At 62.0% G+C, this 57,411-nt stretch carries 51 protein-coding genes (1 of these 51 only partly in view); 16 read left to right on the top strand and 35 right to left on the bottom strand.

Annotated elements, in window-relative coordinates:
- Both ACYQ2W_RS08060 and ACYQ2W_RS08055 read right to left on the bottom strand, forming a co-directional pair.
- Positions 1-512, bottom strand: the 5' portion of a protein-coding gene (locus ACYQ2W_RS08060) for an ATP-binding protein (RefSeq protein ID WP_459865075.1). Its footprint begins 2,101 nt before the window's first position; 512 of the gene's 2,613 nt are visible here — the first part of the coding sequence; it begins with the start codon at positions 510-512; the stop codon falls past the left edge of the window.
- Positions 509-1,813, bottom strand: a complete 1,305-nt coding sequence (locus ACYQ2W_RS08055) for a class I SAM-dependent methyltransferase (protein WP_459865072.1) — start codon at positions 1,811-1,813, stop codon at positions 509-511. Before ACYQ2W_RS08055 ends, ACYQ2W_RS08060 begins: the two co-directional genes overlap by 4 nt.
- A gap of 1,345 nt (positions 1,814-3,158) precedes the next feature.
- Between ACYQ2W_RS08055 and ACYQ2W_RS08050 the strand changes: the two genes are divergently transcribed.
- The 11 genes from ACYQ2W_RS08050 (at position 3,159) to ACYQ2W_RS08000 (ending at position 23,008) form a co-directional block, all read left to right on the top strand.
- Entirely contained in the window at positions 3,159-4,838 is a 1,680-nt protein-coding gene (locus ACYQ2W_RS08050; protein WP_459865070.1) for a VWA domain-containing protein, read from the top strand.
- Between the two features lie 99 nt (positions 4,839-4,937).
- Positions 4,938-5,864: a hypothetical protein gene (locus tag ACYQ2W_RS08045; RefSeq protein ID WP_459865068.1), complete on the top strand. Its 927-nt coding sequence runs from the start codon at positions 4,938-4,940 to the stop codon at positions 5,862-5,864.
- A gap of 90 nt (positions 5,865-5,954) precedes the next feature.
- Positions 5,955-6,473 (top strand): hypothetical protein, encoded by a 519-nt coding sequence (locus ACYQ2W_RS08040; RefSeq protein ID WP_459865066.1) that lies wholly within the window; start codon positions 5,955-5,957, stop codon positions 6,471-6,473.
- 143 nt (positions 6,474-6,616) lie between these two features.
- Complete coding sequence (locus tag ACYQ2W_RS08035) at positions 6,617-7,024, top strand: hypothetical protein (RefSeq protein ID WP_459865064.1); 408 nt, start codon at positions 6,617-6,619, stop codon at positions 7,022-7,024.
- Between the two features lie 177 nt (positions 7,025-7,201).
- The gene (locus ACYQ2W_RS08030) at positions 7,202-9,517 is read left to right on the top strand and encodes a PKD domain-containing protein (protein WP_459865062.1); all 2,316 of its coding nucleotides are present in this window, start codon (positions 7,202-7,204) and stop codon (positions 9,515-9,517) included.
- A gap of 289 nt (positions 9,518-9,806) precedes the next feature.
- A complete protein-coding gene (locus tag ACYQ2W_RS08025; protein ID WP_459865060.1) occupies positions 9,807-14,027 on the top strand; it encodes a PKD domain-containing protein in 4,221 nt (1,406 codons plus the stop codon).
- A 433-nt stretch (positions 14,028-14,460) separates the two neighbouring features.
- Complete coding sequence (locus ACYQ2W_RS08020) at positions 14,461-17,247, top strand: PKD domain-containing protein (protein ID WP_459865058.1); 2,787 nt, start codon at positions 14,461-14,463, stop codon at positions 17,245-17,247.
- Between the two features lie 603 nt (positions 17,248-17,850).
- Positions 17,851-18,936 carry an IS630 family transposase gene (locus ACYQ2W_RS08015; protein WP_459865056.1) on the top strand — a complete coding sequence of 362 codons (1,086 nt, stop codon included), beginning with the start codon at positions 17,851-17,853 and terminating at the stop codon, positions 18,934-18,936.
- Positions 18,937-19,184: 248 nt separating this feature from the next.
- Complete coding sequence (locus tag ACYQ2W_RS08010) at positions 19,185-21,332, top strand: PKD domain-containing protein (protein WP_459865055.1); 2,148 nt, start codon at positions 19,185-19,187, stop codon at positions 21,330-21,332.
- 314 nt (positions 21,333-21,646) lie between these two features.
- On the top strand, positions 21,647-22,063 hold the full coding sequence (gene tnpA, locus ACYQ2W_RS08005) for an IS200/IS605 family transposase (protein WP_459865054.1): 417 nt from the start codon (positions 21,647-21,649) through the stop codon (positions 22,061-22,063).
- A 285-nt stretch (positions 22,064-22,348) separates the two neighbouring features.
- Positions 22,349-23,008, top strand: coding sequence for a hypothetical protein (locus ACYQ2W_RS08000; RefSeq protein WP_459865052.1), 660 nt, complete (start codon positions 22,349-22,351; stop codon positions 23,006-23,008).
- A gap of 584 nt (positions 23,009-23,592) precedes the next feature.
- Here the strand turns inward: ACYQ2W_RS08000 and ACYQ2W_RS07995 are convergent.
- From ACYQ2W_RS07995 to ACYQ2W_RS07905, 19 genes are read right to left on the bottom strand one after another with little or no spacing between them, the layout of a single operon-like run.
- On the bottom strand, positions 23,593-24,987 hold the full coding sequence (locus tag ACYQ2W_RS07995) for a TraU family protein (protein ID WP_459865051.1): 1,395 nt from the start codon (positions 24,985-24,987) through the stop codon (positions 23,593-23,595).
- Positions 24,984-25,424 carry a DUF1525 domain-containing protein gene (locus ACYQ2W_RS07990; RefSeq protein WP_459865050.1) on the bottom strand — a complete coding sequence of 147 codons (441 nt, stop codon included), beginning with the start codon at positions 25,422-25,424 and terminating at the stop codon, positions 24,984-24,986. Before ACYQ2W_RS07990 ends, ACYQ2W_RS07995 begins: the two co-directional genes overlap by 4 nt.
- Positions 25,421-28,195, bottom strand: coding sequence for a TraC family protein (locus ACYQ2W_RS07985; RefSeq protein WP_459865049.1), 2,775 nt, complete (start codon positions 28,193-28,195; stop codon positions 25,421-25,423). The genes ACYQ2W_RS07990 and ACYQ2W_RS07985 overlap by 4 nt, the downstream gene beginning before the upstream one ends.
- Positions 28,192-28,563, bottom strand: coding sequence for a TIGR03751 family conjugal transfer lipoprotein (locus tag ACYQ2W_RS07980; RefSeq protein WP_459865048.1), 372 nt, complete (start codon positions 28,561-28,563; stop codon positions 28,192-28,194). Before ACYQ2W_RS07980 ends, ACYQ2W_RS07985 begins: the two co-directional genes overlap by 4 nt.
- The gene (locus ACYQ2W_RS07975) at positions 28,520-29,848 is read right to left on the bottom strand and encodes a TIGR03752 family integrating conjugative element protein (RefSeq protein WP_459865047.1); all 1,329 of its coding nucleotides are present in this window, start codon (positions 29,846-29,848) and stop codon (positions 28,520-28,522) included. Before ACYQ2W_RS07975 ends, ACYQ2W_RS07980 begins: the two co-directional genes overlap by 44 nt.
- On the bottom strand, positions 29,848-30,840 hold the full coding sequence (locus ACYQ2W_RS07970) for a TIGR03749 family integrating conjugative element protein (protein WP_459865045.1): 993 nt from the start codon (positions 30,838-30,840) through the stop codon (positions 29,848-29,850). Before ACYQ2W_RS07970 ends, ACYQ2W_RS07975 begins: the two co-directional genes overlap by 1 nt.
- Positions 30,837-31,457 (bottom strand): PFL_4703 family integrating conjugative element protein, encoded by a 621-nt coding sequence (locus tag ACYQ2W_RS07965; protein ID WP_459865044.1) that lies wholly within the window; start codon positions 31,455-31,457, stop codon positions 30,837-30,839. The genes ACYQ2W_RS07970 and ACYQ2W_RS07965 overlap by 4 nt, the downstream gene beginning before the upstream one ends.
- Entirely contained in the window at positions 31,454-31,780 is a 327-nt protein-coding gene (locus ACYQ2W_RS07960) for a DUF3487 family protein (RefSeq protein ID WP_459865043.1), read from the bottom strand. Before ACYQ2W_RS07960 ends, ACYQ2W_RS07965 begins: the two co-directional genes overlap by 4 nt.
- An 11-nt stretch (positions 31,781-31,791) precedes the next feature.
- A complete protein-coding gene (locus ACYQ2W_RS07955) occupies positions 31,792-32,160 on the bottom strand; it encodes a hypothetical protein (protein WP_459865042.1) in 369 nt (122 codons plus the stop codon).
- Positions 32,161-32,173: 13 nt separating this feature from the next.
- On the bottom strand, positions 32,174-32,392 hold the full coding sequence (locus ACYQ2W_RS07950; RefSeq protein WP_459865041.1) for a TIGR03758 family integrating conjugative element protein: 219 nt from the start codon (positions 32,390-32,392) through the stop codon (positions 32,174-32,176).
- Entirely contained in the window at positions 32,389-32,673 is a 285-nt protein-coding gene (locus ACYQ2W_RS07945) for an RAQPRD family integrative conjugative element protein (protein ID WP_459865040.1), read from the bottom strand. Before ACYQ2W_RS07945 ends, ACYQ2W_RS07950 begins: the two co-directional genes overlap by 4 nt.
- On the bottom strand, positions 32,670-33,359 hold the full coding sequence (locus tag ACYQ2W_RS07940; protein ID WP_459865039.1) for a TIGR03747 family integrating conjugative element membrane protein: 690 nt from the start codon (positions 33,357-33,359) through the stop codon (positions 32,670-32,672). The genes ACYQ2W_RS07945 and ACYQ2W_RS07940 overlap by 4 nt, the downstream gene beginning before the upstream one ends.
- Positions 33,359-35,575, bottom strand: a complete 2,217-nt coding sequence (traD, locus tag ACYQ2W_RS07935; protein ID WP_459865038.1) for a type IV conjugative transfer system coupling protein TraD — start codon at positions 35,573-35,575, stop codon at positions 33,359-33,361. The genes ACYQ2W_RS07940 and traD overlap by 1 nt, the downstream gene beginning before the upstream one ends.
- Positions 35,572-35,820: a hypothetical protein gene (locus tag ACYQ2W_RS07930; protein WP_459865036.1), complete on the bottom strand. Its 249-nt coding sequence runs from the start codon at positions 35,818-35,820 to the stop codon at positions 35,572-35,574. Before ACYQ2W_RS07930 ends, traD begins: the two co-directional genes overlap by 4 nt.
- Positions 35,817-36,263, bottom strand: coding sequence for a PFL_4695 family integrating conjugative element protein (locus tag ACYQ2W_RS07925; RefSeq protein WP_459865035.1), 447 nt, complete (start codon positions 36,261-36,263; stop codon positions 35,817-35,819). Before ACYQ2W_RS07925 ends, ACYQ2W_RS07930 begins: the two co-directional genes overlap by 4 nt.
- The gene (locus ACYQ2W_RS07920; protein WP_459865034.1) at positions 36,263-36,781 is read right to left on the bottom strand and encodes a transglycosylase SLT domain-containing protein; all 519 of its coding nucleotides are present in this window, start codon (positions 36,779-36,781) and stop codon (positions 36,263-36,265) included. The genes ACYQ2W_RS07925 and ACYQ2W_RS07920 overlap by 1 nt, the downstream gene beginning before the upstream one ends.
- Positions 36,778-37,494 carry a hypothetical protein gene (locus tag ACYQ2W_RS07915; RefSeq protein ID WP_459865033.1) on the bottom strand — a complete coding sequence of 239 codons (717 nt, stop codon included), beginning with the start codon at positions 37,492-37,494 and terminating at the stop codon, positions 36,778-36,780. Before ACYQ2W_RS07915 ends, ACYQ2W_RS07920 begins: the two co-directional genes overlap by 4 nt.
- Complete coding sequence (locus ACYQ2W_RS07910; RefSeq protein ID WP_459865032.1) at positions 37,484-38,026, bottom strand: OmpA family protein; 543 nt, start codon at positions 38,024-38,026, stop codon at positions 37,484-37,486. Before ACYQ2W_RS07910 ends, ACYQ2W_RS07915 begins: the two co-directional genes overlap by 11 nt.
- The gene (locus ACYQ2W_RS07905) at positions 38,023-38,667 is read right to left on the bottom strand and encodes a hypothetical protein (RefSeq protein WP_459865031.1); all 645 of its coding nucleotides are present in this window, start codon (positions 38,665-38,667) and stop codon (positions 38,023-38,025) included. Before ACYQ2W_RS07905 ends, ACYQ2W_RS07910 begins: the two co-directional genes overlap by 4 nt.
- 370 nt (positions 38,668-39,037) lie before the next feature.
- Between ACYQ2W_RS07905 and ACYQ2W_RS07900 the strand changes: the two genes are divergently transcribed.
- From ACYQ2W_RS07900 to ACYQ2W_RS07880, 5 genes are all read left to right on the top strand, one after another.
- Positions 39,038-39,439 carry a hypothetical protein gene (locus ACYQ2W_RS07900; RefSeq protein WP_459865030.1) on the top strand — a complete coding sequence of 134 codons (402 nt, stop codon included), beginning with the start codon at positions 39,038-39,040 and terminating at the stop codon, positions 39,437-39,439.
- 410 nt (positions 39,440-39,849) lie between these two features.
- Positions 39,850-40,275 carry a hypothetical protein gene (locus ACYQ2W_RS07895; protein WP_459865029.1) on the top strand — a complete coding sequence of 142 codons (426 nt, stop codon included), beginning with the start codon at positions 39,850-39,852 and terminating at the stop codon, positions 40,273-40,275.
- Positions 40,275-40,751, top strand: coding sequence for an AfsA-related hotdog domain-containing protein (locus tag ACYQ2W_RS07890; protein ID WP_459865085.1), 477 nt, complete (start codon positions 40,275-40,277; stop codon positions 40,749-40,751). The genes ACYQ2W_RS07895 and ACYQ2W_RS07890 overlap by 1 nt, the downstream gene beginning before the upstream one ends.
- Positions 40,748-42,040 carry an FAD-dependent oxidoreductase gene (locus ACYQ2W_RS07885; protein ID WP_459865027.1) on the top strand — a complete coding sequence of 431 codons (1,293 nt, stop codon included), beginning with the start codon at positions 40,748-40,750 and terminating at the stop codon, positions 42,038-42,040. Before ACYQ2W_RS07890 ends, ACYQ2W_RS07885 begins: the two co-directional genes overlap by 4 nt.
- Before the next feature lie 135 nt (positions 42,041-42,175).
- Complete coding sequence (locus tag ACYQ2W_RS07880) at positions 42,176-44,650, top strand: ATP-binding response regulator (protein ID WP_459865024.1); 2,475 nt, start codon at positions 42,176-42,178, stop codon at positions 44,648-44,650.
- Between the two features lie 20 nt (positions 44,651-44,670).
- Here the strand turns inward: ACYQ2W_RS07880 and ACYQ2W_RS07875 are convergent, their stop codons facing one another.
- From ACYQ2W_RS07875 to pilL2, 14 genes are all read right to left on the bottom strand, one after another.
- Positions 44,671-44,991: a BrnA antitoxin family protein gene (locus ACYQ2W_RS07875; protein ID WP_459865023.1), complete on the bottom strand. Its 321-nt coding sequence runs from the start codon at positions 44,989-44,991 to the stop codon at positions 44,671-44,673.
- The gene (locus tag ACYQ2W_RS07870) at positions 44,978-45,244 is read right to left on the bottom strand and encodes a BrnT family toxin (RefSeq protein ID WP_459865022.1); all 267 of its coding nucleotides are present in this window, start codon (positions 45,242-45,244) and stop codon (positions 44,978-44,980) included. Before ACYQ2W_RS07870 ends, ACYQ2W_RS07875 begins: the two co-directional genes overlap by 14 nt.
- Before the next feature lie 99 nt (positions 45,245-45,343).
- Positions 45,344-46,021, bottom strand: coding sequence for an Lcl C-terminal domain-containing protein (locus tag ACYQ2W_RS07865; protein WP_459865021.1), 678 nt, complete (start codon positions 46,019-46,021; stop codon positions 45,344-45,346).
- Positions 46,022-46,030: 9 nt separating this feature from the next.
- The gene (locus tag ACYQ2W_RS07860) at positions 46,031-46,855 is read right to left on the bottom strand and encodes a hypothetical protein (protein WP_459865020.1); all 825 of its coding nucleotides are present in this window, start codon (positions 46,853-46,855) and stop codon (positions 46,031-46,033) included.
- Positions 46,852-47,418 (bottom strand): hypothetical protein, encoded by a 567-nt coding sequence (locus ACYQ2W_RS07855; protein ID WP_459865019.1) that lies wholly within the window; start codon positions 47,416-47,418, stop codon positions 46,852-46,854. The genes ACYQ2W_RS07860 and ACYQ2W_RS07855 overlap by 4 nt, the downstream gene beginning before the upstream one ends.
- Complete coding sequence (locus tag ACYQ2W_RS07850) at positions 47,405-47,947, bottom strand: hypothetical protein (RefSeq protein ID WP_459865018.1); 543 nt, start codon at positions 47,945-47,947, stop codon at positions 47,405-47,407. Before ACYQ2W_RS07850 ends, ACYQ2W_RS07855 begins: the two co-directional genes overlap by 14 nt.
- Positions 47,944-49,047, bottom strand: a complete 1,104-nt coding sequence (locus ACYQ2W_RS07845) for a hypothetical protein (protein ID WP_459865016.1) — start codon at positions 49,045-49,047, stop codon at positions 47,944-47,946. The genes ACYQ2W_RS07850 and ACYQ2W_RS07845 overlap by 4 nt, the downstream gene beginning before the upstream one ends.
- Positions 49,044-50,117, bottom strand: coding sequence for a type II secretion system F family protein (locus tag ACYQ2W_RS07840; RefSeq protein ID WP_459865014.1), 1,074 nt, complete (start codon positions 50,115-50,117; stop codon positions 49,044-49,046). Before ACYQ2W_RS07840 ends, ACYQ2W_RS07845 begins: the two co-directional genes overlap by 4 nt.
- Complete coding sequence (locus ACYQ2W_RS07835; protein ID WP_459865012.1) at positions 50,108-52,003, bottom strand: GspE/PulE family protein; 1,896 nt, start codon at positions 52,001-52,003, stop codon at positions 50,108-50,110. The genes ACYQ2W_RS07840 and ACYQ2W_RS07835 overlap by 10 nt, the downstream gene beginning before the upstream one ends.
- 3 nt (positions 52,004-52,006) lie before the next feature.
- Positions 52,007-52,804, bottom strand: coding sequence for a hypothetical protein (locus tag ACYQ2W_RS07830; protein ID WP_459865011.1), 798 nt, complete (start codon positions 52,802-52,804; stop codon positions 52,007-52,009).
- Positions 52,804-53,409 carry a type II secretion system protein gene (locus tag ACYQ2W_RS07825; protein WP_459865008.1) on the bottom strand — a complete coding sequence of 202 codons (606 nt, stop codon included), beginning with the start codon at positions 53,407-53,409 and terminating at the stop codon, positions 52,804-52,806. Before ACYQ2W_RS07825 ends, ACYQ2W_RS07830 begins: the two co-directional genes overlap by 1 nt.
- 25 nt (positions 53,410-53,434) lie before the next feature.
- Positions 53,435-54,445 (bottom strand): hypothetical protein, encoded by a 1,011-nt coding sequence (locus ACYQ2W_RS07820; protein WP_459865005.1) that lies wholly within the window; start codon positions 54,443-54,445, stop codon positions 53,435-53,437.
- Positions 54,442-56,205, bottom strand: a complete 1,764-nt coding sequence (locus ACYQ2W_RS07815; protein WP_459865003.1) for a hypothetical protein — start codon at positions 56,203-56,205, stop codon at positions 54,442-54,444. The genes ACYQ2W_RS07820 and ACYQ2W_RS07815 overlap by 4 nt, the downstream gene beginning before the upstream one ends.
- Complete coding sequence (pilL2, locus tag ACYQ2W_RS07810) at positions 56,195-56,941, bottom strand: PFGI-1 class ICE element type IV pilus protein PilL2 (protein ID WP_459865082.1); 747 nt, start codon at positions 56,939-56,941, stop codon at positions 56,195-56,197. Before pilL2 ends, ACYQ2W_RS07815 begins: the two co-directional genes overlap by 11 nt.
- Positions 56,942-57,411: the final 470 nt, after the last annotated feature.

Genomic DNA, 57,411 nt, shown 5'->3' with positions numbered 1-57,411 from the left:
AAGAAGACGTTGTTGATCAGAATGTCGCCGACGGGGCTTCCCGAGGGCACGAGCCACAGGTGACCGAGGCAACCAAGGCCGTAGAGCAGCAGCGTGCCCGCGGTCACCACGACCGTTTCGGCGATGGTCCACGGGAGCAACAGCGACATCACCACCGCGATCAGGTTCAACCCGGCGTAGTAGGGGGAGTTCGCTCCCTCCGTCAGTGCGATCATCACCGAAATCGACAGCGCGGCGGTCAAGGCGGCGAACAGCCCCAACCGGTTGACGATCTGCGGGGAGCCTTTCAATGTGATCGCATAGAAGCCGAAGAAGATCGCGATGAAGATCCCCCGAACCAGAATCAGTTCCGTGAAGTGCTGCGGGTAGACCACCCAATCCAGTATCCCGAACAGCGGCATGAACGCAACGTAGAGCCAGATCCCCATCTGGACCCGTTTGTGGCGCAGTTGCTGGTCGGCGACGGTGTAGAGTTTCCGGAGCTTCTCGTCGAAGTCGTCGGTGTCCATCATTGTTCTTCCGGCTTCCTGATTTCCAAACACAGGTTGATCCCTGTCCGGTCGGTGTAGGTGCGTTGAATGCCTACTTTCGGTGCCAGACTCTCCATCTGGGATTCATTTCTGTAGATGAGATACCACTCCATTGTGTGTTCCATCATAAACCGGTTCGGGTTGTTCGTATGCATGTTAGTGACAAACACCAAACCGCCCGGTTTGGTGTGTCGATAGAAGAGTTCGAGCAGCTTTCCGCACACCTTGTCGGAGAGGTAATCGAACAACCCGGCGCAGTAGACGAAGTCGAAGGTATCCAGGTCGTCGTTGTCCTTCCGTTTGTTTGAGGCGTTTTTCAGCAGGGTGTGGACCGATTGGTGAACGAATTCCAGGCCCGGTGACCGACCGCTCTCCGCCACCGCCTGTCCGATCTGCTCCCGAGCGGAATCGATGGTCTCCTGATTGAAATCCATCAACCGAAAATCGGCGGCCGTGGCGATCGAATGATTGCGGATGAAGCGGGAGACTTCGTGGGCCGATCCGCAGCCGACACTGAAGGCGCTCAAGCGCCGACCCCGCTGCATCACCCGGTGGGTCTCATCGACCAGGTATTCGACCAGGGTGTCGTTGCGGTGGCGAACCGACTGGGGAATCGGCGCCCGGATGTAGAGGGTGTTGACCATCTTCGAGTAGGTGTCGCGCCCCATCAGCCGGTCCCGGTAGATCATGTTGATCATCTCGTAGTCGCCGGGGTAACCGAGGGGCTTGGCGTAGACCCGGTGGACGAACGGCGCGGTCAGGAGCAGGGGGTGGAGATCCCGCTGGGTAAACGACTTGTGGATCGACACCAGTTCCTCGGGAATCTGCTCCGCCTCTTCCTCGAAACGCTGGGAGAGCCGATTCATCCGCTCGACGAACGGCGCCGCGATGCCCTCGAAGGACTCGCGGGGCAGCTCATCGTCCGCGGAAGAGGAGGGGGGATAGTCCAGATCGACCTGGTGCAGCCATTGATGGAAGCTGAGCAGGAACGACCGGATCTCTATCACTGCCAGTTGGTAGCCGGGGTGAAGCCGGTGGGCCTCCTCCCACTCATCGATGAAGGCACAGGTCTCCCGGTGGAGCTTTTCGCCGCTGTCGAGGATGTGGGAGAGGTCATGCCAATCGTCAACAGGAGTGACAGAGACGATCAGCATCAGACCGGTGTTGACCAGGTTGGAGACCACCCCGCGCCCCTGGTAGATCACCCCGCTGTTTCTGCGGATCGTGATCTGTTCCAGCACCTCACTCAGCTGAACCACAGAGTAGGGGTTGTAGACCTCCATCACGATGCTGGTCCGATTGAGACTGAGGAGCGTACCCCTCGCCTGGAGTCCCTGGCTGTTCCTGAACGTGACGAGGCTTTGTGCGGCAACACCCTGATTTGACATGAAGTTCACCTTTTTTTGATGTCTCTGAGCAATAGAACGATCTCCCCATCGAATGCCGATGGGGTATTCCGAATACTGCGGGTGATTTGAGGTTTTCTCCCCTTTGGAATCGCCGACGCCGTGGCGGTCGCGCAGGGGATTGGCATGGGGAGCGTGTCAGTATAAGGCGCTATTCGTGTAAGCCTTGTCTGAGTGATATGCGGCAATTAACCCGACATGGTCTGGTTGATAGAAAGCAGACCGTGGAAGGTTTGAATAGCGAAAACGGTACGTTTGTGGAAATGACGGGCGTGCGAAAACGTGGATGCACGATTTCGTTTCCAAGAGTGAGATGTTTTTAAACAGACGTTTGGCCGCTTGATGGCGGTGAGAGGTTGCGATATCTACCAAATAGGACAGCAGTACCGCCTACACGGTCCCCCCGAAACATCGTGGGTAAAGGACTCAAGGTGGGGTGTGGTAGGGTGTGTGCCGGAGTGAAGGTCGATCTGCGCGATCAGGGATCGCCGATTGGGTGGGGGGGACATGTTGGTGGTCAACCCCAACCTCGTGCGCGCCGGCCTCGACCTACTGGAGTTCCCAACGATCTACACCCTTCAGCAGGCCATCCGCAGTTCAGGTGGTTTGGCCAGCAGGAGGCGGTGCGGGTGATCTTTCTCGGCTATCGGGGGGCCGACCAAGCACCGCATGCCTGGAACCGGTGGTCAAGAAGAACGCTGCCTCCCCAAGTGCCTTGGTCGATGTGCCGGAGAGAGGCTTTGATGTGTTCAAACAAAGTCGGAAGAGCGTCGAGGTGGAGTTGGTGCGGCGGTTGGTTGCGTAGCGGAAACGGGGATGGCAGGGCGGTCACCCCATCTTGATTCCCTGATTACATCTGGTGGTTGAGGGGGTCCCTTCTTCCCCTTCATTTTACAAGGCGCTCTAAAAATACTACTGAAACGGTAGATTTCATATCGAGCACATACAATTTGTGTCGATATTTAAGTGCGCTAAGTGTTGCTTCGTGCTTTGGCAGAGTTTTTGATTCTTTCTCTCCTCAAATTTTCAGAATTTTCTTACAAATATATTAGATAAATTTCTGTTATCGTTCTTATCGAAAAAGCTCCTCGCGAGCCTTTCTCAAACGACTCCAGCGGTTCCAAGTCTGGGGGAGGCGCCATCAGATCCATCCGGGAAGCATTTTCTCGTGATCTCGCCCAATCCTACGAGAAATGGACACCAGAAAATGAGGAAATATGTAGTGAGAACCAAAACATTGAAACGTTTGTTTGGCGTGTTGGTCCTATCGGTCTCTTCTCTGGCATGGGCTGCTCCCACCGTCACCATAGACAGCCCCAATGACGGGGCCACAATTGAAGCGGACAACGTCACGGTTTCCGGTCTGGCCACTGCCGTGGGAGGTGGCGCTGGAATTGATCTAATTCTGGTGCTAGATGACTCCGGGAGCTTGAGCAGCACTGATCCAACCCGCGATCGATTCCAGGCAGTTCGGGAGTTGATGAACAGCTTTGGCCCCAGCGTCAATATTCACCTCGGAATGGTGTTTTTCACCGATAGCGCCAGCGTTGCGGTGCCCCTCACCGAAGTCTCTAGTGTTGCTGCCGCTGTTGAGCAGGCCATCACATCACATGCGTCGCCTGGTGGTAACACCAACATAACCTCCGGTATCAACGAAGCGGCTTCGCAGTTCAGAGCCAATGGACGTAGTGGGGCCAGTCAGGTAATGGTGGTCTTTACTGACGGCCGGGACGGATCCGATCCTGCTAGCGCGGCATCCAATGCCGCGGCTTCTGGAGTCACCGTAAATGTGGTCGGGCTTGGGTCTGACAGTAGTTATCAAGCTGCCATGCAGGAGATCGCCACAAGTGGAGGCGGTGTGATGCTGGCGGCAACCAATCCGGACGAGTTGCGCGCTTTGTTCCGCTCTGCCCGTTTCGTGGATATCCAGGGTGTCGCGGTAGTCAACCAAACCACCGGTGTCTCGGCTCCGGTGGTTAACGTTAGTGCAGGCGCGTTTACTACCTCCGTCGATCTCGGGGTCGGAAGCAATGACATAGTGGTGACCGCAACCGACACCGATGGTGCCAGCGCTACTGCACAGGTGACGGTAACCCGCCAAGTTATCCCCACGCCGGCGCCTACCCCTACCCGAAGCGTCAAGCTACGCCCACAGGTTTTGATGGCCGGGTTCGATCCGATGCTGCTCAACATTACTGATGACCAATTCAACGTGGTGGCGGTAGTTCGCGAAGGTGCCACTCCGATTTCTCAGGTCTCGCTCTCTGAGAACACGAGCGGTTTCCCCGTCGCTATGACCTACGCCGGCGATCTAGAGGGCGGTGACAAGGTGTATACGCTGACCTACAGCTTCGCTCGGGGATCGATCCCGATGAACACTCAGCTGCCCAATCTTTTTGGCAGTCAAGTGGGTGAGTACAACATCACTGTGGTTGATGCCGGGCAGATGCGTCATTCGTTCCCCAACCTGGAGTATGGCAACAACCCCGACCTTGCCGTGACCTCGGAAGCGTCTTCTGGTTCGAGCTACACGCAAGCGGGCCCCAAGCGAGTTAAACCCCAGCCAGTTATGGTTGGGTTCGATCCCGCGCTGCTCAACTTCGGTGACACCTCGTTTGATGTGAAGGCGATCGTTCGCGAAGGCATTACCTCAATCAGAAGCGTTACTCTGCGCAATGGGGGAACCTTTGCTCAAACAATGCAGTACGTCAGCACGCTGGCCAACGGGGATCAGATGTACAAAATCACCTATACCTTCCCTCGCGGCTCCTTCCCCACGGGAGCTTTCCGCGACCTGTTTGGCGAGGAGCAAGTTTCGGAATTTCGGGTAGAGGTCACGGACGAAGGTCAGCAGAGCCACTCTTTCCCGGCGCTGGAGATGGGCAACTACCCTGCAATGTAGTCGGCCATAGGCGGCGGCAGCCGGCATTTTCGTCGGCTGCGCTTTGGCCCCTCCATATTGACTCACAATACCGATCCATATTTTCTTAATGAGGTCAACATGAATTACCGCACGATCGGGGTCGCTGTATCGGCCCTTCTGCTCACTACATCCGCGATGTCCACTTACGCCGTGGATGCCAATTCGGTACTTAGCGGCCTATTCTCATTCAATACTGGGGGCACGACGTCGGGAACCGGTGTTGCCTACGACGCCACCGCTCGTTTGAGCCCGCAGGTGATTGCGGGCGGCATCTCTCCCTCCAAAATCGACTTGGCCGATACCGAATTCGACATCGTCGCCATCATCCGCCCCGGAATTCTCCCGCTGGGTACGGTGTCCTTCCGGTCTTCCACTGGAACCTTTTCCCTAGCGATGCAAGCGGCGGGTGTTCTTCCCAACGGGGATGAAATCTACAAGAGCACCTTCACTTTCAGTCGAGGTGCGTTCGGCACTACGACTATGGCCACTACGTGGGGGGATTCGTCGGGCCAATACAACGTCCAGGCGGTGGACTCCGGGCAGCAGCGTACCCACAGATTTCCAGAGCTGATCGTGGGCAACTACCCCGAGCAGACAGCTTCAACCAGTTCGCCTTCGACAGTTTCCTACAATTCTACCAAGCGCTTTGCTCCGCAGGTGGTGATGGCGGGCTACAGCCCTGCGTTGCTCGATATTGCTGACGAACACTTCGATGTTATAGCGATTGTCCGTGATGGTGTGCTGCCTATCAGCCAAGTGTCGGTTAGCCAAAATCAGGGAGGGGGGTTCTCCGCGCTGATGCAGGAGGCAGGTCACCTGGACAACGGTGACAAAGTCTACACTATGACTTACACCTTCCCTCGGGGGTCGCTGGGCTCGAATACGACGATCTCCACCGTATGGGGCGATGAACCGGGCCAGTTCAAGATCCAGGCAGTCGATGAGGGACAGCAGCATACCCACGCTTTTCCCGACATCGAGTTTGGAAACTATCCGGAGATTTGATCCATTCTTCGCTCAATCTAGGTGCGCGGATGCGTTTTAGCGCTCCGTGTTCCCTAGGTAGCTCTACACCGTTTGAATACCGATTGATCTATGAACTACAACATCTACTCTCTGAAGGGCTTCACTCTTCTGTTTTTCCTGTGCGGCATGATTTTTCTGGCCCGAGCTTCCACGGCGGCCGGGTTCCTGGGTCAACCCGCCCTCCCGAGCGGCGAAACTTCGGTAACAATGGAACTTGACACGCATTGGAACGATGGGGGTGGAGCCAGAATTCAGGCCACCGTCAAAGTAGCGAACCAAGGCGAGGTCGAACGGGAGGGTGAGTTGAGGGTAGTATTGATGGCGATCAACGGGAGAATCGATTTCGATAAGGTCGAGATCCAACTGAAGCCCGAGGATACGGAGGCGCCCAGCGAAGTTCAGCGGGGATTCTACTTAATCAGCCGGTTGCCGGTCGCCGCCGGAACGAGCCAAGAGTTCAAGTTCGCCATAAAGTTACCCGAAGAGGTGAAGAGATCGACCGCACCATTACAACTGTTCGCACTATATCAGTCCCCGTCGAATGCCGAGGAGAAGTGGATGTCCCGTGATGCGAAGATGCTCAACTAGACCGGTAACCCCCCTTCATGTGTGCCCAAAAACATCGTTTTCGTCCTGTTCAAATGCTTAGCAGAGCTCTTTCCTTCGTTCTACTCCTGAGCGTCTTCAACAGTATCCATGCCGAAGACTTTACGCTTCATGGAGTGGGAGTAATGGCGGGAAGCCGTACTGCCTATCTTACGCTTCAAAACCAGGAATTTCGCGCGCACGAGGGAGATACCATCGGCCAGTGGACGGTGGTTTCGATACAATCACGGGCAGTTGAGCTAAGGGGGACGGACGGTACTACAAAAGAATTACAGCTCAATCGTCGAGCCGCAAAGGACGGTATTGGACAGGCAACTTCAACTCCTGTAGAACCACTCCAGTCATTTACCGACAGCGAGGATGCGCCAGCTGTGATCGCGCCTCCCCCACCCAAAAAAATCCGCGACGGGGTATATCGTTTGGAACCCAAATTCGTCGAAGATAAAGACGTGCCTGCTGGTTACGTGAAAAAAAGATCGTTGTTTGGAGATTATTTGATCAAAGAAGGTCACGAAGAGAATGCCAATGACTAACCCAGAGCCATATAAATTACTAACTTGGTAAATGTTTTAGGTTGGTAGCGTTTCGATAAGTTGATGAACGAACTATTGAAGTGATATGTGGCGCGTTGAGATGTGTGTGCCAATCTGAAAAGATGTGCAGCATTACACAGGCTTTTTCGCCGAATTTATATAAACAAGGCATCGTATATGAATACAAAAGCATTATTGTTAGTGAGGGCGGTGTGTTCAGCAGGGTTTGTTTTTGCATCGTCCATATCGGCCGCCCCCTCGGATGGGTTGGTTGCTTATTATCAGCTAGAAGGAAATGTAGACGATAGTTCCCAAAATAGCATTCACGGTCAAGAGATGGGGTCAGGGAGTTATGTTGAGGGAGCTATAGGTCAGGGCTATCAGTTGGTAGGTGACTACAACAACTATCTTCAGGCAGAAGAAAGTTCACCCATGTCACTAATAGAAAACGAATTGACGATTTCATATTGGATAAAAAAGAGGCTAAACAGCTTCGGGGGTGGTGGTCCGAATCGTTGGGATTGGGACGGAAAGGCGTGGTGGTCAGGTGTTAGTTCAAATAATGAAGTGGGTTTTTCCGTCGCAGATGAATATTTTGTGGCCGGTGGAGAATCGGGGCATGAAGCCTCGGCGACTCAGCGGATGATTTTGCCGGACAATGAATGGACGTTAGTTACTCAGGTCTTTAAAGGTGGCTTGTACAAAGGGTATTTGAATGGGGAGCTTAAAGTACAGGAAACATTGCCAATTCAAACAATAAATAGTAATCCAGGAGAACCCATTCGGATTGGAAAACAAGGTGATACCTGTTGCAATGATCATTTGCAGGCGACCATTGATGAGGTCCGCATATACAGCCGAACGCTTATAGAAACCGAGATCCAACAGCTGTACGCGGAAGGGCCTCAGCCTCCCAACCAAGATCCCACGGCGGTGATTGCTCTTTCACCCACCTCTGGCGAGGCACCGCTAAGCATCACGCTCGATGGGACCGGTTCAACCGATGACGGCCAAATCGTCGAATACGCATGGACTACTTCGAACGGATTGACGTTCTCCGGCAATTCTGCGCAGGCCACCTTCGCGATGGAAGGCATCTACTCCGTCACTTTGACGGTCACCGATGACCGTGGGGCAACCGGCATCGCCACGCAGTCTGTCGAGGTACGGCCCGCAGGCTACGGGGTTCCGACTGCAGAAATCTCTGTCGATCACGCGGAAGGTGATGCGCCGTTGACAGTGACGTTCGACGGAAGTCGCTCCGCCGATCAGGATGGTAGCATCATGACCTACCGCTGGTCCTCCTCCGACGGGCGGAGCAGCCTTGGCAGTCTCGCGTCATTCACTTTCGATCAACCCGGCACTTATGTCGTTACGCTGGTAGTCACCGACAACGACGGGAACAGCGGAACAGCGGAGGAAACCGTGGTCGTAGGCATGCCGCTTACCCCTGTCTTCACGGTTTCCCAGGTCGAGGGGGCGGCTCCCCTGACAGTCGATGTGGACGCGACCGGAAGTGAGCCAGCTAGCGAGATTATCAACTACTCATGGAACACTTCTGACCATCAGGTAGGGCTAGGACCAACGGCTTCATTTACCTTTGATCAGGAGGGGGTCTATACCATTACGCTCTCGGTAATCGATTCTACGGGCGAAACAGCGACTATCGGAAAAGAGGTCATTGTTCTGCCAAGTGAATCAAGTTCGTTGGTCAGCTACGATGCGACCGCCCGAATTGGCCCGCAGGTCATCGCCGGTGGCGTGTCGCCGTCGATGATCGACTTAAGCGACAGTGAATTTGATATCGTCGCGGTGGTCCGCCCCGGCATTCTACCCATCCAAACCGTATCGTTCCGCTCTACGAACGGCGATTTTGCTATGGTGATGAGTCCTGCGGGAGTTCTGCCGAACGGCGACGAAGTGTATAAAACCACCTATGTGTTCCCCCGTGGCTCATTCGGCATTACGACGCTTTCGACGGCTTGGGGAGGCGATGAAGGCCAGTTCAACATCGAGGCAATCGATCAGGGAGCGCAGCGTAGCCACGCTTTCCCGGCGCTCCGTTGGGGTAACTATCCGGAGCAAACTGCGGCAGGGCAAGGGGCCCAACCCCTCGGCTACAATGCCACTCGACGTCTCGCGCCGCAGGTAATAATGGGAGGCTACAGCCCCGCTCTGCTGGACGTCGCCGACAGCGCCTTTGACGTGATAGCGGTGATTCGCGAGGGGGCGTTGCCGATTGAGCAAGTGACGTTGAGCCAGAACGCTGGTTCTTTTTCCCAACTGATGAACGAGGCCGGCGTCCTGGATAATGGGGACAAGGTATACAAAATGACCTTTACCTACCAGCGAGGTTCATTTCAAACCGGTACCGTGATGAAGGCGCTCTGGGGTGATCAGATGGGCCAGTTCAACATCCGGGCGGTTGATCAGGGGCAACAACATACTCACGCTTTTCCCGATATCGAGTTTGGGAATTATCCCGCACGCTAAACACTATTGCATGCATCCGGGGCTATAATGAGGTGGTGCATTACTTTGTGTATTTGAACACGTAATCAGGCAGAAAATGTCTTGCCTGAGACTAGGTGTGGTGGTAGCGAGGTATCGGAATGACGTAAGGAAACATCCTTGTTGATCAGCGCGATGCTTTGATTTCTGAGCTAATCTCGAACGAATGATCCGCAATTCGGGAATGCCCTTGTGGTGATTTACGTACTTTGTCTAGATGTCGATAGTGGTCTGAAACGAAGAGTCAATCTTATCTGCGAGCAAACCAAAAATGAGTTATGTTAATAATGACCTTTTTCTCAGTAGAAGACTTTTCGGGTTTTCTGATTGCCACACACCATTGTGTTTGATTGTCTTCTTGCTCCTATTTGTGGGATGGTCGTGTGCCGTATCCGCGGAAACGGGGCCTCGATTGTCGTTTGGTTTGTCTTCGTCTGATTTGACAGAAAAAGCTGACGACACCAATAAGCCATCATCAACTCTTTTCTCCAACGAGGGCTTTGATTTACATTGGCTTAGAGATTTTGATGGTTTTGAGCCAAATGATGCGCTTATTTACGCTTCGCCGCTCCAGAGTGGCACCGTAGCGGGCTATATTGAAACCAGCAACGACGTGGACTACTACGTACTAACCGTTCCGCGCACTGGCAGTCTTAATCTTTCCTTAGTCAACGAGGCGAGCGGACAATATCGCGAGTTAAGACTTTACAATTCAAACCAATCATCACTTCGGTCGATAAACGTAAGCGGCGTGTCTGCCGGACAGATCGACTATACGGTAACACCTGGAATCTACTACCTTCGCGTTAGTGGCAATGGATATTCCAGTCAACCTTACCGGCTTACCGTCGCCGGGGCAGTATTCGATTCTTCTGAGCTGGATACTCATGAGCCAAACGAAGCTTTTGGCTCCGCGGTGTCTATTGAAGAGGGGAATACAACCGGCTACATCGAAACCAGCAACGATATCGATTTCTACACGCTGGAGGTGTCTAGCGTCGGTAGTATCAATCTAACGTTGACTAATGAGACAAGTGGGCAGTATCGCGAACTTCGGCTGTACAATGCTAACCAGTCATCTCTTCGGTCGGTAAACGTAAGCGGAGTTTCATCCGGCCAAATAGACTACACGTTAACACCGGGGACCTACTACCTTCGTGTTAGCGGAAATGGTTACTCCGAACAGCCTTATCGACTAACTGTAGCCGGGGCGGTATTTGGCGCTGCCGGGCAGGATGCACATGAGCCTAATGAAGCTTTTGGCACCGCCGTGGCTATCGAGGCGGGAAGTACTACAGGTTATATTGAAACCGGCAACGATATTGATTTCTATAAGCTAGAAGTCGCTGTGGTGGGCAGTCTCAATCTCTCGTTGACCAATGAGGCGAGCGGGCAGTATCGCGAGCTCCGACTATACAACGCTAACCAGTCATCTCTGCGGTCGGTAAATGTGAATGGTGTTTCATCCGACCAAATTGATTATACAGTGACCCCAGGAACTTACTACCTCCGAGTAAGTGGCAATGGGTATTCCAGTCAACCCTACCGACTGACTGTGGGTGGGATGGTCTTCGGCTCCAGCGACTTCGATATCCATGAGCCCAACGAAGCTTTTGGAACCGCTGTAGCGATTGGAGCGGGAAGTACCACCGGCTACATCGAAACCAGTAACGATATCGACTTCTATTCACTGGAGGTATTCAACGTCGGTGGTCTTAACGTCGCGTTGGCAAATGAGACGAGCGGGCAGTATCGCGAACTACGGCTGTACAATGCCAACCAGTCATCCCTCCGGTCGGTAAACGTGAGCGGCGTTTCATCCGGCCAGATCGACTATACGGTCACTCCAGGAACTTACTACCTCCGTGTTAGTGGTAGTGGATATTCTAGTCAACCCTACCGACTCTCGTTGACCGGATCGGTATTTGACTCGGCTAATGCCATGCCATCCGCCGTAATTGGTGCGACGCCACACGCTGGTCAAGCGCCTCTCACCGTCTCACTCAGCGGGGCCTCTTCCAGCGATCCAGGCGGCTTCATCTCCTCGTATTCGTGGGTTTCATCTAATGGCCTGAGCGGAAGCGGGGAGACCGCGAGCATGACCTTCACGGTGGCGGGCAGCTACACCGTCACGCTGAGCGTTACGGATAACGACGGGAACACGGATACAGCGACTGAAACCATCATCGTGGATGCTGCGCCGGAACCCGTGGCGCCTGTAGCGGTTATTCGTGCCTCTGCCACCTCCGGTAGCGCGCCGCTTACAGTGACGCTGGATGGCTCGGGCTCCAGTGATGCCGATGGCTTTATCGCTAGCTATACCTGGTCCTCGTCGGACGGTCAGAGCTACGCCGGTAGGACGGCATCGATGACCTTCGAACGGGAGGGTACCTTCACCGTCGTTCTTTCCGTCGAGGATGACGACGGCATGACTGCCAGTGCTACTGAAACCGTAGTGGTAAGTGGTGGAGGGTATGTCCCCAACGGCGGAGTTGGCACCGAAGTAGACGGCGTTACTCGCCTAGTTGTCGGCGGCCGAAACCAAGCGGTGGGGAACTTGGTGCTGACAGAGCCGGTTGCTCGTTCATTCTCCTCAGGAGGGAGCTTTCGGGTGGTCCTGCCGAGCCATGTGACGTGGGTATCCGGTCAAATCAATGTGAATACCCAGGTAACCGGAGGTAATGGCGCGCCGGTGACTGCGACAGGGTGGAGCGGGTCGAAAGCGACGACGTTCAGCCTTAACGATACGCTGGTGATAACGTTTCCTCGGGTGAATGGCGACGAAGGCGCGTCCGAAGTGACGATTACCTTGCCGCTGGTCGATGTGTCCGCCGCCATTTCCATCGGTGCGGTTTCCGCAGTGGTAGTAGACGGGGATCTCTCTGGAGCAAATGGGGCCGGCCTTATTGGAGGAGCTCTTACACTGGCTCAAGTCGAGAACGATGTTATTGCGTACACTCCAGGGGGAGGAGTCACCGGTGACGTGGCTGGCGTTACGAACTTAGTTGTCGGAGGAGCCAATCAGGCTTTGGGGAAGCTGGTTCTGACCGAGCCGGCCGCGCGCTCGTTCTTTCCCGGAGGGAGCATGAGGTTAGTGTTGCGCTCAGGTGTTACCTGGGCGTCTGCTCAGGCAGACGTGGATACCCGCGCCATCTCCGGAACTGGAGCGCCGGTATCGTCTTCGGGATGGGGAATCGACAGAGTGACGACGTTCAGCTCAAACGACACCTTGGTTATTACGCTCCCGGATCTCACTGGCCGCGAGGCCGCCTCTGAAGTGACGATTACATTGCCTCCGGTAAATGTGTCCGGGAGTCGATGGGAAGGATCGGTTTCCGTCGATCTTGTCGATGGAGACGCGGCTGCAGGTAACCCGGCAGGGGTAACGGGAAGGGTGCTTACGCTGGCTATGATAGGAGGCGGTGCCGAAGGACCAAGCGCAGCATTTACGTTGTTGGCAGCGGGAGGCGAGGCTCCGTTGGTGGTAAATGTGGATGCCTCCGGATCCGAGCCGAGAAGCGACATCATTGCCTACACCTGGGCTACCTCCGACGGGCAATCGGCTGTGGGCTCCACGGCATCGTTTACCTTCGATCGCGCGGGGAGATACACCATTACGTTGTCGGTGATCGATTCGTCGGGCGAAGTCGCCACTACCGAGGAGACCGTTTCGGTCACTGTAGGTGAGGAGGATGGCGATACAATGAATGTCACTTATAACGACACGGCGCGTCTAGGTCCTCAAGTCATCGCGGCCGGCGTTTCCCCGTCCCAAATCGACTTGGCCGACGACAAGTTTGATATCGTCGCGCTGGTCCGGCCAGGCATCTTGCCCATCCAGTCCGTCTCCTTCCGCTCAACCAACGGCGGCTTTGCCATGGCGATGAATCGCGCAGGCGTGCTGTCAAATAGTGACGAGGTGTACAAGACCACGTTCGCCTTCCAGCGCGGGTCGTTCGGGACAACGACACTTTCAACTGCTTGGGGGGAGGATGAGGGGCAATTCAACGTCGAGGTAGTCGACCAAGGCGCGCAGCACAGTCACGCATTTCCAGCTCTCCGGTGGGGAAATTACCCGGAGCAAACCGCAGCAGGGCAAGAGGTCCAACCCGTAAACTACAACGCCACTCGACGTCTCGCACCGCAGGTAGTGATGGGAGGCTACAGCCCAGCACTGCTGGATGTCGCCGACAGCGCGTTTGACGTGATTGCGGTGATTCGTGATGGGGTACTGCCCGTTGAGCAGGTAACTTTAAGCCAGAACGCGGGCGAGTTTTCCCAGCTCATGAACGAGGCTGGCGTGTTGGACAATGGTGACAAGGTATACAAAATGACCTTCACCTACCTGCGAGGCTCCTTCCAGCCCGGCACAGTGATGAAGGCATTATGGGGCGATCAGCCGGGCCAATTTTATATCCAGGCGGTTGACCACGGGCAGCAGCATACTCACGCGTTTCCTGACATCGAATTCGGAAGTTATCCAGCGCAATGAGTTGGAAGAGATTCGAAATTCCGAGCGCGTAAGCATCATTCGGCGTAGGAATGATTGGATGTCATTCGGCTGAATAATGGCACTGTGAAAGCGGCCGTCTATAGATAAGGGACGCGGAGGAAATTCATTATCCCAAAATCGCGCACTATCGTGGTTCGTCTTCAGGGCGCGGCAAGGGGCGCATAGCGGGCTATGCAACCCTTGCCGCAACACCGAAGACGAGACCGGCGGGTGTGGGATAATGAGTTTCTTTGGCGTTCCTAAAAGGGTCTAAACGATAGAACGATAGGGTACGTGGACTCTATTGATTTTGTGGAGGAAGTTCGGCGAATCAGCAGAACAGCGCGTGTCCTGCTATACCGTATTTCATTTATTTATAAAATCGAGGATTTCATTTGATGCATGTAACGACCTATGTATGGAGTACGTGAAAATGAAGCTGTTTCACCGCAAAGCATGCCTCGATATCCTAGTGTTTGTTCAGGCCGTCTTTAGCGTTCCAGCTATTGCTATAGAATTTAATAGTACCGCTAGGCTGGGTCCTCAAGTCATCGCCGCCGGAGTAAGTCCTTCGAAAATTGATCATGCCGATTCTCAGTTTGATATTATCGCCATGATTAGACCGGGAGTCCTACCAATAAGCCAAGTTAGCTTTAACTCTACTGATAGTGGGTTCATGCTGGCGATGCAGGGAGCCGGCGTATTGGAAAACGGAGACGAAATATATAAGACGACGTTTACCTTCCACCGGGGATCTTTTGGGGAAATGACGATGCACAACGCCTGGGGGGATGCTTCAGGCCAGTTTAACGTAATGGCAGTAGATGAAGGCCAGCAACGTACTCACCGTTTTCCTGTTTTAACCTTTGGCAACAACTTGGCACAGGAAGCTCTTATCCAGCCATCGTCATCGCTAGATTACAACAATACTCACAGAATGGCTCCCCAGGTGATAATGGCGGGACTGTCGCCGTCAATAATCGATATCGTCGATACTTCGTTCGATGTTATTGCTGTGGTTCGGGAAGGGATTGAGCCTCTGGAGCAAGTGTCGATAACCCAAAATCAGACGGGCTTTGCGAATTTGATGCAACCCGCCGGCACGCTGGATAACGGAGATCTTGTTTATAAGATGACCTATACCTTCCTACGGGGGGCGTTTCCGGTTGGAACGACTCTACCCGAGCTTTGGGGAGAGAAACCGGGTCAATTCAATGTTGAGGCTGTGGACCGGGGACAGCAACACACTCACGTATTTCCAGATATCGAGTTCGGTAGCTTTCCTGCGACAGACAACTCTGTCCCGACAGTTACCATGGCGGCCAACCCAACGCAGGGGCGCGCGCCGCTTAGTGTGACGCTGGTTGCAGCTGCGACGGATTCTGACGGGACAATCGTTGCTTACAACTGGTCAAGTAGTGATGGGCAAACCGCGAGCGGATCCCGTGCCACGATGGCTTTTGACCGCGAGGGAGTATATCTCGTTACTTTGGAAGTGGTAGATAATGACGGCGCACATTCGGAAACGACTCAGGAAATCACTGTGACACCTGGCTTCAATGCCTCTCCAACCGCCGCCTTTTCTGCCACACCAACTTCGGGGTATCTTCCGCTTACCGTCGCTTTGAATGGAAGCGAATCTACTGATTCAGACGGCTCAATCGTAAGCTACGTGTGGAGTTCCAGCGACGGACAGGAATCGGCAGGTGTCTCGTCCAATCTGACATTCAGTTCAGCGGGTACCTACGAGATAACACTGACTGTAACAGATGATCAAGGGGCTAGCCATCAATCAACGCATTCGATAGTCGTTGATGAACCATCAAACGAAAGTCCGGTTGCGAGTTTTTCTATGGCCCCCTCCGCTGGCGTCGCCCCATTGACAGTAGTGTTGGATGGAAGTGGTTCAACAGATCCCGACGGATCTATCATCAATTACGTATGGAATACGAGTGACGGTCAGACCGCTAGGGGGATTTCGTCGACATTGACCTTTAGCTCGGCAGGAAACTATGTAGTAACTTTGACGGTGGTTGACGACGAAGGCGCGACTCACCAGTCCACGCAGTCGGTATCGGTAGTTGCGCCACAAAACCAAACGCCAACGGCTAGCTTTATCCTCACCCCCTCCGGTGGATTCGCTCCGCTGACAGTGGTGATGGATGGGAGCGGATCAAGAGATCCAGACGGATCGATCGTTAGCTACGCGTGGCAATCAAACGATGGGCAAATAGCATCAAGTCCTTCTGCGGGCATGACATTTAGCACAGCAGGGACCTATGAGGTGACTTTGGTAGTTGTCGATGACGATGGCGGAACACATCAGTCTACTCAATCTGTTGTCGTTACGGAGCCACCAAATGAAGCTCCGTCAGCGAGTTTTGTCGTTAGCCAGAGCAGTGGGGAAGCCCCGTTGTACGTGAGTTTTGACGCCAGCCAATCAAGTGATCCCGACGGCGTTATCTCGACCTATTCTTGGCGGTCTAGCGATGGGCAGGTTGCGGTGGGCGAGCACGCCGCGTTAACTTTTGGCACGAGCGGTAGCTACGAGGTTACCTTGACCGTAACCGATAATGATGGGGCTACGGCGGAGCTTGCTCGGACAATCGTTGTGGCAGAATCCTCAGACGCTTCGCCTGGATCACAAGATGGATCTGGAAATGTAACGTTGATTGCATCTCACGATACTAGTTTTCGAGGAGGAGATGATGATCCAAATACTCCTCGTGGGGATCAGGTGCGTTTGTATACAGGGAATCTTCCTGGAAATGTTTCTTGGGAGCTAGTCAATTTTATTAAATTCGACCTATCCAATACACCAGTAAATGTTGGCTCGGCTGTTCTTCGTGTGTACCCACTAAAATCCGGAAGGGACGAGAATAACGGGCAGGCGGAGTATCCCACTCGTATCGCAGCGTATCGAATTTCTGAGAACTGGAATGAGGCAACTGCTACCTACAACACTAGGCCCGCGTATGATTCGACTATCGTGGCGGAAGCAGATAGTTCATCTTGGCCAATTCTCTCTACCGATGGTACATATATAGATTTTGATATTACCGACTTGTATAAAAAATGGAAGTCCGGAGAATATGGGAATTATGGAGTAACTCTTCGTCCTCTCTCATTCACTGGTGACGGCTGGTATCATTCGGCTTTTGTTAGTAGTGAATCTATTGATTACCCGGAGTATCGCCCTTCCCTTATTCTGCAATGGTGATATCCGTTGTCGAATTTTGCGAAGGAAGTTGACCGCCGCGCTAATGATTCGAAAAGCCGGACTGGTGGGGGTAACCTAAGTCGGGGTTGAGGCTATACTGCTAAGCTGGCAATCAAATGGTGTGTGGCGTTGGAAATGCAGGCCAAAGAAAATAGTTGGTTATAGAGTTGTTCAGAAATGATAATGCTCTCCGGTTTGATAATGCAAAGGCTTTGCGACAAAATTTGTGACGATGTTGGCGGTGTTTCAGCAGCTCGGGGAGGTCCCTGGTTTAGTTGCCTCTCGGTGAATAATAATGGTCTTCATTTCAAGGGATATAAAGTACAAGCTGGTCTGTCCGATAGACCCATTTGATGGAGTTTTGGGCGACGTGAGCGCAGGTATGTTGCTTTGTCTTGTGTAAGCAATGATAAGCTTCGCCACATTGGCATCGGCTCGTAAAATTATTGGATCGCTATGGCGCTTAAGGGCGCGCTATATTCTTGGTTGGGGAGGCTGTATATGTCACTGGTAAGTAGCGCTAGTGGTCTGTTGCGTTCTTGATGAATCTTAACTAATCCCCATGGGAGAATGCACCGACACAGAGAAGGATGGATATCATCGGTGCGAGTTGCTGCTGAAATTGTACTGACGGATGAAGAACGAGCGGAGTTGACCAAACTAATCCGTTCAAAACTTACCAGCGTGCGATTGGTTCAACGTGCTCAGATCGCGCTACTGGCCGCCGACGGCATGCAGAACAAGGATATCGCGGCCCAGCTTGGCATCAGCCGTGGGAACGTTGGGCGCTGGCGTGAACGTTATGCGGCGAAGAGATTCAGCGGAATCGAACTCGATTTGCCGCGGGGCACACCGCCACGGAAAGTGGACGTGAATCAGTTGGTAGAGTTGATGACGCAGACGACGCCAGAGGCGGCTACGCACTGGAGTACCCGTAAGATGGCCGCTGTGCTGGGGGTCAATGCCAGTACGGTGTCGCGGTACTGGCAGGCCACTGGCCTGAAACCGCACTTAGTGCATAGCTTAAAGGTGTCGCGCGATCCACAGTTCGTCGAGAAGTTGGAAGATATCGTCGGGTTGTACATGTCTCCGTCCGAACATGTGCCGGTGCTATGCTGCGATGAGAAAAGCCAAGTGCAAGCGCTGGACCGAACGAAACCAGGACTGCTGCTGAAGAAAGGCCGTGCGCAAACGATGACCCACGACTACAAGCACAACGGTACAACCACGCTAATTGCGGCGTTGAACGTGCTTAATGGGCAAATCATCGGCCAATGCCAGCAACGGCGCACCAACGTCGAATGGCTCAAGTTCCTGAAGAAGATCGACCGCGAGACCCCCAAGGATAAGAGCGTGCATCTGATCGCTGACAACTACGCGACACACAAGCATCCCAATGTCCAGAAGTGGCTGGAAATGCATCCCCGTTTTCACATGCACTTCACGCCCACATCGGCATCGTGGCTCAATATGGTTGAACGCTTTTTCCGCGACATCACCACCGAGCGCCTACGACGTGGCGTGTTCACGAGCGTTCCAGAATTGATCGCGGCGATCAACGATTACATCGCACATCACAATATCGCCCCGAAGCCATTCATCTGGACCAAAAGCGCGCGCGACATCCTGCAAAAGGTGATTCGAGCCAATCGCCGCTTAAGTTCTAAACAGAATGCAACACTACACTAGATTCAGCGTCCGGATAGTGAAAACAGGGGATTATAGAGCGGTTGTCGACTTCAGGATAAATTGTGAGATACCGCTTAACCAAATCGACTGGTTGCCGGCCAATTAATAAAGCCTCTTAGGGAGCTGCGGCACCCAGCTTTACATGTGCTGGAATGAGATGCGTTGATTTAATCGATATCTCGTTCAAGTGTGTGGTGTTAGTGGTTAAGGGCAGCTAAGCTAGCGATGTGGGCCGAACGGAGGTTGGAATGGGTTTCTTGGTTAGTGTATTAATTGCGCCATTTTTCATGGTGGCATTTTCCACAGCTGTTTGTGCGAGCAGCGAAAATGTTTCTGGCGAACCAGTCGATATATGGGCGAACACAAAAGAAGACGAGTTCAACGTCCATTCTAGTGTTATGTCGATTCGCGGTAATTTTATGAGAAACGAAGGTGAAGATGGAGGGGAAGGGCCTGATTATAATGTTTCCGCACGCTTGGGGCCGCAGGTAATTGCCGCCGGATTTAGTCCTAGCCAAATTGATATCTCAGATACGGAATTTGATATTGTTGCGATTGCTCGACCCGGAGTAATTCCAATTGAGCGGGTCTCGTTTCGCGAGTCCGGAGAAGGCTCGTTTTCGATGGCTATGACTCCCGCTGGAGTGTTTTTTAGTGGTGATGAGGTGTATAAAGCCACACTGTCATTTCGGCGTGGTGCGTTTGGCTCACAATCATTGGAAACAATTTGGGGGGGGCGCCTGGGCGAATTTAAAATTGTGGCGACTGACTCTGCGCAGCAGCACTCTCATGCATTTCCGGATTTAAGATCGGGCAACTACCTTCCCCAAATGGCGAGTACTCGCGAATATGAGGAGGTCACATACAACCAAACGGCACGCCGTAGTCCAATGGTTATTATGGCGGGGTGTTCACCTTCTCTCCTTAATTTGGGTGATAGCTCTTTCGATATAGTGGCCGTTGTTCGAGAGGGTATGTTTCCAGTGGATAAGGTTTCGTTGCGCCAGAATGGACGGGCTTTCTCGCTCGTTATGACTGAGGCGGGACAGCTCAGCAACGGTGATAAAGTATTTAAGGCAACCTACACGTATATGCGCGGGGCCCTTGGAGATGCCGTCATAGACTCCTTATGGGGTGGAGAAAATGGACAGTATGGCATTGTTGTTGTTGATCAGGCTCAACAATACAGCCACCACTTCCCAAGCATTCAGTTTGGAATTTTTCCAACAGTTACTCCTGGGTCGAGCGTTTCTGGTATTCTTAGCAATGGTCAACAGATGCCGCCGACAGCGGAATTTCTGTTTTCGCCATCTGAGGGAGTATCACCACTAACTGTTTCACTAAACGCCGCGGCATCCAACGATTTAGATGGCGTTATACACGAATATCTCTGGCTGATCGAAAGTGGTGGCGAAGAAGTGTCGCGGGCATATGGTGTCGCGCCATCTGTCGAGCTGATTAGTCCTGGGATATATGCTATTACACTTTCGGTGGTTGATAATGATGGCTTGGTCGGGACGGTGACGCATAGGGTGACTGTAACAGATAATAACATACCGCCAATTCCAATTTTTACAGCCACCCCTGAAGCAGGCGCTGTTCCGTTGAGCGTTAACTTAGATGCATCGTTATCTAGAGATTTAGATGGCTATATTGAGAGTTATCGATGGTCGGTTCAGGATGTGGATAACAGTGAATGGTCGTCAAACGACAAATGGGGAATAACCCAAAGCGTTACGCTTGAATATGCCGGAAATTACTTAGTTACCTTATCTGTTACCGATAACGATGGTGCGACAAAATCTATTGGCCAGGTAATTGTGGCAACGGAAAATTTGCCAACTACCACCGCTCTTCCTACTGAGCTTCGACATGATGATGGAACTAGTGAGTCAGCAACTTGTGTATGGTACTCGACGGATTTTGGATATGGTGATGTGGCAGAATACGCGGTTCACTTTTCTGTTGAGTATGCTTTTTACTCAATACTTAGTGCCAAGCTATATCTCTGGCGAGGACCGCTAGATGCAGAGCTTGATCCAGTCATCGTTAAAATTTATCGCGATAGTTCCGGGCAACCAGGAGATATTCTATATAGCCACGCGGTAGATCCGATAGTTCCTCAGATTGGGAGAGGATGGGTTGATGTTGATTTGTCTAGCGCTGCTATTGAATTGTCAGATAGGGGTTTTTGGGTGTCAATGGCTTGGGATCGTAGCGGTTCACAAGGGTGTGACAATAAACCGTTGATCGGACTTGATCTTAGTGAACCTATGGGGAGAAGCGTAATGAAGGACTGGGCCGGGCAATGGGTCCCAGCCCGTAATGCTGATAACATCGAGGTTAATGTGATGATTAGATCTTCTGTTTTTCAGAGGGAGCTTGCTCAAGAGTAGTCCACTGTATTTTTGTAGTAATACTGCTCAGCTACGCGCTGGGATGAAGCGTCGCCAGATTGACGGTGAAAGTCTTTGGCGGGCAATAGGGCAGCGACTTGCCGCGCGGGTGTAGGAGCGCTCATTTAATAGAGAATCACTCGATTCATGTAGTGAAATTTTTAGATTCCGCTAATTGCAGAGTAGGCGAAATCGATTAACTCGAACAGGTTAGCCACCGCCTCTGGCGGTGGACTCAAACAGGCTCTGCCGTTCCGGCGTGAGTTGAGGTAGATGACCTCCCTCCAACCAACAGCAAACGGAAGGAGATCATCATGAGAGATTGGCAGAGCCAGTCCCACGTGAAATGGTACTGCAAGTACCATGTGGTTTTTGTGCCCAAGTATCGGAGGCGCTCGATCTATGGGCAGTTTAGACGGCAGATAGGCGGGATTTTCCGAGATTTGTGCCGTCAGGCGGGCATTGAGTTGGTGGAGGGGCATGCGATGCCGGACCACGTGCATCTATGCCTGAGTATTCCGCCGAAGTTCAGTGTGGCGAACACGATGGGATTCCTGAAAGGGAAATCGGCGATACGAATCCACCGGGAATATCTCGGAAGGAAAAGGAATTACACGGGAGGATACTGTGTGAGCACAGTGGGTTTGGATGAGCAGGTTATCCGAGCGTATATCCGTAACCAGGAGGACACGGAGAAACGTCAGGAACAGCTGAACTTACAGGGCCTGTAGCGTGTCAAGGCCTCCTCTGGGGGCCTTCATCATACCACCCGCTCTGCGGGTGGTAGCTGATTTATAATAACTATCTCGTTAATTCATGAACATTGTTATCTTGAGCCGTCAAATAACCAGAAAACCTATAGTAACGATAGGTTGAATTGATGTGCGACCAGTTCTCGACTGTCCGTGTAACAGAGTCAAAAAGATTCTCCATTTGAACTACTCAAGAAGCTTGAATTTTTTTCTGGGCGCAGGTAGGATTTTCCCAACCAACGCCCCTTTCACCCGGATCGTGAAATGATAACTAAATATTCTGCTATTATTGCTCTGATCTTGGTCGCTTCTATAGGTTCTGCTCGGGGTGCCGAACCTATTCAGCTAGACCAGTTCAGTTGTGGTGAATTCAGTCACCAGAAAGAAGATGAAAAAGCTGGCATGCTCTTTGCGCTGGTGCTTGGGTATGGTTTGAGAGCTGCCGGGGTGAATGATCTAGCAGATGATGAGTTGAATACGCTAATGGGTACGGCAACAGATCGGTGCAAGATGTCCCAGGACGTTCCGTTGTACCAAGTCATTCGAGAGAATATTCGGCGCTGCGGTAATAACGATAGCAAGGAAAGGGCTTGCGCTATTCCTACGGATTCTAGCGCAATTGAAGTTATTGCAGAGGGCGCCGGCTTCTACTGGTATAAATATGACGCAAAATCAGGCAAAAAGTATCAGGCGACATACAAGACGGATGGGCCGTTAATTTGGGCTGGAGAGGGAGCCTTCAATACCAGGATTCCCGCTAAGTGCAGCGCAGGTCAGGGGTTGGCAACCATTGGGGCAATGGCGAAGCGTACCCGTTCTTGGGAGAATCGACCGAAGGGCGGCGAAAAGCGCTATATAGTCGTTTGCGCCGATAAAGGTGTACCAGCGCGAATTACGATTTCTTTGCAGGAACTTCCTTTATAAACCCAATTGTGCCCGGGTGTTTTCTTGATTTTTGACAATGTCCGGATGAATGGGTTTCCTTTTGGGGTAAACATCATGAAGAGAGTAGCTTTTTTGTTTTTCGGGTTATTTGCATCGTTCGCATCCAATGCGGCTACAGATTTCTATGATTTTAGAACTCGCACAGTCTACGTCACGTTTGAGCGTCCAGTGGAAAGTGTTTCAATATACTTTGCTGGAGAACGAATGGGGGAGTGCGTAAATCCTAATGAGATGGTATATACGATGAAATTTACCCCTGAAAGTTATGTGAAAAAACAGAAATCTATCTACTCCAGATTGTCAGCATCATATGGAGGGGTAAATGGTAGAATAGTTGCATCAAGCACGAGTGAGGCAACATCTAGGATGCCCGCATTGTTTTCACATAATTTCAACGGAATAACTAGGCGCCTTCATTATAATATTGTGTATTATCGGAATGGGAAACGACACTCTCTAGGGTGGCGACCAGACTCTTCTGGTGGTTGTGTGTACCCTGTCAGTTGATTTTTTCGGGCGTATTTTGAATCCGAACGTCTAGCAACCAGTCCTTTTGACTTAAATTAGAAGCAGGTCTTGGGAAGGGCGATTTCGTAAAGGAATACCCCCCGTCCATCGAGACAGCACTCGTAGCCACGCCAGTAATTCCAGGCGTAGCGACCGTCGCCCGCCATCTTACCAGCAGTCCACCGCGGCTCACCACTTCCAAAGGCCTCACACGCCTCCGAAGGAGCGGGCGAGATCATCTGCCACCGCTTGCCGCTCTCCTTCTCCCCCGACAACCACTCCACCACCCGGCGCGGCGCGCAGTAGTCGCCGTTGCCCTCCCCGTCTCCCAGACGCCAGTTTCCCCCGTTGATGATGCACTGCGTCCGATTGTCGGAGTAGCTGCCAAAGGTCACCTCACGGTGGCCGTCGTAGTGCAGCGGCAGGTGGAGGTGGCCGGTGCCGTCGCGGGTTACCACGTCGATCGCCCGTTGGGCGGCGACGGCGGAGGCCTTCACCTCGTCGGTTTGGGTGACGAAACCCGAGCGGGGGTAGACGGCGCCCCAGGTCTGGGTAGGCCAGTTGCCGATCTCGCGGCGGCCGGGGATCAGGGCGTCTGGCATCAATTGGTCCGGGAAGCCGGTACGCCAGGCCAGGGCGTCGATGGTGGATTGAAAGTAGGGCTGGAAGGGCGCCGCCTGACTGGGACAGAAGGGTGAGCCGATGGAGAAGCCCAGGCCGAGGCTGCCGGCGGAGGCGAGGGTGTCGATGGCGGAGAGGGTTTCGGTGACCGAGGAGAGGGTGTTCGCAACGGTGGCGACCTGGCCGGCGGCGTTGACGGCGCCGGCGAGTTGGGGGGCGACCAGGGAGGCGATGCCGCCGTAGTGCTGGGCGGTTCCGGCGGTGGTGCCGATCTGGGTGAGGGTTGTGCTGGCCTCCCCGAGGCCGCTCGGATCGGCGCCCCAATCGTTGACCGCGGACCCGCTGTCCGTGTCGGGGGCGGCGTTGGCCAGGGCGGCCAGGGAGCCGGCGGCGCGGGTGAGGAGGACCATCGGGCTGCCGATCACGTCCACCTCGCGGAAGCGGAGGTCGGAGAGGCGGCGGCGGCTGTTCTCGGTCAGGTCGCCGCCGCCGATGTCGATCCCGGTCAGGGCGCGGATCAGGGTATTGCCGGTCAGGCGGGAGGCCTCGCCGAGGGTGGCGCGGAGTTCGGTCCATGGGGTGTCGCCGGGCTGGCCGTAGGCGGTGACCACCAGGTCGGGCCAGTTGTGGCGGACCTTGGGGGTGGTGACGACCCGGCAGCCGGTGAGGCCGCAGGTGAGCCAGAAGCAGGCGCCGACGATGCAGTAGTCGAGGCACTGCGGGCTGAAGGAGTGGCGGATCACGTCCACGGTGGTGAACGACTCGGCCCGACCGGGTTGCGGCGTGGCCAGGGCGACGGTGAGTAGCAGGGAGGAGAGGCGTCTCATCATCGCGCCTCACCGTCCTCGTCCAGAAAGAGCCGGCGGAGATCCGGGGTTCCGTAGATCACCCGCTGTCGGTCCACGACGACCGCCGGCGCCCGTTCCAGCCCCAACCGCTGAAAGGCGATCCGCGCCCGCCACGCCTTCCCCAAACGCTCAGTCAACTCCGACGTCAGCCGTTCCTTCACTATCGCGGCGGCTTTCTTCGGATCGTTGGGCAGTCCCCGGCTCAACGCGGTATGCACCCGCTCCAGGTCATCGAGACGGTGGAGGGTGACGGTGACGCCCCGTTGTCGAAGAGTCTCGATGCCGGCGGGCAGCGGCTCGTCCTGCAGAAAGAGGTCGATCCGCTCGGGCAGGGGCGCGGCGGTGGTGCTGGCGATCCACAGCGGCAACAGCAGCAGCCCCAGGCCCCGTATCGGTCCTCTGAGAAAGCGTCCCCTCATCGGTCGGTACCGTCCTGCCGGCGCGCCTCCGCTAACTCGCGGGCGATCCGCCGCACCGCCTCCAGCTCATCGATCCCCGCCTCGCTCATCAACCTCCGACGGGCCGCCCGTTCATCCTTCTCGGTCTGCCCGAGGGCGAGGGTGATGGCCGGCGGCACGTTGCGAAAGAGCGCCAGCAGCGCGTCGGAGAGCACCACCCCCTCGGTGTACTTGCCCGGCTCCTTGCGGGCGGCGCGCAGCAGTGCCTCCTGCTCCTCGGTCAGCTCCTTGAAGCGCTTCACCCGGCTCACCTCGTCGGGGTCCATGGCGAGGCAGAGCCACCACTCGGCGTTGTTGAGGATGCCGCGGGTCTCCTCGGGGAACTGGCGCAGGGTCTGGAGCGCGAGCCACAGCCAGGCGCCGCGGGCGCGCCAGAGCGCGGTGATCTGCACCAGGATCGGGCCGATCAGCGGGTTGCGCAGCAGCAGGTGGGCCTCGTCGGGGACCACCAGCAGGTGGCGCTCGTCGGCCTGGTAGCGCTCGGAGAGTTCGTTGACGCGGGTCATCAGCGAGAGGAACACCGCGTTGAAGAGATCCCGGTGGGCGTCCTGGGTGAGCAGGCCGTAGTCTACCACGGTGACGTCCACGTCGGGCCAGGCGCGGCCGGGGCGGTCGAAGAAGCGGCCGGCGACCCCGCGGGTGAAGCGGTTGAGGGCGTAGCCCATGCCGACGATGCGGTCGCGGCGTTCGGGGCTGAAGTGGCCCGTGGTCGCCAGCGCATCGAGGGCGGCCACCACGTCGGAGACCATCACCTGCGCGTGGCCGGCCTCGGGGATCAGGCTGCCGTGGTCGCGCACCCGCTCGGCGGCGTCGTGGAGCGCCTGGCGCACCATCTCCCAGTCGTCGAGGCCGTAGCGGGCCAGCTCGGCGGGCTCGCCGCCGGTAATCATCACCTTGGCGATCGCCTCCATGGGGCCGAGGCGATCCCCGCCGATCTCATCCCCCTCGGCTGGGGGCTCCAGCAGGCGCAGGGCGTCGGCGAAGGGGGGGATGGCCACGTCCTCCTCCGGATGAAAGCGGAGGTAGCGCACGGTGAGGCCGAGGGAGGCCCAGTAGGCGGCGGCCAGTTCAAAGGTGCGGTTGGCTCCCATCACGAAGAGCCGCGGTCGGTGCAGGGCGAGGACGTTGGAGAGGAGATCGATCAGCTTGGCGGTCTTGCCGGCGCCGGAGGGGCCGACCACCACCATGTGGGCGTTCTTGCGCCGATCGGCGCGGTGGAGCGGATCGAAGAGGATCGGTTCGCCGAGGCGGGTGTAGGCGATGGCGCCGGGGTGGCCGGTGCCCACCGAACGGCCGTAGAGGGGCACCAGCGCGGCCAAGTCACTGGCAAACATCCGCCGGGCGCGGCGACGGAAGGGCAATGCATCGAGGGCCGGATCGAAGGCCATCGGCAACGCCCTCAGGTAGCTGTCGGCGGCGATCGGGTCGTCGCCGGGGCGGATCAGGTTCATCCCCTGGGCGCCGAACAGGGCGGCCACCTCGTTGGCCCGCTGTTCCAGCGCCTCGACACGCTCCGCCCGCAGGTAGACCCCGGCCATCACCGGGAGGATCGGGTCGTGCTCGGCGATCCGCTCCAGGGCCGCCTCCGCCTTGCGTCGCAGCGCCTTGAACTCGGCCTTCTCGCCGCTGTTGCGGGCGATCAGCCGCTCCAGGTCGGCGCGCTGCTGCTCTTGGGGGTGGTAGACGATGGAGAGCGAGAGGATCGCCCCCTCGGGCATGCGGTCCCACAGGGCGAGGTGGTGGTCGCCGATGGGGCGCTCGGCGGTGAGGTGGCCGGTGGTCGGGACGCGGGTCAGCGCCTCCAGGGGGAGAAAGCGATGGGGGAGACCGGTGAACCACCATGCCCCCTCGGCATCGAGCCACGGGCGGTGGCCGTGGAAGACCCGCTCGGCGAGGCTGGTCCCACCGGCCAGGGCGCCCAACGTTCCCTCGGTGTACGGCTCCGCCATCAACAGGGCGGCGGAGTCCCCACCGTAGGCCGGTGGGGCGGGGCAGAACCACGGGGTGAGCCAGTCGTGCAGGCCGGCCCCGTCCAGCCGCTCCAGCCCGACGCCGACGGCGCGCAGGGCGTTCTCCAGCCGTTGCGCCACCTCCTCGGTGCCCAGATCGGGCGCGGCCCCCTCCGGCACTTTGCGGTAGAGGGTCATATGGACCTCGCGCCGCCGCCCGCGCCAGCGGCCGCCGCACACCGCCTCGTCGTCGAACAGCCCCGCAGGCCGACCGATCTCCCGCATGTGGTCGGCCATCACCCGGCACCACGCGCGGGTGTAGTCGCTCTCCCGCGCCCACGGCTGGGCGTAGGCGACCATCTCGCCGGCCAACGACTCCAACGACGGCACATCCTGCACGAAGAGCTGCACCACCCACGGCGCCGCCTCCTCGGGCGGGGCCAGGGCGAGGGCATCGCGGATGCGCTCGCGCAGGGCCGCCAGGAAGGCGGGCGGCCGCGCCTCGCAGCCCACCGGGGTGATCCGCCACAACACCCCGGTGGAGCGCAGGTCGTTGAGCAGAATCCACTCGCCCAGGGCGTCGCGCCAGGGGAGGGCGTCGTCGAGGCGGGGCCGGTGACGGGCCGCTGCCTGCTGCTCGGTGTGGACCAGCGGTTCGCGGTGGTCGGCACGGGCGAGGGGAGGCCGTCCGGCCCCATCCCACGGTTCGGCACCGGGGGCGGGCGGTTCGCCGGGATCGGCGGCGGGGCGTTGCAGACCGGCGAGGCGGGCGAGCAGGCTCACAACCCCTCCTCGCCGGGCAGGGCGAAGTGGTCCCGCTCGTAGAGTGGGAAGCTGGTGGTGTAGCCCGGTACCGGCGCCCCCTCGGCGGTGGCGTGGGGGAAGGTGTACATCACCAGGTCGGGGTTGCGCAGCTTGGGAAAGAGCACGTCCAGCTCCCGCGTTGCCGAGCGGGTGTAGGCCGCCACGTCGCCCAGGCCCGGCCCGCGCTGGTCCTTGGGTGGCACAGGCTCCGCCGCCTGACTCCCGGAGCGGTGGGCGGCAAAGATCTCCGCCATGGTCGGCCCCTCCCGGGGCAGCGAAGTGGCGCAGCCGGCGAGCATCAGGCTAATCGAGGCGAGCAGGCAGGCGAGGCGGGTCGGTGAACCCATGGTCGATCCTCCTTCCGTTCGGGTCGTAGTCGATGGCGATCTCCTCGATCACGTCGATGGTCACCGGGGTGCCGGCGGGGGCGTGGATCACATCGAAGGACTGCCCCTGGCGCTCGGTGAGCCACTGGCGGGCGTCCGCGGTGCCGCCGGCCACGCCGCGGCCGACGGCGTAGTCGAGAGGGGCGGCCACCTCGGTGCGGCTGCCGGCGGCGCCGTCGGTGGTGCGGGTCTGCCCCTCGGCGAAGGCGTCGGCGGCCGCCTCGGCGCCGGCGCCGAGCAGGCGCAGGGCGAGGAAGCGGGGGGCGTCGGTGATCAGCTCGCCGGGGATGCAGGGGGCGCCGAAGCGGTCCTGGATCACCCCCAGGGGCCGCTCCTCCTTGGCGCGGACGGTGCGCACCGTGCCGTCGTCGAAGAGAAAGGTGACCGAGGTGAGGTCGGCGGCGACGCAGGAGAGGTTCAGGTCGCCGCGGGCGACGCCGGCCCACACCATCCCCCGCAGGGCGGGCGGCAGGCGGTGGCCGTTGGCGGCGAGGTTGTCGCGGCCGGTGAGGATCTTCACCCGGTAGGGGTCCTCGACCCGGCCGTTGCGCGGGATGCGGCCGATCAGCGCGGTCCAGGCGGTGGCGCCCATCAGGGTGCTGTTGGCGGGGAGGGTGTAGACGGGGGTGACGCCGAGTTCCGCGCCGAGGCCGTTGGCGGTGCGCACCAGGGAGTTGCCGCCGGATTCCAGCAGCCCCGCCCCGGAGGGGTCTGGTGCTGAGGTCAGCAGGCCACCCACCGCGTCACGGGCGCGCTTGCCGAAAGATGGGCCGTCATCGCCTTCGATCCAGAGGTAGCCGGCGGCGTCCCGCTCCCCAGGCGGCTGCGCGCCGTTCAGCCCGAAGTCCATCTCGACCCGGCCGGTGGGCGTGGCCGGAGCATCCCCATGCGGCGGGAGGTAGGCCTCCAGGAAGGCGAGGCGCTCCTTGAGCGCGTCGAGCCCAGGGTTCTCGGCGGGCGTGGTCTCCGGCGGCTGGCGCACCGCGTCCACCTGTTGCTGAAGCGCCTCCAGCTTGCGCTCCATCGCCCGGCGCCGCTCCCGCTCGGCGTCCCGTTCGGCGGCGGTCTCGGTCATCTGGGCGCTGAGGGCGCGGATGGTCTCGGCGATGGTGTCGCCGTCGCCGCTCCCCGCGGCCACCGCGGTGGCGCGGCCGGGCTCGCCGCCGGCGCGGAGATAGACCGCGATCACCGCGATGAGGAGCCCCACCAGGAGCAGCACCAGCAGGGGGTTGATCCGCCGCGGCATCAGTAGACGCTCTCGTGAAGCCCGCGTTTCTCACCAACTTCCGTAGCGAGCACGCCGAGACCCCGCCATGACGGGGTGCGCGGACCGGAGGGCGACGAAGGCATAGTCGATGCTATGTTGAGGAGCCCGGAGGGAGCACGACCCGTCATGGCGGGAGGATCGGCGGGCGCAGTAGGAAGTTGGTGAGAAACGCGGGCTAAGGGACGGTCGGAGATCAGCACCAGCACGGTGGTGTCCCAGCGTCCGCCGTGGGGGCCGAGCCGGGAGCGGTCGTAGCGCAGGGTGGCGTGGCGGAAACAGCCGCGCTCACCGCACGGGCCGCGGATCGCCCGCGGGTCCACGTCGCGGGCCTCATCGGTGAGGTTCACCACCTCGATGGCGGTGACGTAGGCCCCCGTCGTGCGCCAAGCGGCAACGGGGGTGGTACGGAAGGCGCCGCCGCGCAGCAGGTTCACCGGTGTGTGCTCCACCGGCACGCGGGAGACGCCGGGCGGGGTGGTGCGTAGCCGCTTCGGGGCGTAGAGCTGCTGCATGGCGAAGCGGGTGAGGGCGACGGCGCCGAGGGGTTCGGGCATGGCCTGGGCGGGGGACGCGGATGTTTCCCCGGAAACTTTTTCCTCCGGCGGGTTCATGACGATCAACCGGGCGCTGGAGGCGGGTTGCTCATCGGCGGAGAGATCGAGAAGGTAGGTAACCCCCTCGGCATCCTTCACCATCAATCGCTGCACCTCGAAGGCGGATTTCGCGGTGAGGTACACTCGCGGCCCCACCACCAACGGTGACAAGGCACCCGCCTGGAGCTTCGGCGGCAGACCGACCCGCACGGGCGAGGAAAACTCGATGATTCGCTCCGCCCCGACCTGAAGGTGCAGGCGGATCGGGACGTGCTCCCAAAGCACCCGCTCGGGGGCCGGTAGCGCGTGTTCCTGTTCCGCCGCGGAGACTGCAAGCGGAAAGACACCAAGTAGCAGCAAAAGGAACCAAGCCCTCATGGCGCCTCCTCCACCCGCTGCGGCGCCGCAAAGAGACAATCCACCTGAAGATTCCACGGATTGCGCTCGCTATCCTCCGCCCGCTCCACCACCCGGATCGGATAGCGGATCACCGGCTCCTTGATCGGCACCCCGTTGACCGTATCGCGCACCCGGAACTCCAGCGTCACCCGCCAGGTGCCGCCGCCCACCGGTGTCACCGCCTCGGGGGCGTAGGCGCTGAGCTGTTGCAGGGCGCGGGTGCGCCCCTGCAACTCCCCGGCAGCGAGCCGCTCGCCGTGGTCCTCGCGCAGGGTGCGCTGGCAGCGCTCGGTCAGATAGGGGGCGAGGGTGCGGATGTTGGCGGCGTACTCGCGCCGGCCGTCCTCGCCCCAGTGGTAGAGCTGCTGCCACACCACCAGGGCGAAGGCCCAAGCGTCGTGGGGATAGGTGCGCCCCAGCTCCCGCGTGGCGCCGTTGCGCAGGTCCGGCGGAAGGGAGACCGTCTGGGTCCGCGTCAGATAGGTGTTGAGAAAAAGCGAGAGCGCGAGCAGCAGCGCCAGCCCCCCGGCCACCACGCGCAGGGTGGCGACGTGGGCGAGGCGGTTGTGGTCGGCGTTGAGGAAGGGACCCTTCATCGGATCTCGTAGACCCCCGCCCGGTGAACCCACGGCACCGGAAGGCCGAGCCAGCGGGCGCGCAGGGTGTAGAGGTGCTGGATCAGCCAGCCGAGCGGCCGACCCCGCTTCAGCTCGCGGGCTGCCCGGCCGGCGGCGTGGACGGTGGCCACCGTCCCCAGCAGCGGGAACAGCACCACCAGGAAGGGGATGCCGGTGAGCAGCGCGGCGAGGAGCGAGAGCAGGAACCAGCCGGTAAGCGCGACGCCCACCACCCGCGGCAGCTCCTCGGCGGTGAGACCGAGGAGTGCCGGTGGGGCTTGATCGAGATCGGAAGCAACCATTGTCGCGACCCCTAGGTGGTACCGGCCTGATCGTTGATGGCGTTCCAGCCGAGCAGGCCGAGGGTGGCGACCACCCCGATCACCACCACGCCACCGCCGAGGGTGACCGGAAAGCCGCTCCAGTCCTTACGCTCGACGGCGGTCTTGAACTCCTTGAAGAGATACCAGCCGACCCCGCCGCAGACCACCACCTCAATGACGATGATGCCGAACTGGAGGATCTCCTTGGAGAGCCACTTGGTGAGGCCGAGGGCGTCGCCGCTGGTCACCCCCTGGGCGGTGGGGGCGGTGATCAGCCCGGCGGCGGCCGGCTCGGCCAGCGCCAGGGCGAGCAGGCCGAGCTGGAGCAGCCGGGCGGCGAGGGGTAGATGCAGTCGCATAAGGAAGTCTCCGTTAGTTGAGCAGCCAGGCGAGGGTGAGGATGACGAACAGCGCCTTGGCGCCGCCCTTCACCGCGGCGGTGTCGGCGAGCCGCCCGGAGGCCCACAGCCCATAGTGGGCGGCGATCGCCCACATCCCCCAGAGCATCGCCAGCGCCCCCGCCACCGAGGCGATGAACAGATACAGGGTCTGGGGGGTGAAACCGGTGGTGGCGGTGAAGGCGTCGTTCATCGCAGGTAGGCCCCGTCGATCGCCTCCATGTGGGGCGGGATGCGGCGCTGGCGGGTGTCCTCGATGCCGCGGGTGATCAGCCGCAGCTCGTAGCGCAGCTTGTCGTAGTTGACCGCCTCGCGCAGACGCGGGTCGCGTTGCGCCTCGGCCTCGTCAATGAGCGGGGTGAGCGCCTCCAGCTCGTGCTGGAGCCGGGCGAGGGCGGCGCGTTCCCCCTCCCAGTCGGCATGGGCCGGCAGGAAGGGGAAGACGCAAAACAGGAGGGGAGCGAGTCGTCTCATAGGTACTTCTTGAAGGTGGCGGTGGTGACCTCGGTGGCCAGTCCGAAGAGCAGCATCGCCGGCAGGAAGATCCCGTTGGGGTGGATGGCGAAGGGCATGCCGAGGTAGAGCAGCCAGGCGGCGAACAGCGTGGGGAGGAGGAAGCGCTTGGCGTGGTGGTAGAGCCAGCCCGACTCGGTGCCGCCGCTCCACTTGCGCAGGTCGCGCCGCGCCAGCCCCTCGCAGGCGGAGACCGCGGCGACCAGCAGAAAGCCGGGGAGCGTGAGCACCGCGATGGCCAGCCGCACGCCGAAGAGCATCACCACGTAGGTGGCGGAGACCACGAAGTCGTTGGCCAGCGTCCCGCGCACCGCCTGGGCGGTGAGGCGCGCGAGATCGACGCCGAACCAGACGAAGAGCGCCCGATAGCACCCCAGCGCCGTGGCGGTGGCGAAGGCGACCGGATCGACCGCGGAGAGGCCGCGGGCGAAGTCGGCGTGGAGGTAGGCCACCTCCTGGCGGAACATCGCCTGGGCGTGTAGCTGGCCCCGCTCGGCGGGGTGGTCGGGCCACCAGAGCCACATGCCGAGCCACTCGATCAGCACCGAGAAGAGGAGCGCCACCAGCAGGGTGGAGAGCACGGCCATGAGCAGATTCAACGACCGCCCGAGCAGGCCGGGGCGGGGACGGCGTAGATCCTCGGCCATCACGCCGCCTCCTCGTCGGTTTCGCCGGTTCCATCTGCTCGATCCAAACCGTCCACCCCCTCAATCCCGTCCGGCATGGATCGGTAGGCCTCTCGCACCGCTTCCAAGTCGATGGAGGAACGAAACCGGTACCAGGAGCGGTCATCCCGCCCCCGATAGCGGGCCGCCATCTCCTCGGCGATCGCGTCCAGCTCCGCGGGCAGCCCGTCGTCGTCCACCACCGGCAGGGGCAGCCGTAGCTTGTGCAGCGCGCCGCCGTGGAGCAGCGCGAAGGCCTGCCCCTTGGGGAGCTGCACCAGGTGGTTGGGCTCCAGCATCGGCACCATCTGGGTGCTCATGCGCTCGGCGGTGCTGGAGGTGAAATCGGTGCCGGAGGCGGGGTCGGAGGAGTCGGTGGCCCCGGTCTGGAGCATCAGCGCGTTGATCTCCACCTGGGGCAGCCGGTCGGTGAGGTAGCGGGCGGTGGCCTCCTCCTGCACCCGCAGCATGATCAGGGTGTTGAAGTTGCCCTGCACCTGGCCGGCCATCGCCCGGTCACCCAGTTTCGCCTCGATGTCCGAGAGGGTCTGGGTGTAGGCGGTAACCAGGTAGCCGGCACCACCCGCCTTGTTGACCAGGGGCACGAACTCCTTGCCCATCAGCTCGTTCACCTCGTCGAAGTGGAGGCAGACGCGGCGGCTCGCTGCCCGAGCGCCGGGCAGGCCGTGCTCCACCCCCTCCTTGTAGATCTGCCCGGCGGTGGAGGTGAGGTCGGCGAGCATCGAGTTGCCCACCGCAGCGGCCACCTCCGGGTCGGAGAGGGCGTCGAGGCCGACGTAGACGATGCCGCCGGTGCGCAGCACCGTGGCCCAGTCGAAGATCGGGCGGGGATCGTCGAGGTCGCGGTAGTCGGGGCTGAGCAGCTCGACCACGTTGCCGCTGGTCATCTTCTCCAGGAAGGGGAGGAGCGAGGCGACCAGCTTGGAGAAGAACGCCTCGTCGTAGTCCCAGGTCTTGACCAGGCTGGCGGCCACGTCGTCGTAGACCGCGGGGTGGCGCTCCACCAGGGTGCGGTAGTAGTCGACCCGCGCGATGGAGGCGAGGTCCCGGCTCTGATACTTGCGGGGGACCACCTTGTCGCGGTCCTCCTTGTCGGCAAAGCGCGCCTTGAGCCGCTCCACCTCGGCGCGCCAGTCGCCCGCCTCCGGGGTGCGCTCGAAGAGATCGGCGAGGTAGTCCATCACCAGCGGCTCGACGTTCTCGCCGAAGCGCTTCAGCTGGAGGTAGTCCACCTTGCGCCCCAGAGCCTGGAGCGCCTTGGCGATGACGTTGACGTAGCGCCAGACGAACTCGCGGAAGGTGGCCGACTGGCCCTCGCCGGGAAGCTGGCCGGCGACGCGGGAGGGGACCTCGGTGATGCGCATGAACTGCCCCACCGGGTTGTAGCGGGCGCTGATCGCCGGATAGCCGAGGTGGAAGAGGTAGAGCTGCTCCTCGCGACCGGCGCGTTTGGCCTCGGCGTAGACCCGGCGCAGCAGGTCGGCATCCCCCTTGGGGTCCACCACGATGACGGTGTCGCCGCGGGCGATGTCTTGGGTGACCAGGATCTCCATCAGGCGGGTCTTGCCGACCCGCGTGGTGCCGAGGACCAGGGTGTGGCCGGCGCGCTCGCCGAGGCTCAGGGCGACGGATTCCTCGCCTTCCAGCAGGCCGACGCCGTGGAGGTGGGGGAGGCCGCCGACCTCGGGCAGGGGCGCCACCGGGTTGGGCAGGCCGAGCCAGCGCGGGGCTTCGAGTACGCCCGCGAGGGCGCCGCCGACCCAACCTTGTTGCTCCAGGTCGACCGCAAGCCGCCGTGCCGTGCGGTAGGGCCACGGCATCCGCAGATAGCGGTCGGCGCCGGGCCGGCCGCAGTCGGCGAGCCGCTGGGTGTGGCACTGGCGCCAGGCGAAGCCGCGGCCGAGGAAGAGGCGACGGCGGCTCACCGGCACCTGTGCGGCGGTGAGGGCGTAGCGGGGGAGAAGGCGCAGCCCCTGGTGGTAGCGGGTCACCCGCCGGCCGCGGTGCCACCAGTAGACCGCCTTGCCCACCAGCACCGTGGCCACGCCCCACGCCACCGGCGGCGCCATCATGAACAGATCGGGTGCCGCCGCCGCGAGCGTCGCCCCGAACAGCGCCGCCCCCGCCGGCAGGTACTCCACCGGCGGACGCAACAGGGCCTCGATCGGGTGGCTCATCCGTAGAGCTTCCGGAACAGGTAGCCCAGCACCGGCGCCGGCAGCGGCTCGCCGGTGAACCAGAGGCCGAGGTCGAAGTGGTAGCGGTAGGCGGTCGCCTCGGCGGCGTTGAGTTCGGCGAGCGCCGCCTTCATCGCCATAACCCACCGCGGAGTGAAGCGGGCGGCATCGGGACAGACCCGGTACTCCCAGGATTCCAGGAGGGCGAGGGGCGTCACGGGGGTGGAGAGGGCGACGGCGCTCATGGTTCGACTCCCTGGGCGGAGAGGAGGAGGGGGTAGCGGGTCAGGCCGTAGTGCCGGGCCAGCGCCGATGCGGGGGCCGGGGTGATCGGCAGGCCCTGGGCGGCGGACGCCACCGCCGCCAGGTCGGACACGGTGCGGGCCTCCACCAGCAGGCCGGTGGCGTGGAGGGCGTGGAGCCGGTGGCGGTGGCGGCGTAGCCACTGGAGGGAGCGAGGGTCGGAGCCGACCAGGAAGATGGGGCGAGTGATCTCCGGATGCGGCGTGGTGTTGCGCAACACGACACCAGGGCGCATCTCCGGCGTGTGCAAGGGGAGAATGGCCCGCGCCCAATCGAACTGGGCGTTAGCCGCAGGGGAGGGAGCCGAATCGGTGGGGAGCGATCGCGAGTAGTCCACCGCCAGGGTGGGTGTGCTCACCAGCGCCAGGAGCAGGAACCACCTCATCAGCCCCCCTCCCGAAGTGCCCGCAGCTCGGTGGTCACCTTGGCGAGATAGCGCGCCGCCTTGTCGGGGGAAGTGGCGTTGTAGCAGCCGATCCCCGCGCCCAGCGACCGCTTGCGCGCAATGCACTCGCGCAGCACGTCGGCCCCCGCCCGTAGATTGGCGTAGGGGTCCAGAGCCCGTTGGGGGTCGCCGCCAAAGCGGTGGCCGTTGTAGCGCCAATACACCTGCATCAGCCCCACCGCCACGCGGTCGGTGTGGGCGAGCGCTTGAACCAGTGCACGCAATGCCGCCTCGCGACTGGGAAAGAAGAGGCTCCGTCCCTCCACGTTGAGCGTCCACGGCCAGGGGCGCCGCCCGCCCGCCACCGGTCGCTGACTCTCCACCAGTGCCACCGAGTAGAGCAACTGCGCCGGCACGCCCCGCTCCGCGGCCACGGCGTGATAGGCAGGGGGAATCTCCGCCGTGGCGTGGACCACGGGAGCGAACAGCAGCGCCAGCAGGCCGAGGAACCGCTTCACGGCGCCGCCTCCAGTGCGGTGATCACGCCGTTGGGCGCCCTATAGAAGAAGGCTGGCGCGGTCCCGCCGAGTTTGGCGAGCTGACCGCCCTCGACGTTGAGGGTGATCGAACCGTTTGCGATCGCCGCCTCCAATCCCTCCACCTCCGCCGCCACATCGCGTGCCCACGCCCGCACCGCCTCCCCGCTACGATCGAGGAAGAAGAGATCGCAAGCGATCCCCTGCCCGGCGCGCTCCACCAGCCGGGGGAGCTTTTCACGGCAGGCGGGACAGTTTTTCGGGATGAAGAAGAGCAGCCGGCCACCGGGCGTCAGCGGCGGCGTCATGCGTCGAGCGGCGGTATCGGGATAGAGCCGCGCATGGGCCTCCTGGTAGAGCCGGTTGGCCTGAAGCAGCCGGTTCCAGTAGTCGGTCTCCTGCCGCGCCAGCCGCTCCGCATACCGCCGCTGCTCCGCCGGGTCGTCGCTCTCCATCAGCAGGGCAAGCAGCGGATCGACGTTGGGCAGACGCAGGCCGAGTGGCCCGCGAAGGAGGGAGCGATAGCGATGCCACTCCGCGGCATTCAGGCCCCACGCCTGAGCGCGGGTTGCGTCACTGGTCTCTGCGCGGGAAGCGCTGATCTCTGAGTGATCGACAGCGACATCCGCCGGGAGGGCGGAGGCAGGGAGCAATCCCCACGCCGCGAGCCAGATCGCCGGAAGACTACTTCGCATGATCGTCCCCCACGGTGATCTGCACGGCGCGGGCGAAGGTGTTGGTGACCCGCCCGAGGATTCGGATGTGGCTGGACGGAACCCCGACCGCCACCAGCGCCTCCCGTACTGCCACCGCCCGGCCGAAGGCGAGCCGGTCGCGAAACGCTGTATCACCCCAGTCGTCGGTCATGCCGTGCAGCACGATGGTCGGGGCGGAGCGGAGGACCTTCACCGCGGCGGCGACCGCTTTGCGGCCTTGAGGCCCCAGGTGCTGGCTGCCGGAGGCGAAGGGAATTCGAAATCCTTCCGACGAACCGGGAGACAATGAGGGTTCGTGACGGGAGGAAGGCGCCGCAACGGGGGACGCCAGATGATCCCGTGAAGACAGATCGACAACGCGCCAGCCGTGGGCGTCAAGCGTGGGGAGTGGTTCCTGGGCCGGCAGTCTTTCCGGCTCCTTGGTCGGTGCGACCAGGGCAGAAAGCTGGGCGGTGTCACAGCCGGAGAGGAGGAGTGATACCCCGAGGAGGAGCAGACCACGCGAATTCATCTCTCCACCCTCCCGGTTCGGCGGTGCGCTCCCTTGCGGAACGCCCACTCGCCGGTACCGGCGTCCACCGTTTCCAAGGTCCACCCCACCAAGGTCTCGCCGACCGACACCTGCAGCGGTCGGCCGGCATCCACCACCACGAACGGGATGTTGCCGAGGCGGCCGGTGCTGACCACCGAGAACGGCAACCGCGCCGGTTGGGCCTTCGGGGCGGAGAGCTTGGCGGTGAGGCGCTCAATCCGTTTGCGGACTTCCGCCAAACCGGTGCGGAGCGGCTCGAACGGATTCGCCTGCTCGGAGGCGTGAGTCAGCGCAGCAAGGTGCTGCTCGATGCCCTCCAGGCGCGCATCGATCCCGCGTAGCGCGGGATGAACCGGGCGCGCATCCAATTCGTCCGTGATCGCCACTGCCAATAGGTGGAGATCCAGGGTGGGTGGAATCGGAATGTCCTGGGATACGGTGGAAATGGGAGTGGGGGAAGGGGGCTCGTCCGGCTCCACCGCCTCGGTGGCGGTTCGCTGTTCCGTAGGGAGCGCCGCCGTGGCTCGCTCCTGCTCCAACAGCGGGACGGAGACCGGCGGGGCGGGGCGTTGTGCCTGCCACCAGATCACCCCCGCAAGCACTCCGAGGAACAGGATCACTGCAATTCCCGCCCACCACCGGCGCCGTGAACGCCGACGCGTTACACCGGCTTCCGGTGGGGCGTCGGTCTCGTCAATCGGAGGGCGGGATACGTCCGGATTTTCAACAGGCTCGTCCATCGGCATAGAAGACCAAATGCCCTGCCGGAGCAAAACGACTTCAAGCGACGAGAGATCGGCCTTCCCGCGGAGAGACGGCGCGAGTTAGCCTCCTTTACCCAATGAAAATGAAGGGTTAAGAAAGCCACACCCGGTGTATCAAACAATTCGTACGTCCATGTAATCTTTCGCGGACAGACTTGGCGCGGCTACCGCGGTAGGATTCAGGTATGCATCGAGACCCATGGAGATTCTTATGGAGGAGAGGGCAGTGAAATCCAGCATTCGCGACGAAACGACCACGGAGACGACGAACGACGAAACCTACACCCGCCTGTGGCATGTGAGCGCCCAGTTTGTTCACGACATCCGCACCCCCTTGCTCTGCAACCTCGCCGGCGGCAGCGTCGCGCAGCGGCACTGGAGCGGCCTGCGCGAGGCCTACGAACTGGCGGTCGAGCACGGCCTTGTAGAGCGGCAGCTCTCACCAAGACTATTGGACGACCTCGGCGGAGTCATCGACGACTTGGTGAAGGAGACGGAGGTCGGGCGGGCACTGGTCGAACGCTACTGGAAGGAGGTCCAGAATACGCTCCCGATTCCGGAACAGCCGTGGAAGGGCAACGGTGGTCTCGCCTTCCGTGAGATTCGTGGCGAGCTTGAAGGTAGGTGATGAACAGGGTTTCGTGGATGCGACGGAGACAGAAACGCAAAAGCGGGGCTCATCTCATGTCGGTATGACCACTACTTCTCGTGCGCGGAAAATGTCGATTCCAATATGTGAATTTAAATATTTTATTTTTTGTGTTCTCCACGTCGGTTTCGATGAGCAAGGCGGACAATGAATCAGCACCTGCCTTATCATCGCTCCCCGTCATGTCATCGAGACATGGCTCGACCCGGCAGTGGACGGCCAGGGCGACGCCCTGGGCCAGCGGGACGGTGTTGGGCACACCGATCCCGCCTGCACGGGCTGTGTCCGGTGTCCCTTCCTCTCCCGCTTTGCGCCTTCGGGCTGTGCTCCTCCAATTTAGTGCCGATCCACTGCTTTTCTTTCTATGAAAAGCGAGGAGACGACACTCCATGTTGCATCAAACTTCCCCTTCGACGATGGCCGTTGACGGTGGTGGCAGCCTGCCGCCCTACGTGCTCGCGTTCAGCGACGATCGAGAACTGTCCAAACCTGGATACCAAACCCTGGTAAGGGTCCGCGACGGCGCCGAGATGGCGAACCTTGCCGGCCTGCTGGGCGATTCGTGCGAGATCGCGCTATCCAAACCCTATATCCGCCGGCAATCGGCGCGGTCGGAAGAGGCGCGGCAGCTCATTGAGCATCCGCCTCGTCTCTCCTTCCCGCTGGATATCGAGGCCCTGCGAGAGATCCTGCGTCGCTTGCCGCTCGCGCTGAACGCCCTGGTCGGCACCGGCTTGGCGCTGGATGACAGTGATTCGTTGCCCGACCCCATCGATCGACGTTACGTGCATAAAAAAAGACTGCCAACGTCTTAATCTCCCATCCCGTCCCTATCGGCCCCCTGTGGCACTTCAACCTGCTCGGCCACTCCGGCGAGCTCCACTTCGATCATGACTCCGACCACGTCCAGGGGATGCTCATCCTGGAGGCGGTTCGCCAGGCTTCCATTGCGACCTCGCACCTGAGTGGCTTTCCCGATGAGGGGGCGCTGACGCTCGCCGCGTACGATATGCGGTTCTTCAGTTTCGCCAACAAAGGGGTGCCGGTGACGATTCGCACCTTCACATCGCAGTTCTCCTGCGAAGGGGCGCGAGACCAGAACGTCGCATTCATTGCCGACGTCTTCCAATGGGGTAAGCCGGTAGCCGATGCCTCCATCGGTGCCTTTGCCTTTGGCCACCGGCCAGCCTACACCCGACAGCGGGAGCGCAGCTCGCGCATCGCTGAACGCAACCGCCGACTTTTTCATGACAGCCTCTACGGCATGGCCGTGAAGGAGGTGCGGTCATGAAATCGATCGCCATTGTAGGTGCGGGGATTTCCGGGGTCGCCGCGGCCCACTATGCCCAGCGGAGCGGTTGGGATGTCGATCTCTATGAGGCGCAGTCCCAGATTGGGGGCCGCATCGGATGCACGAAACTGCTGGGACGCGACGTCGAATTCGGCGGCAAGAATATCGGCCTGCGCTATCGGCGTTTTCGCGAGTTCGCTGCTGATGTGGGAGGCATCTCGTTCGAGGAGTTCGGGTTCAACAGCTCGCGAGAAGTGGACGGGCGTGTGGCGCGTCTCAACAAGGATGGCTCGATTCTGCGCACCGTGCTTCAGCTCCACCGTCTCTGCGGCAGTCGCGGCCTGTTGCAGCTGTTGCCGCACTCCGCCGCGATCCTGCTGAACCGAGATCAGGGCTTTCTCAATACCCCCTTCTTCAATGCCCTCGGTAGGAGGGGGGACGGGGTACCGCTCTCAGCCCATTTTTCTTCCCGCTGCGTGAATCATTTCATCCGCACGCTCACGGTACGAATGAATGCGGCAGAACCGGAGGAGTGTTACCTCGGGAATTTTGGCTCCAACCTCGGTTTGGCGTTGGATCGTTACCAGCAGGTCGATGGCGGTATGGGTAAGTTGTTGTTCAGCTTCCAGCGACACACCGATCGGGTGCATTGCCTAACCGATCGTCACGTCGTGGAGGTGGTCCGTCGAGGAAACGAGACCATGGTGAGCAGTCGTGGGGAAGAGGGGGAGTGGCAACGGGGCTATGACCATGTGGTGATCGCGTTGTCCGCTCCTCACGCGGCGCGACTGCTTGCGGAGAGTGCCCCGCAGGTGGCTGTGCCACTCGGCCGGGTACGTTACTTCCCGGTGGCGGTTGCGGTCGCCCGCTACGGGGAACCGGTATTCACCCCGAAACGCCGCGCCATGGTATTTGGCCCGGAGTCTCCGCTGAGCAATGCGGGGGCCTACGGTATTCACGACCTGGATCTGGTGCGCTACACCTTCAGCGGCCAGACGGCACGCCAAGTCATCCGTGCCGATACCGCTGGCGAGTTTGCGATGGAGCTGGCCGAAAAGCAGCTTCTACCGCACTTTCCCGCCGTTGCCGCTGGGTGTCGGGATTTCGCATACCGCTACATACCCACCGGCCTGTGCGCCTATTCCGCTCACCACGCGGCGTTGTTGGACGAGATTTGTCGGACGATGCCCGAGGGGATTTCCCTCGTCGGTGACTACTGGAGGGGGGCGTCCATCGAGGCGTGTTTCCGGGCATCCGAGGAGGTGTTAGGTAGGCTGTCCAAAGCCTGAAGATCCCACCAGGAACACCGTATCGGCTGATGCGGTTTGGTAAAAGAGGGTGGAGTGTGCGTGAGCACTCCACCCTCACAAATTGTGGTAGCATTGACCCGCAACGCGACCGTTGATCAACAGGGACACGGAGAGATGGTGGAGTATCTGAAACGGGCCTTCGCGGAAGGGAGCCAAGTTACGAAATTCAATCTGACGACCGCGGCTTTCGTCGGTTCCACTGCGCATTTTCTCTTCTACTTCTTATTCAAGTACCAGTTTGGGTTGGCCGAGAACGCTTACCTGCGGATGATTGCCGTAGTCCTTTGTGTCTCGCTTTTCTTCGTTCATCGACTACCCGAGAAGGTAAGATCCTATCTTCCCTATTATTGGCACTTCTGCATCATTTTCATCTTGCCTTTCATCTTCACGGTGAACTTGCTGATTACCGATTTTCACGAGCTGTGGCGGTATTGGGCCATTTTCATGGTCTGTGTGGTGGTGGTCTACGTTCCCAATATCTTGATGATCCTGATCGACTTGAGCATTGGCATCTGTTCCGCAATCGCGTTCTTCGTGCTGACGACACCCGAAGTCAATCTTCATCCCAACTTCAATGTTCCCCTTTTCTCCATCGTCATCATCTTCACCACGTTCACGATATTTTTGTTCAGTCACTACGCCATGCGTGGTGCGCAGGAGATCGAACGCGCCGGTGTAATGCGCGCCCTCGCTGCCTCCATCGCCCACGAGATGCGCAACCCCCTCGCCCAGCTCAATCTGAGCCTGGACCATATCGCCCAACGTCTCCCGAAGTACTACCCCGATCAGCAGCCGGCACCCATCAGCGAACGGGAACTGGAGGACATCTACCGGCAGGTGGCCCAAGGGCGGATGGCCGCCACTCGCGGAGCGCAGGTCATCGACATGCTCCTCGACGAGGTGAACGACAAACCCATCGATACGGCCGGCTTCGAAGTCCTCTCCGCCGCGCAAGTGACCCGGCGGGCGCTGGATGAGTACGGCTACGAATCATTGACGGAGCGGGAGTCCCTGGCCTTACAGCTCGAACAGGATTTTACTTTTCGCGGTGACGAGACACTTCTGGTATTCGTTCTATTCAATCTCTTGAAGAACGCTCTCTACTACCTGAGTGCAAGTCGCGATGGGCGTATCCAAATCACGCTTCACTCGGACACGGAAGGAAACCGGATTGTTTTTCGCGACAATGGCCCCGGAATCAAGCCGGAGACGCTGAAACACCTCTTCGACCCCTTTTACACCCGAGGCAAGAAGCGGGGGACGGGACTTGGGCTGGCTTACTGCAAGCGGGTCATGGAATCCTTCGGCGGCGGCATTCGTTGCGCCTCGGATCCGGGGCATTTCACCGAATTCACTCTGACGTTCCCCAAGGCTGCATCCGGTAAGACGCGAGTGGCTGGAGATGCTTGCCCTCTTCCCAGGGATGCGCGGTTTGCCGGTCGGCGCCTGCTGGTGGTGGACGACGACTCCCTGCAACGAAACACCGCCGCGGAACGGTTGCGAGCGCTGGGGGCCGAAGTGGTGGAGGCTGGCAACGGCCGTGAGGCGGTGGACCAGTTGCGGGGACAGTCGTTCGACGTGGTGCTTATGGATCTCCTCATGCCGGTCATGAACGGCTACGAGGCCGCTGAAACGATCCGATCCGGCGAGGCTGGTGAAGCGGCGCGCAGAGTGCCGATCATCGCCTGCACGTCGGAGCCGGAATATCTTGCCCGCACCCGAATCGAGCGGATCGGAATGCAAGGACTGTTGAACAAGCCGTGCAGCGAGGCCCGACTGATCCACGGAATTGTCCCCCTATTCGACTTCCAGGTACCGCTGCTGGACTCGTTGCACTCGCCGATGAAATCACCTGACGACGGGGGCCATGAAGAGCAGAAGACCCTGCTCGTGGTAGACGACTCCTCATCGATGCGCCGAAGCCTGGAACTCTTCCTGACGGGGGAGGGTTTCAAGGTGCTCCAAGCGGGTGAAGGACAGGAAGCGCTGGAGGTGATGCGGGATCACCCCTGTGACCTGGTGATCACCGACATGAATATGCCCGGCATGGACGGATTCGAACTGGCAAGACGAATCCGCGCCGATGATGCGATCTCCTTCTTGCCGATTATGGGCTTGAGTGGCTTCAGCGATAGGGGTCTTGCACAGACGGCTCGCGAAGCGGGCATCGACGCCTACTTAGGCAAAGGTGCAGACTTCGGGGAGATGGTGGACCTTATCCGCTCACTGCTCTCTTCTCGTATCGGCGACGAGACGTCTTTCGCCGGATTCGATCCCAACCTGACCGCGACAGCCCTGAGGATACCGCGGGCTGCGCTGAAGGCGCACTTGGAAGGCATCCCGTTGGAATACTGCAGCCACCCGCAACAGTTGCGCAAGGCACTTGTTGAGGAAGATTGGGAACGTCTGAGGTTGCTTGCCCATAAGCTGGTCGGACTGGCCAAACTGATCCGGTTCCCGGCGCTTGCTGCATTGGCGGAAGGGGTGGAAACGCAAGCGCGGGAAGAGCGGGGTGAAGGGATGGAGGCGGTTGTCGAACAGCTTTGCACGATGTTGAGTGGTCTGATTCGCGATATTGGGAATCTATAGAGTGGCGCCTATCCCGCGTGTTAGTCGTGCTCCCGGATGTACTCCCGTAGAGCCTCGTCAACCCGGCTCTGCCACCCCTTGCCGGTGGCGCGGAAGTGCTCCACCACATCAGGAGAGAGGCGGATAGTAATCCGCTCCTTGGTGGGGGCCTTCTGTGGGCCGCGATGGCGGATGCCGCCCCGCCGATGGGCCTCGACCACGGCCGGATGGATCTCGGTGGCGGGGCGCATCCGGGTCAGGGCCTCGTCCTCCAGCGGCGGGTTGTTCGGGTCCGTCTCGGCGGCGTGGGTAATCGCACGGTCCTCCGCCTCGGTGGGGGGGATGAGCTTACGTTTCGGCATAGCGGTTGAACTCCCGGCGGTTGGCCTTGCGCAGGCTGATGATTCGGAGGGTCTCCCCGCGCACGGTGTAGACCATGACGTAGAGCCGGTTGCCGATGGGGCCGAGGGCGGTGAAGCGGGGCTCACCGTAGTCCCGGCGGGTGTCCGGGTCGATCAGCGCCGCGTCCCACTCGAAGGCTTCCGCCTCGTGGAAATCGACACCGTGTTTGTCCCGGTTGGCGACGGCCTTCGCGTCGTCCCATTCGTATTCCATGGTTTAATTGTATGCACGATCAAGTGAGCGATCCAGTGGCTCGGCCGCGGTGAGGCGATGAGCTACCGACGTTTGGGGGGGGGGGACCGAATTCCGCCGTCACCCCCGCACGCACCGCACTTTCTTCCCATAGTTCCGCCCCTCATGCCAGGTTCTGCCGTCGGCGACGTTCCCCTGCATGTTCATGTTGTCCAGAGTGGTGTAGACCTCGGTGGAGGACCAGTAGCTGCCCGACATCCCCAGAACTCCGGCCACGTTGAACAGCGCCAGCAACTGGCTGTTGGCGGGGAGGTACCAGTCACTGTGGCCGTGGGCGGTGAGGTGGTGGCAGTAGCGCTGGGCCTCCATGTGGATCGGGTCGCAATAGGGGGCGCCGCCGAGGGCGGTTTCGGTGTTGGCGCGGCCGTCGGTGTCGGAGTTGGCGCCGGTATCGGCGTCCGACTGGTGGTAGCCGGCGGTGCCGCAGCCGCTCGCATAGAGGCCGGGGGCGTCGCTGGCGGAGGCGATGAGACCGCCGCCGATGTAGAAGCTTCCATCCGGCAAATAGGTACCGGGGAGGATGGTGGGGTCGCCGCCACTGCCGGGTAGCCAGCGATAGACCGGGAAGCCCAGAGCGTCGTTGACGTCACACACCCACTCGGCGCTGCCTTCCCATTTCACTTGGTAGAGGGTTGAAGCCTCGCAGGCGGTACCGGGCGGGAGGTAGGCGGTGCCGGCGGGGGTGGCGGCAATGGAGGCATTCGCGACAACAAGCAGTGGCAGGGCGAAGTGGCGCATGGGGTCTCCTCATCGGCGGCGCATGCAGATCGTGGTGTGGAGGAAGGAGCGGTAATCGCCCCGCAGGGCGCCGGTGGCGAAATCGACGCCCTCGGCGTAGTACTGGTTGGTCCACAGCTTGGAGTGCCAGACGAGGTTGCCCGAGGTGGCCAATGCGGCGATCCGGTCGCGGTGGGCATAGACCACCTGAAGCTGGGTAGGGGCAGGCAGGAACCAGTCGCTGTGGCCGTGGGCGGTGAGGTGGTAGCAGTAGTCCGAGGCGTTGAACAGCCCCTGGCAGCCGCTGACGCTGCCCGACAGGAAGGCGGTGTTGGCCAGACCGTCGCTGCGGAGATTGGGGGCGGGGCCGTCATCGACGTAGTTGCCGCCGCCAAACCAGGTTCCCTGGCAGCCGAAGGGCTGCTGGGCGGTGTCGAGCGCCACGGCGTAGGTGGCATCGATGACGATGGTCCCGTCGAGCTGTACCCACTGGTAACCGCCGTTGGCGAAGTGGCAGAGCTGCTGGCCATCGGTGCGTTGCCACCGGAGCTGGTTCTCGGTGGTGCTGTCGCAGGGGGTGTCGGGCGGGAGGAGCTGAAACACGCCGCCGCTGGAGGGCGGGGCGGCCCGCACGATGAGCGGCGGCTGGATGGCGGTGGCCTGGGTCGGCGCGCCGCTGCCGGTGGGATCGGTGAGGGTGGAGAAGCCGCTGCCGAGGTCATCCTGGAGGGTGACCGCGCCGTTGTAGGCGCCGCTGCCGTAGGCGTCCCAGGCCCACTCCCCGGCAGCGGCCGGCCGGGCCGCGGCGAGGGCGAGGGGGATACCCAACAGGGTCAGGAAACGAAGCCGCTTCATCGCCGGGGGACCACCACAATTCGATCTTCCACGGTCACCCGCAGGCTCTTTGGGGTGATGCCCTGCAAGCGGGGGATCACCCACCGCTCGCGGTTCTCGGTCGGCACCGGGAAGGGGAGTGGTTCGCCCCAGGCGACGAAGTGCTGGTTGATCACCGCGCCGCGGGCGGAGAGGGCCTGGAGGGTGAGGTTGTCGCGGAGCAGGGTTGCGTAGTCGACGGGCGCGGTTGGCGGTGCGGGCGGCGCGACTACCGGTGTGGGCGCGGGACGGCGTATCGAAGCTGGCGGAGGGATCAGCAACTGGTCGAGGTCGGTGGCGCTGCCCGAGGCCGGATTCTCCACGGCATCGGCCGCAGCCCGGCGCAGCAGGGGTAGCGCCCGCGGGGCGGTGTTGGGTGCCGGTACCGCCTCCGGCTGAAAGCGCTCCACCGGCTGACCGGCCAATCGTGCCTGAACCCCGTCCAGGCCGTTGTGGAGCTGCCACAGCAGCAGCGCCAGCAGCGGTAGGCGGACACGGGGCGCTTGGAGCAGAGAACTCAGACGGGAGCGGTCAATCCGCATCATCGCTCTCCCGCACGACCAAGCAAAGATCATCGAGCCGCAGCACCGGTTTCCCGTCGCGAAGCGCCAGGGTGACCCCGCCGATGCGTAGGTCGGGACGGGCGGTCAGCGCCGTCAGCGCCGCCAGGGCCTCGGAGGCGGAGCGGACACCCGCCTCCAACCCGGTGGTCCCTGCGGTGCGCACGCACAGGCGGGAGACCCCCAAGGCGACTCCTTGGTCTGTTTCAGGGTGGACCCCGGCTACCGCGAGGGTGTCGGGATCGACGGTGAGCCCCTCGATGCGCAACGCCCGGTGGAGCCCGGCCAGGTCACGGATTGCCGCGCTGGAGGGGAAGGTCGCACGCCAGCGTCCCGCCACCGGGGCGAGTTCATCGCGCTGGGCCTGCCAACGGGCGACCGCCGCGGTCTCCCGGCGTTGCTGGGCGGTCTTTTTCGCGAGCAGCGACCAGCCCTGCACGGCTGCCAGGAGCAGCAGTAGGGCGGCGATGCCGGCAGCTACGGTGTTCAGCCGGGAGCGATCGACGGGGATCATGGGCGTCGTCCCTCCAGGTGAAAGATCCGGTAGGGGCGGGGCTCGCCGCGCACCGGGAGGGTGAGGTCGCGATGGCGGTCGAGGGTCAGCTCCCAGCCGCCGAGGGCCAGCGCCTGGAGGATGCCCGCGCCCTGCTTCAGGCCGGAGGCCTCTCGCCGGGGCAGGGCCAGCTCCAGTTCCAGCGCCGCCTCGCCGAGAGTGGGCTGGGCCGCCAGATGGACGGAGCGGAGGATGGCGCCATCGAGCCGGGCGGTGGCGGCGAGGATCGGCCCGAGGGCCGACAGCCCTTGGTTGGTCTCGCCGCTCGAATCCAGGTAGCGGCGCATCGCCAGCAGGCGATCGAGGCTCACCGCGAGGGCGGCGGCGCCAACCCGTTGGGCGCGGAACTGGGTGACGGCCGCCTGATAGCGCCACTGGCCGATGCCGAGGGCCGCGGCATAGGCCACTACCCCCAGCACGATCAGCAGCAGGGGGAGCGTATGACGCCGCCCCTGCGGACGCCGGGCGCGCAAGGGACCGTATTTGATCCGCGCCAGGGGCGCCTCGCCGACGTGCTCGATGCCCGCCAACGGCGGGAGGGGGGAAGCCGTCACCACCTGCCAGCCGTCGCCGGGGAGGGTGGCACGTACGGCCTCGATGTGATCAGCCAACGCCCGCTCGAACCGGTCGTCGGAACGGGGCGGCAGCATCGCTTCCTGGCATTGGAACAGCGCCCCATCCCGAAAGGCATACGCCTCGATGTTGCTCTCCCCGTGGTTGGGGGCGAAGCCGGCGACCAGCAGGGTGGGGGATCGTTGGGACATTCCCCAACGGAGATAGCCATCCACCGCCAGCGCCACACGACGGTGGCCCGCGACCGCGGCGACCGCCTCGTTCCGCAACCAGACGGCCAGCGGCGCACCTCGCGCCACCTGCCGATCCCGCTGCTGGACAAAGCCGGGGCCGGGATCGCTCCCGTCGCGGTCCACTAGCACCAGATCCCCGCAGAGCAGCAGCGGGCGGCCCGCCTCCAGCGCCCCGCAATCCGCCACCGTGCCCACGACCTGCGGCTCAACGACCTTTCGGCGGGTGCGGCCGGGAAACGAGGGAAGCCGGCTCATGTCCCCCTCCCCATCGCCTGCCCGAGCGCCCCGAACTGGAGCGCATAGATGGCAAGAAAGAGCAGCCCCACCAGCCCGGCGGCAAAGAGCATCGCCACCAGTTGCAGCCCGGCAAAGAGCCGCTCGACGATCCGCGTGCCGCCCTCGATCAGCCGCGGCGCCACCTCGGTGAGGTGACGGTCGAGCCGCCCGGTTTGGTGGGCGAGCGCGAAGGCGTGGACCAGATAGAAGGGCCACGCCCGGCGGGGATCGTCCGGCGCGGTGCGCTCCGGGTCGGCGGCCCCCTCCAACCCGAGCCGCTCCACCTCGCCGGCCATCCGTTCGACCCCGGCGCGCAGGGCCGGCGGAAGGGTCTCGGCGGAGAGCCGCAGCATCCGCGGCAGCTCGAAACCGCCGGTGGCGTGGAGCAGGGCCAACTGGTAGGCCCACAGGCCGAAGTGGAGCTGGCGCAGGCCGGGGCCGACCAGGGGCCAGCCCACCACCAGTCCGACCAGCTCGCCGCGAAAGGCGGGATCGCGCAGGCGGCCAGCGAGCCACAGGCCGCCGACCACCAAGCCGGCGGCGGCCGGCCACCCCCACTGGAGGAGCAGGGCGTGGACCTCGCCGCTCAGTTGCGCGATCCCGGAGTCCGTCGCGCCCACGCCGCGGGCGATGCGCGGGATCACCCACAGCAGGATGAGGAGCCCCGAGGCACAAGCGGCGGCGACAATCCCGGCGGGGTAGGCGAGGCGCCACGCCATGCGGGTGATCCGCCGGCCCTGGACCAGCCGTTCGCGGATGCGCCGGCACACCTCGGGCAGGCGGCCGGCGTGCTCGCCCGCCTCGACCGCGGCGACCAGCGGCGCCGGCCACCAGCCGGAGAGCTGGGCGGCCAGGGACGAGCCGGCGCGCAGTCCCTCGGCGATGGCGCCCCACTGGTCGGCGTGGCGCCGCGAGGCGAGGCGGGGGAGGTTGGCCACCGCCGCGGCGAGCGGCACCCCCGCCTCCAACTGCTCGGCGAGCGCCCCGGCGGCCTCCTCGATCTCGTGGCCGCTGGCTGGCCTGACCGTTTTGATGGGGTTCAGGCCCATAACGCCTCCCAGGCGATCACCCCCTCGGCGATCAGCGCAAAGGCGCTCTCGAAGAGGTTCAGCGAGCGCAGTTCCCCCAACGCCAAGCGCTCCACCGGATCGTCACTGAGCAGCAGGCGGCGCACCGCCGGGGTGACCCGCAGCACCTCGGCCAGCGCGGCGCGGCCGGTATAGCCGTGGATGCACGCCGCGCACCCCGCGCCGGCCACGCCGACCTGTGCGGGGAGCGTCACCGACGCGGGATCGACGCCCCGCTCCTCCGCGGTACTTTCCCAATCAGAGCGATCAGCTTCAGTCAGAGGCCGCAACGTCCGGCAATCGGGACAGAGGCGCGGCACCAGCCGCTGCGCCACCAGCAACCGCAGGGCGTTCGCGAGCGGAAAGCGTTGCTCGGGCGTCACCATCAGCATCAGCCGCTGGGCGCCGTCCACGGTGTCGTTGGCGTGGAGGGTGGTGGCCACCAGGTGGCCGGTGATCGCCGCGTGGCCCGCGGTCTCGGCGGTGATCCGGTCGCGCACCTCGCCGATGCCGATGATGTCGGGGTCATGGCGCATCAGGGCGCGCAGGCCGATCGGGTAGGCCTCCGCCCCCAGGTGGGCCGGCACCGAGAACTGGCGGATGCCGGGGAGCACCTCCTCCACCGGGTCCTCCAGGGCGATGATCTTGCGGGTGCCGCCGTGGTGGGCATCCAGCTCGCCGAGGAGCGTGCGCAGGGTGGTGGACTTGCCGCTGTTGGTGCCGCCGACCACGCAGACGATGCCGTCGCGCTGGTGGCCGACCAGGTGGCGCAGCGCCGCCTCGGCCTCGGCGGGGAGATGCAGGCCCGCCAGGCGGTGCGCCTCGCGGCCACGGGTGCGCCGGGGCACCAGGCGCAGGCTCGCGCTGATCAGCTCCCGCGCGTCACCCGGCAGCGAGCGGGGGAGGAAGGAGCCGCGGATGTGGGTCTCGCTGGAGAGGCCCTGGTAGTAGATCTCGCCGTCGGCCGGTTGCAGCAGCCGGCCGCCGCGGGCGTTGGCCCCGGCGCGGGCGAGGAGGAAGCCGCGGATCTCGTCGTAGCGCTCGGCCGAGAGCCGCGGCACCGCCTCCAGGGGGCGGAGCAGACCGGCGATGCGGCAACGCACCTCGGCGCTGCCGTCGGCGAGCGGCCAGATGTCCAGGTCGTCGGCGCCCAGCGCAAGCGCCGCGTCGAGCAGCCGGGAGAGGAGGCGCTGGGCGTCGCCCGTCGCCTCGGCGGCGCGCCAGATGCGCGCCTGCATCACCCCGTCGCCGGTGGTCGTCCCCTCCGCCTCGTCGCCGGCCTGGCGGGTGACCGTGATCCAGGGGCGGGCGCCCACCGCCCAGTGGAGCGCCTCGTGGCGCCCGGCCAGGGCCGAGCGGAGCGGATCGCGGCGGCGGGCGAGGCGGCCGAGCTGCTGGAAGCCCTCCAGCCGCTCGATCTCGGCGAAGACCAGCAGGGCCGCCCCCTCGCCGATTTGCAGCAGTACCGCATCAAGTTCGTCGCAGCGCCGGGCGACCGCCGGCTCCTCCATCAGGGGGTGACGGTACAGCCCTTCCACGGTCCCGGTGAGGTAGGGGAGACGGCGGTGGAGGGCAAGGAGGCGCTGCATGCCCTCGCGCACGGCGGGGAGGCGTTCGGCGAGCCAGGCGAGGGTGCGGAGGTGGGTGGGCTTCTCGCGGAGCAGACGCTCCTTGGTTACCTCGTCGCACAGGCCGAGGTGGACGGCGGCCTCTCCACTGCGCAGGCCGCGGATCGACAGGGCGTCGCGGGCGATGGCGAGCAGCGATTCGGGCGGTTCCGGCCAGCCCCAGGATTGGACCAGGGCCTCCGGGGTCTGGGTAAAGAGCGGGGTGGGGGCGGTCTCGGTTTCGGTTTCGGTCGCAGCCATGGCTCAACGCTCCACGGCGAGGCGGGCGGCGACGCGGATCGGGGTGCCGGTGACACTCAGCAGATCGGTGCGGGCCACCAGGTAGAGGACGCGGAGCGCGCCCTCGTCGCGCAGGTTGACGGTGATGGGATGGCCCTGGCGATTGTGCAAATCGTCACAGCCGAGGGGGAGGCCATCCCAAAGGTGGATGCCGGTGCAGCCGGAGGCCGTACCGCTGTAGCCGGCCAAGGCGGGGAGGGTGGCAACGCCGCCCACCGCGACCCCGGTGGGAAACTCACCGTGGGCGGTGTGGTAGTCGGCGATCCGCCGCAGCGGGGCGGTGAGGGCGAGGCGCTGCTCGGCGAGTTCGGTCGGCGCGTCGGCGCGGCTTTCGCCTCGCCACCAGTGGGCGTCATCGCCGCCGCACCAGTCGGTCGCCGTGGTGAAGGTGCCATCCCCGCAGGTGTTGCCTGAGAGAAAGGCGGAAGCGTCGTTCCCCTTCGTCGGGTCGAGCGCATAGACCCCCGCCCGCTCGAACCGCCATACGCCATCGGAGAGACCACCGGCGACGGCGTAGCGAACCGCCTCGGGATCGACGTAGCGCAACTGCGTCGCATCCGCCGTGGCCATCAGCACCGCGAGCGAGGCGGGATAGGAACCGTTCGCTTGGCGATACGCCTCCACCGCACTGGCCACACGACGCACCTCGACCGCCCGCGCCGCCGCCTCGTCGTGCGCGGCCGCCGCATGCAGCGCCGATACCTGCCCCTGGGCGACCGCGGTGAAGAACACCGCCAGACTGGCCAGCAGCAGCGCCAGCATCAGATCGGGAACTCCAGGGTGAGGGTATGGAAGCCGCCCAAGTCATTGCTGTGTTGCACCGGCCCGGAGGTGACGCTGGTGCCACTGGCGAAGGGGGCCTCCGAGTGGGCCGCCCAGATCAGCTTGACGATGCGGGTCGGCACGTTGCTCAGCGCCACCTGGGCGGTGAAGGCGTCGGGGGTTGTCAGCGTCACCGGGTAGCCCTCCAGGGTGTAGGCCCCCGCCGAACTGCCGGCCACCGGGTCGGTGGTGGTCACCAGCGCGGTGGTCAGCGGGGCGAAGCCGCCGGTCTCGTAGCGGTCGCGGTAGGCGTCGGAGACCATCGGGCGGCCCTGGACCAGCACGTCGAGCATCGTGTTGTTGGCCGCCGGCACTGGGGATGCGGAGGCGACCTTGGTGGTGCGGAACTCCTGGGCCATCAGCGAATGGGTCGAGGCCAGCTTGGCGGCGACGGTATAGATCTTTTGCGCCGAGGCCTTGTCGATCATGCCGACCAGCGTCGGCGCGGCCAGGGCGCCGAGGATGCCGATCACCGTGACCACGGCGACCAGCTCGATCAGGGTGAAGCCGCGGCGGCGGCACGGAAGAGGAATATGGCGCTTCACAGGGATGCTCCTATGGTTCGGGAACTCAGATGGGGAAGAGGAGGTTGCTGCCCGGCGCGCCGGGGGCGCTGCCGAGGGAGAGGGCGCGGTACAGGCGGAGCGCCGCGGCGTGGGGCGGCTGGTCGGCGGTGGAGCCGTCGCTCGCCGCCGGGTCGTAGTCGCGGCAGTAGGCGATAGCGCCACCCCAGGCGGTGACGGCGAACTCCCCCCGGGCGAGGCCCACCTGCTGGATCACGTTGACGTTGCCGGCGGCGAGGTCGTACCAGCCGTCGTGACACCCCTCGTTGGTCACCGGGTTGGCCCCCGAGAGGTGGGGTGCGCCGGCGCCGTTGGGGCTTGGATAGTGGTTGGTGGGATCGCCCGCCGCGGCGGCGAGCCGCCCGGCCTGGGCGAACTCGGCCAGCGCCCGGCGCAGCCCGCCGATCCGGCGCAGGGTCTCGGCGAGCATCCGCTTCTGCTGGGGCAGGGTGGAGACGAAGACCGGCAGAAAATCGCTTCCGGTCACCGTCCAGGCGGTGTGGTTGGCGGCGGTCAACGCGGGGGAGTCGCCGGGGAGCCCCCCGTTGCAGGGCGACGCCTGGGGGCAGGCGGTCTGGTGGATCGCCGCGAAGTCGTAAGTGAGGGTGGCCAGCGGCCCCGACTGGAAGAAGACCGGCACGTTGGCGGTGAGCCCGCTGACCCGCTGATAGACCCGCACATTGGCCGAGGCCGAGCCGTCGTGGTTGACGAGGACGGTGTTGAGGCCGGTCGCCCGCAGGTGCTGCGCGAGCGCGGTATTGGCGGGGTCGAGCAGGGCGGAGTGAGCAGCACCGCCGCTGTAGGGGGCGGGGAAGGTGCCGAGCGGCGTCTCCTGCCGGGCGTAGGCGAGGAGCGCCGAGGCGATCCGCTCGTGGTCGCGGCGGATCGTCGCCCGGTAGGCCTGCTCCTGCGCCGCGCTGAGGCTGGTGATCGCCGAGAAGACCAGCGGGGTGAGGAGGGTGACCAGCAGCAGCGCCACCACCATCTCCATCAGGGTGAAACCGGAAACGCCCCTCACGAGGCGCCGCCCTTGGGACTCACCCGCACCTGGAGGGCGAAGAAGTAGGTGGCGTGGCGCCCGGAGGTCGAATGGCGGCCGGTGAGCCAGGCGAACGGGCCGTCGAGGGTGCCGGGTAGGCCCGAGGCGGAGGTGCGCGTCTCCCGTTCGCTCTGGCCGCCGAGCACGATCAGGTCGCCGTCGCGCAGCAGCACCTCGCCGGTCACCGTCTGGCGGCCCACCAGGGGGATGGTGGTGCGCACCGTGCGCCCGCCGTCGCCGGAGAGGAACTGGTCCAGCTCCAGGCTGCCGGTCTGCACCCGCTGGTCCAGCTCGATCTGCGCCCGCACCAGCCCGGTGGTGGGGTCCCAGCGGGGATTGACCCGCAACTGGGTGCCCAGCTCCACCGGCACCAGGTTGTTCTGGGTGCCGACGGCGGCGCCGCTGTCGCTGCCGTTGGTGGTCTGGGCGACGTTGAGGTAGTAGGTGGTGCGCAGCTTGGAGAAGCGCCCCGGCACGCCCGAGGTGGTAGCCACCAGGGGGCGCTGGAGGATGGTCACCTCGCCCGCCTCCTCCAGGAAGGCGGAGAAGAGCTGGAGCGCCGAGTGGTCCCCCTGGTAGGCGAGGCCCGCGGCGGTGGCGGGGAGGGAGTCAGTACCCTCCAGCGGCAGACCGCTGGAGGGGAGGCGGAGGGTAACGCCGCCGAGGACGTTGTTGATCACACCGAAGCCGTAGCGGCCGCCCGCCCAACTGGTGATCGCCTGCAGGTCGATACCGGCGTCGTTGCCCTGCTCCTCGGAGAGCAGGATCACCCGCCCCTCGAAGGTGATCATGGTGTTGTATTGGGCCTGGACGCGGGTGAAATAGGCGTCCAGCTCGTCGAGCAGCCAGCGGGGGGCCTGGACCCACACCGCGCCGGTCTCCGGGTTGACCGAGAAGCGGCCGACCCGCTGGTCGTCGAAGAGGCAGTCGGCCTCGGCTGTGGGTGCAGGAGCAGAAGGTGGGGGAGACATCCCCGAAGAGGGCGGCAGTCCGAAGGCGGTGCCCATCGCCACCGGATCGGTGGCCGACGCGGCGCACGGCGTAAGGCGGGTGAGACGCTGCTCCAGCTCCTCGCGGAAGGAAGTCCACACGTCGTCATGGGCGGTGATGGCGTTGCCGCCCCCATCACTCCCCTCCGAAGTGGTCGAGGCATTGGCAGTCGCCCCCGTTGCTCCGGCCGCCGCGCTCGCGTCACCGGTAGATGACGTGGAAGAAGACGCCCCGCCCGCATTCCACGACGCGGTGCGATTCCCCAGGTTCAGGGTCCAGGTCCGCGCCGGTAGCGGCACGACCTCCACCACGCGGCGGACATCATCAATCCGGTAGTCGAGTCCCATCCCGCCGAGCAGCACCCGCAGGGCGGTCTCCGCATCGACCTGGGCAACGCCGAGCCCGGCGTAGGTGAAGTGCTTCATCGGCAGGGTGGAGGTGAGGGTAATTCCCTCGGCCCGCAGCATCCGCATTACCGCCTCGCCGCCGATCGGCGCCTGAACCCGCAGGTCGCCCACCTGAATGCGGTGGAGCCAGCGGTGGGGCGCCTCCTCCGGCTTCGGAGCAGCGGCGGGCACGTAGGGCACTCCCTCGACCACCTCGTGATTGCTCACCGCCGGGAGGGCGGAGGGCTCGGCTCGTAACTGGGCCAGGGCATCGGCGGGCGGGGCATCCGAGGGAATCTGCGGTGCTACGCAACCGGCCATCAGCAGCGGGACCAGCACCGGGAGGGCGAGGCTACGGCGCATGGACCACCTCCCTTTGGCAGGTCGTGCCCGGCGGCACGACCCGCAGCGTCTGATTGACGGGGTAGATGCAGAGCTTGAGGGGGTAGCCTCGGGCCAGTTCGGCGGACAACGCGGTGACGTCGGCACCATGAACCCCGTAGGCGTGACGGACCCGGAAGTCGGTACCCTCGGGCAGCTCCCAGACCGGCTCGGCCCACTGGTGCTCCGCGGCAAGGCGGACAAGGTTGTCGCGGAAGGAGCCTTCACGCACCGTCCAGACCTGGGGAACGGAAGTAACCTCCGACGCAGGAATCGGATCAGGAGCGGGCGGAGTGGATGCCTCGACGTTATCCGGCGTCGAGGACTCAACTGCCTCCACAGTTCCGCCGGACTCGGAAATCAGCTCCGCATAGCCCTCCACCGGCTCGAACGAGATCAGCCGGTGCACCGGGTCTACCACCGGCCGATAGGCGGGCGCCACCAGCATGGCCACCGCCTGATCGAGCCGAATCCGGCGGACGGAATGGTGGGGCGCCGGCACCGGCAGCGTCAGCAACCGCCCCATGGCCCCGTCGGCCCGAATGTCCCGCGGCAGCCGATAGCCCGCAGGACGGAGCAATAACGTGAGGGCCTCCCCGATATCCCGCACCGACGAGGCAGGAAGTGAAAGATCGACGACCGCCCCAAGCGGATCGATCTGCTCGGCGGTCGGCAAGGGACGCACCTCGAAGTAGCGCGCCGCGGCCGGTGCCGCCACCAAGGGCGTCACCAGCGAAATAAAAAGAAGCCAGCCCGTACAGGCGGGGCGGACTGGCCGGGCAAAGGCCCGTAGGGGTTCCGAAGACATGGCCCCAGGAGACCAAAACCGCGCCACGGGCGGAACGCATCCAAACGCCGAGTTCTCGGCAATGCGGTTTCACGCGAAGGAGAGGAAAACGGAACGGGCGGAGAAGGGCGGAAGGGGAACGGCGCCTGCCGAAAGGGCCGTCCCGCGCCTATAATGGCGCGGGACGATTAAGGGCCAACGGCAAGGGGAGAGGCGAAGGGAACAGGGGTATCAACGGGAAGGAAATGAAAGGGGGAACGGGCCGTTGGAAATTGGACCAACTTTTTCCCAATAATATTTGATGGAATTCTCCGTCGCTCCCAACGCACCCATAGGACGTGCGCATGAATTGGATGAAAATAAACCAATCGTTTGGTTGTAAAAAAGGGGGCCAGCTGTTC

Source organism: Endothiovibrio diazotrophicus, assembly GCF_054657215.1.
The sequence above is the reverse complement of the archived record's forward strand: the minus strand, read 5'-3'. Positions and strand labels throughout refer to the sequence as shown.

Excerpts from the sequence above, each read along its gene's own strand:
- ACYQ2W_RS08055 (WP_459865072.1), bottom strand. The coding sequence starts at position 1,813 with ATGGAGGTCTACAACCCCTACTCTGTGGTTCAGCTGAGTGAGGTGCTG.
- ACYQ2W_RS08045 (WP_459865068.1), top strand. The coding sequence starts at position 4,938 with ATGAATTACCGCACGATCGGGGTCGCTGTATCGGCCCTTCTGCTCACT.
- ACYQ2W_RS08040 (WP_459865066.1), top strand. The coding sequence starts at position 5,955 with ATGAACTACAACATCTACTCTCTGAAGGGCTTCACTCTTCTGTTTTTC.
- ACYQ2W_RS08035 (WP_459865064.1), top strand. The coding sequence starts at position 6,617 with ATGGCGGGAAGCCGTACTGCCTATCTTACGCTTCAAAACCAGGAATTT.
- ACYQ2W_RS08030 (WP_459865062.1), top strand. The coding sequence starts at position 7,202 with ATGAATACAAAAGCATTATTGTTAGTGAGGGCGGTGTGTTCAGCAGGG.
- ACYQ2W_RS08025 (WP_459865060.1), top strand. The coding sequence starts at position 9,807 with ATGAGTTATGTTAATAATGACCTTTTTCTCAGTAGAAGACTTTTCGGG.
- ACYQ2W_RS08020 (WP_459865058.1), top strand. The coding sequence starts at position 14,461 with ATGAAGCTGTTTCACCGCAAAGCATGCCTCGATATCCTAGTGTTTGTT.
- ACYQ2W_RS08010 (WP_459865055.1), top strand. The coding sequence starts at position 19,185 with ATGGGTTTCTTGGTTAGTGTATTAATTGCGCCATTTTTCATGGTGGCA.
- tnpA (WP_459865054.1), top strand. The coding sequence starts at position 21,647 with ATGAGAGATTGGCAGAGCCAGTCCCACGTGAAATGGTACTGCAAGTAC.
- ACYQ2W_RS08000 (WP_459865052.1), top strand. The coding sequence starts at position 22,349 with ATGATAACTAAATATTCTGCTATTATTGCTCTGATCTTGGTCGCTTCT.
- ACYQ2W_RS07995 (WP_459865051.1), bottom strand. The coding sequence starts at position 24,987 with ATGATGAGACGCCTCTCCTCCCTGCTACTCACCGTCGCCCTGGCCACG.
- ACYQ2W_RS07990 (WP_459865050.1), bottom strand. The coding sequence starts at position 25,424 with ATGAGGGGACGCTTTCTCAGAGGACCGATACGGGGCCTGGGGCTGCTG.
- ACYQ2W_RS07980 (WP_459865048.1), bottom strand. The coding sequence starts at position 28,563 with ATGGGTTCACCGACCCGCCTCGCCTGCCTGCTCGCCTCGATTAGCCTG.
- ACYQ2W_RS07975 (WP_459865047.1), bottom strand. The coding sequence starts at position 29,848 with ATGCCGCGGCGGATCAACCCCCTGCTGGTGCTGCTCCTGGTGGGGCTC.
- ACYQ2W_RS07970 (WP_459865045.1), bottom strand. The coding sequence starts at position 30,840 with ATGAGGGCTTGGTTCCTTTTGCTGCTACTTGGTGTCTTTCCGCTTGCA.
- ACYQ2W_RS07965 (WP_459865044.1), bottom strand. The coding sequence starts at position 31,457 with ATGAAGGGTCCCTTCCTCAACGCCGACCACAACCGCCTCGCCCACGTC.
- ACYQ2W_RS07960 (WP_459865043.1), bottom strand. The coding sequence starts at position 31,780 with ATGGTTGCTTCCGATCTCGATCAAGCCCCACCGGCACTCCTCGGTCTC.
- ACYQ2W_RS07955 (WP_459865042.1), bottom strand. The coding sequence starts at position 32,160 with ATGCGACTGCATCTACCCCTCGCCGCCCGGCTGCTCCAGCTCGGCCTG.
- ACYQ2W_RS07950 (WP_459865041.1), bottom strand. The coding sequence starts at position 32,392 with ATGAACGACGCCTTCACCGCCACCACCGGTTTCACCCCCCAGACCCTG.
- ACYQ2W_RS07945 (WP_459865040.1), bottom strand. The coding sequence starts at position 32,673 with ATGAGACGACTCGCTCCCCTCCTGTTTTGCGTCTTCCCCTTCCTGCCG.
- ACYQ2W_RS07940 (WP_459865039.1), bottom strand. The coding sequence starts at position 33,359 with ATGGCCGAGGATCTACGCCGTCCCCGCCCCGGCCTGCTCGGGCGGTCG.
- traD (WP_459865038.1), bottom strand. The coding sequence starts at position 35,575 with ATGAGCCACCCGATCGAGGCCCTGTTGCGTCCGCCGGTGGAGTACCTG.
- ACYQ2W_RS07930 (WP_459865036.1), bottom strand. The coding sequence starts at position 35,820 with ATGAGCGCCGTCGCCCTCTCCACCCCCGTGACGCCCCTCGCCCTCCTG.
- ACYQ2W_RS07925 (WP_459865035.1), bottom strand. The coding sequence starts at position 36,263 with ATGAGGTGGTTCCTGCTCCTGGCGCTGGTGAGCACACCCACCCTGGCG.
- ACYQ2W_RS07915 (WP_459865033.1), bottom strand. The coding sequence starts at position 37,494 with ATGCGAAGTAGTCTTCCGGCGATCTGGCTCGCGGCGTGGGGATTGCTC.
- ACYQ2W_RS07910 (WP_459865032.1), bottom strand. The coding sequence starts at position 38,026 with ATGAATTCGCGTGGTCTGCTCCTCCTCGGGGTATCACTCCTCCTCTCC.
- ACYQ2W_RS07895 (WP_459865029.1), top strand. The coding sequence starts at position 39,850 with ATGTTGCATCAAACTTCCCCTTCGACGATGGCCGTTGACGGTGGTGGC.
- ACYQ2W_RS07885 (WP_459865027.1), top strand. The coding sequence starts at position 40,748 with ATGAAATCGATCGCCATTGTAGGTGCGGGGATTTCCGGGGTCGCCGCG.
- ACYQ2W_RS07880 (WP_459865024.1), top strand. The coding sequence starts at position 42,176 with ATGGTGGAGTATCTGAAACGGGCCTTCGCGGAAGGGAGCCAAGTTACG.
- ACYQ2W_RS07875 (WP_459865023.1), bottom strand. The coding sequence starts at position 44,991 with ATGCCGAAACGTAAGCTCATCCCCCCCACCGAGGCGGAGGACCGTGCG.
- ACYQ2W_RS07870 (WP_459865022.1), bottom strand. The coding sequence starts at position 45,244 with ATGGAATACGAATGGGACGACGCGAAGGCCGTCGCCAACCGGGACAAA.
- ACYQ2W_RS07865 (WP_459865021.1), bottom strand. The coding sequence starts at position 46,021 with ATGCGCCACTTCGCCCTGCCACTGCTTGTTGTCGCGAATGCCTCCATT.
- ACYQ2W_RS07860 (WP_459865020.1), bottom strand. The coding sequence starts at position 46,855 with ATGAAGCGGCTTCGTTTCCTGACCCTGTTGGGTATCCCCCTCGCCCTC.
- ACYQ2W_RS07855 (WP_459865019.1), bottom strand. The coding sequence starts at position 47,418 with ATGATGCGGATTGACCGCTCCCGTCTGAGTTCTCTGCTCCAAGCGCCC.
- ACYQ2W_RS07850 (WP_459865018.1), bottom strand. The coding sequence starts at position 47,947 with ATGATCCCCGTCGATCGCTCCCGGCTGAACACCGTAGCTGCCGGCATC.
- ACYQ2W_RS07845 (WP_459865016.1), bottom strand. The coding sequence starts at position 49,047 with ATGAGCCGGCTTCCCTCGTTTCCCGGCCGCACCCGCCGAAAGGTCGTT.
- ACYQ2W_RS07840 (WP_459865014.1), bottom strand. The coding sequence starts at position 50,117 with ATGGGCCTGAACCCCATCAAAACGGTCAGGCCAGCCAGCGGCCACGAG.
- ACYQ2W_RS07835 (WP_459865012.1), bottom strand. The coding sequence starts at position 52,003 with ATGGCTGCGACCGAAACCGAAACCGAGACCGCCCCCACCCCGCTCTTT.
- ACYQ2W_RS07830 (WP_459865011.1), bottom strand. The coding sequence starts at position 52,804 with ATGCTGGCGCTGCTGCTGGCCAGTCTGGCGGTGTTCTTCACCGCGGTC.
- ACYQ2W_RS07815 (WP_459865003.1), bottom strand. The coding sequence starts at position 56,205 with ATGCGCCGTAGCCTCGCCCTCCCGGTGCTGGTCCCGCTGCTGATGGCC.